The 49,938-nt window shown below is 40.8% G+C and carries 40 protein-coding genes, 2 tRNA genes and 4 pseudogenes; 10 read left to right on the forward strand and 36 right to left on the reverse strand.

The features are described from left to right. Positions 1–247: 247 nt before the first annotated feature. The 12 genes from QMA00_RS03305 to QMA00_RS03360 all read right to left on the reverse strand — a co-directional run bounded on the left by QMA00_RS03305 (position 248) and on the right by QMA00_RS03360 (position 11,605). Positions 248–323, reverse strand: a tRNA-Lys gene (locus QMA00_RS03305). Between the two features lie 171 nt (positions 324–494). Continuing rightward, positions 495–1,247: a tol-pal system protein YbgF gene (ybgF, locus tag QMA00_RS03310; RefSeq protein WP_036983047.1), complete on the reverse strand. Its 753-nt coding sequence runs from the start codon at positions 1,245–1,247 to the stop codon at positions 495–497. 13 nt (positions 1,248–1,260) lie between these two features. Beyond that, positions 1,261–1,800, reverse strand: coding sequence for a peptidoglycan-associated lipoprotein Pal (gene pal, locus QMA00_RS03315; protein ID WP_036983049.1), 540 nt, complete (start codon positions 1,798–1,800; stop codon positions 1,261–1,263). 35 nt (positions 1,801–1,835) lie between these two features. Next, positions 1,836–3,194, reverse strand: a complete 1,359-nt coding sequence (gene tolB, locus QMA00_RS03320; RefSeq protein ID WP_013464640.1) for a Tol-Pal system beta propeller repeat protein TolB — start codon at positions 3,192–3,194, stop codon at positions 1,836–1,838. A gap of 8 nt (positions 3,195–3,202) precedes the next feature. Further along, positions 3,203–4,108, reverse strand: coding sequence for a cell envelope integrity protein TolA (gene tolA / locus QMA00_RS03325; protein ID WP_076920777.1), 906 nt, complete (start codon positions 4,106–4,108; stop codon positions 3,203–3,205). 4 nt (positions 4,109–4,112) lie between these two features. After that, positions 4,113–4,544, reverse strand: coding sequence for a protein TolR (gene tolR, locus QMA00_RS03330; RefSeq protein WP_016899822.1), 432 nt, complete (start codon positions 4,542–4,544; stop codon positions 4,113–4,115). Beyond that, positions 4,531–5,235 (reverse strand): protein TolQ, encoded by a 705-nt coding sequence (gene tolQ, locus QMA00_RS03335; protein WP_036983052.1) that lies wholly within the window; start codon positions 5,233–5,235, stop codon positions 4,531–4,533. Before tolQ ends, tolR begins: the two co-directional genes overlap by 14 nt. Positions 5,236–6,108: 873 nt before the next feature. Further along, the gene (ruvB, locus tag QMA00_RS03340) at positions 6,109–7,116 is read right to left on the reverse strand and encodes a Holliday junction branch migration DNA helicase RuvB (protein ID WP_013464636.1); all 1,008 of its coding nucleotides are present in this window, start codon (positions 7,114–7,116) and stop codon (positions 6,109–6,111) included. Positions 7,117–7,123: 7 nt separating this feature from the next. Beyond that, a complete protein-coding gene (gene ruvA / locus QMA00_RS03345) occupies positions 7,124–7,741 on the reverse strand; it encodes a Holliday junction branch migration protein RuvA (RefSeq protein ID WP_036983054.1) in 618 nt (205 codons plus the stop codon). A 2-nt stretch (positions 7,742–7,743) separates the two neighbouring features. Then, the gene (gene ruvC / locus QMA00_RS03350) at positions 7,744–8,268 is read right to left on the reverse strand and encodes a crossover junction endodeoxyribonuclease RuvC (RefSeq protein ID WP_076920776.1); all 525 of its coding nucleotides are present in this window, start codon (positions 8,266–8,268) and stop codon (positions 7,744–7,746) included. 132 nt (positions 8,269–8,400) lie between these two features. Continuing rightward, on the reverse strand, positions 8,401–10,902 hold the full coding sequence (locus QMA00_RS03355) for an FtsX-like permease family protein (protein WP_076920775.1): 2,502 nt from the start codon (positions 10,900–10,902) through the stop codon (positions 8,401–8,403). Then, the gene (locus tag QMA00_RS03360) at positions 10,892–11,605 is read right to left on the reverse strand and encodes an ABC transporter ATP-binding protein (RefSeq protein ID WP_076920774.1); all 714 of its coding nucleotides are present in this window, start codon (positions 11,603–11,605) and stop codon (positions 10,892–10,894) included. The genes QMA00_RS03355 and QMA00_RS03360 overlap by 11 nt, the downstream gene beginning before the upstream one ends. On the opposite strand from QMA00_RS03360, the gene QMA00_RS03365 reads away from it, so the two are divergent. The 3 genes from QMA00_RS03365 (at position 11,606) to QMA00_RS03375 (ending at position 13,427) form a co-directional block, all read left to right on the forward strand. Next, positions 11,606–12,229 carry an arylesterase gene (locus tag QMA00_RS03365; protein ID WP_036983058.1) on the forward strand — a complete coding sequence of 208 codons (624 nt, stop codon included), beginning with the start codon at positions 11,606–11,608 and terminating at the stop codon, positions 12,227–12,229. A 116-nt stretch (positions 12,230–12,345) separates the two neighbouring features. Then, a tRNA-Pro gene (locus QMA00_RS03370) sits at positions 12,346–12,422 on the forward strand. Positions 12,423–12,695: 273 nt separating this feature from the next. Beyond that, positions 12,696–13,427, forward strand: a complete 732-nt coding sequence (locus QMA00_RS03375) for a hypothetical protein (protein ID WP_175610032.1) — start codon at positions 12,696–12,698, stop codon at positions 13,425–13,427. A 248-nt stretch (positions 13,428–13,675) separates the two neighbouring features. On the opposite strand, the gene QMA00_RS03380 is transcribed toward QMA00_RS03375, so the two are convergent. The 4 genes from QMA00_RS03380 to QMA00_RS03395 all read right to left on the reverse strand — a co-directional run bounded on the left by QMA00_RS03380 (position 13,676) and on the right by QMA00_RS03395 (position 16,480). Continuing rightward, on the reverse strand, positions 13,676–13,840 hold the full coding sequence (locus tag QMA00_RS03380) for a hypothetical protein (RefSeq protein ID WP_175610031.1): 165 nt from the start codon (positions 13,838–13,840) through the stop codon (positions 13,676–13,678). Positions 13,841–13,847: 7 nt separating this feature from the next. Continuing rightward, the gene (locus QMA00_RS03385; protein WP_083703498.1) at positions 13,848–14,024 is read right to left on the reverse strand and encodes a terminase small subunit; all 177 of its coding nucleotides are present in this window, start codon (positions 14,022–14,024) and stop codon (positions 13,848–13,850) included. A 548-nt stretch (positions 14,025–14,572) separates the two neighbouring features. Then, on the reverse strand, positions 14,573–14,821 hold the full coding sequence (locus tag QMA00_RS03390) for a hypothetical protein (RefSeq protein WP_008114111.1): 249 nt from the start codon (positions 14,819–14,821) through the stop codon (positions 14,573–14,575). Between the two features lie 165 nt (positions 14,822–14,986). Continuing rightward, positions 14,987–16,480, reverse strand: a complete 1,494-nt coding sequence (locus tag QMA00_RS03395; RefSeq protein WP_069439273.1) for an acetyl-CoA hydrolase/transferase family protein — start codon at positions 16,478–16,480, stop codon at positions 14,987–14,989. 726 nt (positions 16,481–17,206) lie between these two features. Here QMA00_RS03395 and QMA00_RS03400 point away from each other — a divergent pair. After that, positions 17,207–17,728, forward strand: a pseudogene (locus tag QMA00_RS03400) (hypothetical protein); the annotation flags it as partial. A 58-nt stretch (positions 17,729–17,786) separates the two neighbouring features. Here QMA00_RS03400 and QMA00_RS03405 read toward each other — a convergent pair. Together QMA00_RS03405 and QMA00_RS03410 are read right to left on the reverse strand one after the other, a co-directional pair. Continuing rightward, complete coding sequence (locus QMA00_RS03405; RefSeq protein ID WP_076920772.1) at positions 17,787–18,338, reverse strand: flavodoxin family protein; 552 nt, start codon at positions 18,336–18,338, stop codon at positions 17,787–17,789. A gap of 90 nt (positions 18,339–18,428) precedes the next feature. Beyond that, on the reverse strand, positions 18,429–20,129 hold the full coding sequence (locus tag QMA00_RS03410) for a cyanophycinase (protein ID WP_076920771.1): 1,701 nt from the start codon (positions 20,127–20,129) through the stop codon (positions 18,429–18,431). A 451-nt stretch (positions 20,130–20,580) separates the two neighbouring features. On the opposite strand from QMA00_RS03410, the pseudogene QMA00_RS03415 reads away from it, so the two are divergent. Both QMA00_RS03415 and iadA read left to right on the forward strand, forming a co-directional pair. Beyond that, positions 20,581–21,917, forward strand: a pseudogene (locus tag QMA00_RS03415) (TonB-dependent receptor); the annotation flags it as partial. 161 nt (positions 21,918–22,078) lie between these two features. Beyond that, positions 22,079–23,203 carry a beta-aspartyl-peptidase gene (gene iadA, locus QMA00_RS03420; RefSeq protein ID WP_254843615.1) on the forward strand — a complete coding sequence of 375 codons (1,125 nt, stop codon included), beginning with the start codon at positions 22,079–22,081 and terminating at the stop codon, positions 23,201–23,203. Between the two features lie 50 nt (positions 23,204–23,253). Here iadA and QMA00_RS03425 read toward each other — a convergent pair whose 3' ends face one another. The 3 genes from QMA00_RS03425 to QMA00_RS03435 are packed head-to-tail and all read right to left on the reverse strand — an operon-like array spanning position 23,254 to position 27,679. After that, complete coding sequence (locus QMA00_RS03425) at positions 23,254–23,559, reverse strand: DUF3240 family protein (RefSeq protein WP_076920770.1); 306 nt, start codon at positions 23,557–23,559, stop codon at positions 23,254–23,256. Beyond that, positions 23,552–26,626, reverse strand: coding sequence for a CusA/CzcA family heavy metal efflux RND transporter (locus tag QMA00_RS03430; RefSeq protein ID WP_290156026.1), 3,075 nt, complete (start codon positions 26,624–26,626; stop codon positions 23,552–23,554). The genes QMA00_RS03425 and QMA00_RS03430 overlap by 8 nt, the downstream gene beginning before the upstream one ends. Next, a complete protein-coding gene (locus QMA00_RS03435) occupies positions 26,627–27,679 on the reverse strand; it encodes a hypothetical protein (protein WP_290156028.1) in 1,053 nt (350 codons plus the stop codon). A gap of 183 nt (positions 27,680–27,862) precedes the next feature. Here QMA00_RS03435 and QMA00_RS03440 point away from each other — a divergent pair, with 183 nt between their 5' ends. The 3 genes from QMA00_RS03440 (at position 27,863) to QMA00_RS03450 (ending at position 29,886) form a co-directional block, all read left to right on the forward strand. Next, positions 27,863–28,390 (forward strand): LuxR C-terminal-related transcriptional regulator, encoded by a 528-nt coding sequence (locus QMA00_RS03440; RefSeq protein ID WP_036983070.1) that lies wholly within the window; start codon positions 27,863–27,865, stop codon positions 28,388–28,390. Positions 28,391–28,512: 122 nt separating this feature from the next. Then, positions 28,513–29,427 carry a M14 family metallocarboxypeptidase gene (locus tag QMA00_RS03445; protein ID WP_290156030.1) on the forward strand — a complete coding sequence of 305 codons (915 nt, stop codon included), beginning with the start codon at positions 28,513–28,515 and terminating at the stop codon, positions 29,425–29,427. Between the two features lie 51 nt (positions 29,428–29,478). Then, positions 29,479–29,886: a hypothetical protein gene (locus QMA00_RS03450; RefSeq protein ID WP_290156032.1), complete on the forward strand. Its 408-nt coding sequence runs from the start codon at positions 29,479–29,481 to the stop codon at positions 29,884–29,886. Between the two features lie 44 nt (positions 29,887–29,930). Here the strand turns inward: QMA00_RS03450 and ccoG are convergent. The 10 genes and pseudogenes from ccoG to QMA00_RS03500 form a co-directional block, all read right to left on the reverse strand. Continuing rightward, positions 29,931–31,314 (reverse strand): annotated as a pseudogene (ccoG, locus tag QMA00_RS03455) (cytochrome c oxidase accessory protein CcoG). Positions 31,315–31,467: 153 nt separating this feature from the next. After that, positions 31,468–32,886 carry a sigma 54-interacting transcriptional regulator gene (locus QMA00_RS03460; protein ID WP_262977197.1) on the reverse strand — a complete coding sequence of 473 codons (1,419 nt, stop codon included), beginning with the start codon at positions 32,884–32,886 and terminating at the stop codon, positions 31,468–31,470. Positions 32,887–32,941: 55 nt separating this feature from the next. After that, on the reverse strand, positions 32,942–34,243 hold the full coding sequence (locus QMA00_RS03465) for an AarF/ABC1/UbiB kinase family protein (protein ID WP_138563215.1): 1,302 nt from the start codon (positions 34,241–34,243) through the stop codon (positions 32,942–32,944). 64 nt (positions 34,244–34,307) lie between these two features. Then, positions 34,308–34,862, reverse strand: a complete 555-nt coding sequence (locus QMA00_RS03470) for a DUF1439 domain-containing protein (RefSeq protein ID WP_024601178.1) — start codon at positions 34,860–34,862, stop codon at positions 34,308–34,310. 90 nt (positions 34,863–34,952) lie between these two features. Then, positions 34,953–37,637 carry a DUF349 domain-containing protein gene (locus tag QMA00_RS03475; protein ID WP_290156036.1) on the reverse strand — a complete coding sequence of 895 codons (2,685 nt, stop codon included), beginning with the start codon at positions 37,635–37,637 and terminating at the stop codon, positions 34,953–34,955. Further along, positions 37,627–37,908, reverse strand: a complete 282-nt coding sequence (locus tag QMA00_RS03480) for a DUF1315 family protein (RefSeq protein ID WP_013464607.1) — start codon at positions 37,906–37,908, stop codon at positions 37,627–37,629. Before QMA00_RS03480 ends, QMA00_RS03475 begins: the two co-directional genes overlap by 11 nt. Before the next feature lies 1 nt (position 37,909). Next, on the reverse strand, positions 37,910–38,236 hold the full coding sequence (locus QMA00_RS03485) for a hypothetical protein (RefSeq protein WP_290156037.1): 327 nt from the start codon (positions 38,234–38,236) through the stop codon (positions 37,910–37,912). Positions 38,237–38,359: 123 nt separating this feature from the next. Next, positions 38,360–39,862, reverse strand: coding sequence for an alanine/glycine:cation symporter family protein (locus tag QMA00_RS03490; RefSeq protein WP_290156039.1), 1,503 nt, complete (start codon positions 39,860–39,862; stop codon positions 38,360–38,362). Positions 39,863–40,237: 375 nt separating this feature from the next. After that, on the reverse strand, positions 40,238–41,365 hold the full coding sequence (locus QMA00_RS03495) for a M14-type cytosolic carboxypeptidase (protein WP_290156040.1): 1,128 nt from the start codon (positions 41,363–41,365) through the stop codon (positions 40,238–40,240). Between the two features lie 193 nt (positions 41,366–41,558). Further along, positions 41,559–43,001, reverse strand: coding sequence for a glyceraldehyde-3-phosphate dehydrogenase (locus tag QMA00_RS03500; RefSeq protein WP_290156042.1), 1,443 nt, complete (start codon positions 42,999–43,001; stop codon positions 41,559–41,561). 348 nt (positions 43,002–43,349) lie between these two features. Between QMA00_RS03500 and QMA00_RS03505 the strand changes: the two are divergent. Then, positions 43,350–43,895: pseudogene (locus QMA00_RS03505) on the forward strand (DUF2989 domain-containing protein); the annotation flags it as partial. 42 nt (positions 43,896–43,937) lie between these two features. On the opposite strand, the gene ihfA reads toward QMA00_RS03505, so the two are convergent. The 5 genes from ihfA to QMA00_RS03530 all read right to left on the reverse strand — a co-directional run bounded on the left by ihfA (position 43,938) and on the right by QMA00_RS03530 (position 49,468). After that, positions 43,938–44,234, reverse strand: a complete 297-nt coding sequence (ihfA, locus tag QMA00_RS03510) for an integration host factor subunit alpha (protein WP_008114070.1) — start codon at positions 44,232–44,234, stop codon at positions 43,938–43,940. A 2-nt stretch (positions 44,235–44,236) separates the two neighbouring features. Then, a complete protein-coding gene (gene pheT / locus QMA00_RS03515) occupies positions 44,237–46,624 on the reverse strand; it encodes a phenylalanine--tRNA ligase subunit beta (RefSeq protein ID WP_290156045.1) in 2,388 nt (795 codons plus the stop codon). 15 nt (positions 46,625–46,639) lie between these two features. Then, the gene (gene pheS / locus QMA00_RS03520) at positions 46,640–47,620 is read right to left on the reverse strand and encodes a phenylalanine--tRNA ligase subunit alpha (RefSeq protein WP_013464600.1); all 981 of its coding nucleotides are present in this window, start codon (positions 47,618–47,620) and stop codon (positions 46,640–46,642) included. Between the two features lie 82 nt (positions 47,621–47,702). Further along, positions 47,703–48,413, reverse strand: coding sequence for a DnaA inactivator Hda (hda, locus tag QMA00_RS03525; protein ID WP_024603126.1), 711 nt, complete (start codon positions 48,411–48,413; stop codon positions 47,703–47,705). Beyond that, positions 48,413–49,468, reverse strand: coding sequence for a DUF2066 domain-containing protein (locus QMA00_RS03530; protein WP_024603125.1), 1,056 nt, complete (start codon positions 49,466–49,468; stop codon positions 48,413–48,415). Before QMA00_RS03530 ends, hda begins: the two co-directional genes overlap by 1 nt. Positions 49,469–49,938: the final 470 nt, after the last annotated feature.

Below are 49,938 nucleotides of genomic sequence, written 5' to 3' on the forward strand. Positions count from 1 at the left end.
ATCGACCAATGGATTAAAAGTCCACTGCTCTACCAACTGAGCTAATGACCCGCTCTGTGTCTAACTGCCATTAATTCATCCTGAAGCTTGGGACCGGCTCGTCGTCCTGACTCGCGTTCATAAGACTGCGAAACTTCGTTTCGGTTCTTATTCACCCAACTGAGCTAATGACCCGCTCTAAATTCTGTGTAGAATTAACATGCTGCGTAAATCCGCCGATTAAACCAATCTTTACTTAAATAAAGAATGGTGGGTCATGATGGACTTGAACCATCGACCAATGGATTAAAAGTCCACTGCTCTACCAACTGAGCTAATGACCCGCTCTTTTTGCCGCATTTCGAGTGGGGTTACCATTCGTTTGCTGCGGGCGCTTATAATACTTATTTATAAAATGAGTGCAACCGAAATTGTCTCTTTTTTTAAGTTTTTATGTCTAGTTGAGCAATTTTAGACCGCTTATGACAAAAAGCAGTCTAATCAAGCATCAACATTTATTTTGATAAGCGTTCTGTGGCTAATTTAGCAGCAGTTGTACTTGGGTACTGATTGATAAGCTCATTCAGTATTTTTTGTGCTTCTGCCTTCAAACCTTGCTCTTGTAAAAGTGTACCAAGCTTTAACATCGCATCTGGGCGTTTATTTGAATTTGGAAATTCGTTAACAACTACTTTAAAGTGCTCGGCTGCTTTTACACCGTCATTTTTAATCGTTAATAGTTGTCCCAGCCAATAATGTGCGTTTGAGGTGTACACTGAATTTGGATACGTTGTTAAGAACGCTTGAAATTCTGGAATAGCTTGGTCGTAGCGTTTATCTTTCATTATAAGCGCAACAGCACGTTCGTACGCTTCGTTTTCAGATAAATCGCTGCTGTAGCTCTGCTCGTTACTAGGCTGTGTGTAGTCTGTTGTAGGCGCTGGAGCCGTCGGCTTTGCATACGCTTGGCTAACACGGTTCTCAATTTCTTGATAAAGCTCGCGTTGACGCTGGAGTACTTTTTCAAGCTTATAGCTTTGCTCTTCTGTTACTCCGCGTATTTGACTAACTTCATCTTGCAGTAAATTGAGCTGTTGCTGTAACTCTACTTGTAAAAAATTACGCTGTTGCATCATACTTTCAAGTGTTGCTAAACGCTTTTCAATGCTTGACTGTGAACTTGCAGCTTCTGAAACAGGAGCGGGAGCAGCCAAAACTTGGGTGCTCCCGCTCAATATCATGGCTGCCAAAATAATTTTCGGCTTCATAATATCTCTTATCTTAGTAAACTAGTACCGCACGGCGGTTTTTAGCGAAAGCAGACTCAGTGCGAGATTTAACCATTGGCTTTTCTTCGCCGTAGCTAACTACTGACATTTGGCTTGCAGAAACACCTAAGCTTTGTAGGTATTTTTCAACTGCTTGTCCACGGTGCTCACCAAGTGCAATGTTGTACTCTGGCGTACCGCGCTCATCTGCGTGGCCTTCAATTAATACTTTAACAGAAGGATTTTTAACTAAAAACTCAGCGTGTGCACGAAGTAAGTCTGCATATTTGCTTTCAACTGTCGCTTTATCAAAGTCAAAGTAGATAATTTGCTCTTGACGAAGCGCTTCGTACTTTTGACGAAGTTGCTCTTCTGCTTGTTGCTCTGGCGTCATTGTGGCTACTTCAACTGTATCCGTTGTTGTTTGCTCAACAGTTGCTTGGTTTGACTGGTTAGCTGCATTTTCGTCGATATCTGAAGATGAGCTACAAGCTGCTAGTGTCATTACTGGCACAGCAATTAGCAGGCCTTTAAGTATTTTGTTAAGTTGCATTGAGTAGATTCCTATTTTGAGTAAACCAGCAATTATTACTGTAAATATGGCGACCAAGCAGGTGCCTTTACTTGTCCATCAAGCACAGGTAAACGTGCTTTAAAACGACCGTCCATCGATACTAGCGCAAGTACCTGTTTATTATTGTGGAGCGTGCTGTATATAATCATCGAGCCATTTGGCGCTATGCTCGGTGATTCGTCAAGGCGAGTTCGTGTTAAAACTTGAAACGCACCTGTAGCCAACTCTTTCTTAGCAAGATGATACTGTCCGTTAGTACGGTTTACCATCACTAATTCTTTTCCGTCTGGCGAAATAGAACCCGCTAGGTTCATGTCACCGTCAAAGGTTAATCTTTGCGTTCTGCCAGTTTTTAAATTTAACTTATAAATCTGAGCATTACCACCCCTTTCCGACGTAAATACTATATCTTCACCATTTGGGTACCACGAAGGTTCGGTATCTATACTACGATGGCGTGTTAATCGCGTCTCTTTACGTGTTAGTAAGTCTAATAAGTAAACCTCAGTTGCACCAGTTTTATCTTTTGACAGCACGAGCAGTAACTTTTTACCATCTGGCGAGAATTGCGGCGCGCCGTTAATTCCCTTGTAGCTGGTGATCAATTCGCGTTTACCCGTATAAATGTCTTGAATGTAAATTTGGCTCTGGCGATTTTCAAAGGTTACATACGCTAACTTAGTACCGTCAGGTGACCAAACCGGCGACATTAATGGCTCTTTTGAACGCAATAATACTTGTTCATTAAAACCATCGTAATCAGCAACGACTAACTGATAAGGCTTTTCTTCGGTATCACGTACAATAACATAGGCTATTTTTGTTAAAAACGCGCCTTTTTCGCCAGTTAGCTTTTCATAAATAACATCACTAATGCGGTGCGAGTATCGACGAAATCCAGTTTCACCAATTACGCTTTGACGTGCTTCTAAAATATGGTCTTGGCTTTGAACAAGCTTACCGTTGCTCATCATTTGTGTTTCACCGCCAGTAATTTGGCCGCGAATAACATCAACAAGCTCATAACGTACTAAGTAACGTCCGTTGGTTTGCTGTTCGACTTCACCCACTAAAACCGCTTCAACGCCTTTATTAACCCAAGCGCCGTAATCAATATCGCCGTCTTTATGTGGTTGTTGAGGCATTTGTGAAACGCTAACTGGCTTAAATTTGCCACTGCGCATTAAATCAGCAGCAATAACATCGCTAAGCTGCTCTGGAATAGGGCCAATACCTTGATATTTAAAAGGCACAATCGCAATCGGTCTTGCACCGTCTATACCTTCAGTAATAACAATTTCAAGTGCCGCGTGTGCAACACCCTGAAACCCTAATATTAAAACTAAACAGGCTATTTTAATTTTGTTAAACATGTCATCCCTTAAAACTCTGGCGCGATGGTTATATTAATATTCTTTAATTGTTCGAATACGTCTTTATCTTTCGATACCGGTAATGTGTCGGCCATGCGAACCGCTCTTAAAGCAGCTTCACACACTAACTTATCACCACCTAACGACTTAACCTGCGTAACCAAGCCATTAAACCCAAGACGGAGATTAATGCGGCATTGCTGGTTTTTCATTTTTTCATCAATTAATAAGTTTTGCTGAATACGCGCCATAATTAATGCACGGTATTTATCAACTTCACTCACTACTTGCTGTTGACGTATTTTATTGCGTGCAGCCTGCTCTTTGGCAAGTTGCTCTTGCAGTATTTGTTCTTGCAATGCTTGCTGACGTTTACGCTCAGCTTCTTCAGCACGTTTTTTACGCTCTTCTTCGGCTTTTTTAAGCGCGGCTTCTTCGGCTTTGCGTTTGTCGGCAGCCGCTTTAGCAGCATCTTCAGCCTCTTGCTTTTGCTTTTGCGCTTGTTTGGCTTTTGCTCGCTCACGTTGTTCTATTTCGCGGGCTTTTTTAGCTTGAGCTTCGGCTTCGGCTCTTTCTTTCTCTTTAGCTTTGCGCTGCTGCTCTAGCTTTTTAATGCGTCTTGCTTCAGATTCTCTTTGCTTACGTGCTTCTGCTGCGCGGCGCTCTAAATCACGAATGCGTTTATCTTCAGCGCGCTTTTTATCTTCTTCTTTTTTGCGTAACTCAGCAATTTTTTGCTCAACCTGCTGTTGATCCACGGTCACAGCAGACACCGCATTTTCTGGCTCAGGAATGGCGGCATTAAGCGTCACTTCCATTACTTTAGGTTTAGGTGGATGAATGTTTGCTGATGCATACAAAAATCCCCCTAATGCTAAATGCAGTATTACTGATTTGATTAACGACGTATTCATATGACTACTTGGTCCCCTCAAAGGATTCGGTCATTAAGCCTACCGATGGTACACCTGCATTCTTCAAAAAATCCATGAGCAGTAACACTTCTTGATACGACACTTTACCTGAGCCTTTAATCATTACTGGGGTATCAGGGTTTTTCATTAGTTGTAGTTTAATTACAGCGGCTACATCTAATGCTTCCATTGGCTCTTCCGGATCAGTACCTATACTTACATAATACTTACCTTGCGAATCAATAGAGGCAATAATGGGCGGCGTATCTTTGGTATCAACTAAGTCTGACTCTTCCATTTTTGGTAGGTCTACTTTTACGCCATGGGTTATTAATGGCGCAGTGGCCATAAATATAATAAGCAACACCAACATTACATCAATGTATGGTACTACATTAATTTCTGCGACTGGGCGACGCTTTTTACGCTGGTACATTCGCTTGAGCCTCTATTTGGGTAGCTGCTTGACGGTGTAAAATATTGGCAAATTCTTCCATAAAGTTAATGTAATGAGATTCTAACTTTTCAACTTTATTAGCAAATCGGTTATAGGCAATAACGGCAGGAATAGCCGCAAATAAACCCATTGCTGTTGCAATCAAAGCTTCTGCTATACCTGGTGCAACCATTTGTAAGGTTGCTTGTTTTACTTCACCTAAGGCAATAAAGGCATTCATAATACCCCATACTGTACCAAACAAACCTATGTAGGGGCTAATTGAGCCAACGGTTGCTAAAAACGATAAGCTTGATTCTAGTTTTTCTATTTCACGAGAAAGCGCAACCCGCATTGAACGATGCGTGCCTTCCATAACAATGCCTGCACTTTGAAAGGTATTTTTTTTGTGGCGTGCAAACTCTTTGAAACCTGAGGTGAATAACGCTTCAATACCCGTTGATTGACCACCGCGTGATGAAATTTCGTTATATAGCTTACTTAGGTCAACACCAGACCAAAAACGATGCTCAAATTTTTTGGCATTTGCTAAGGCGTCAGAGATGGCTTTTTTACGTTGAAAAATAATAGCCCACGACATAACCGACATAGCAACCAACGCTAGCATTACTAATTGCACAAGCAAACTGGCTTCTAGAATTAGATCTAAAAAATTAAGCCCTGATCCCACGTTAAACTCCTAAATAATTAAAAACATCAAATTGATTTATTTGAGTAAGGTAACTTTGTAACACATTAGCCACCATTAAAGTTCAGCTAGTGTATCTAGTGTATTTCCTGCTGACAACGATATTGCTGTGAATAGCCAACAAAAAACGTTAAAAAAATAATTTTACTACTTAACTCTTGTTTTACTGTATAAATAAATAACAACAAGACTATTTATAAGCCCGCTTAATTTCACTAAAGAGTCACAAAAATACGCTGTTTATTCAAAATTAATGCATAAGCACTCATAAACACTACACGCTTACCTTAACGTAATAGTAAAACTAATACCGAACGTTTATATGTTAATACACATAAACAAAGCATTTCATTAACTTATAGAATTAATGGTTAATTAACATGCAACATTAAGTAAAAACAGAAAACCCTGCTATTAGTTTTTTTAATCTGAAAATATAAATTTTCTAGTTTGAACAAATTCTGCCGCTTCGGTATTATTCTCCTATACCGAGCTAGCGCATTAAATGAAAGCTATTTCATTGAATCCAGTTCTTCGTAATATGATTTATTTCGTATTACTTTTTTACTTCTTGGGGTATGACCTCAACAAGTAAAACGTAGTTCCCTAGATTACTTCCTTAAACTTGTTGTTTGCCCGCATTATTTGCGGGCTTTTTTTTGCCCGCAATTTGTAAAATTAGTTACACTCGGGCTCAATACCGTTACTGCAGGCGCACAATAGCCTGATATGTCTTAACGCTCAGTGAATTATTGGCAAAGTAAAATACGTCTAAATTTAGCCTTTGCTTATACTAAAAAGCCACTGTCGTTAAAATGACAGTGGCTTTAGAAAGAGTCTCGTTATTCTGGTTATTTAATCTTTTTTAGGTAACAAGCCAAAATGGTGATACGCATTATCAGAGACAATTCGCCCTCGCGGCGTGCGCTGAATAAATCCTTGTTGAATTAAAAACGGTTCGATCACATCTTCTATGGTTTCTTTCTCTTCGCCTATTGCCGCGGCTAGGTTGTCAAGGCCAACAGGGCCACCCATAAACTTTTCGATGATGGCGAGTAAATATTTACGATCCATGTAATCAAAACCGCTTTTATCAACGTCAATCATGTCGAGGGCTTGTTGAGCTACCTCAGCATTAACCGTACCGTCTGACTTTACTTGGGTGTAATCGCGCACTCGACGCAATAATCGATTTGCAATACGTGGCGTGCCACGAGAACGTTTGGCTATTTCGGCGGCGCCATCGTCACACATTTCTAAACTAAGATAATGCGCTGAGCGCCCCACAATGTGCGATAAGTCTTCAACAGAATAAAATTCTAAACGCTGTACAATACCAAAGCGGTCACGCAGTGGAGAAGTTAATGACCCCGCACGGGTAGTTGCACCAATGAGTGTAAACGCGGGTAAATCAAGCTTAATAGAGCGTGCAGCAGGGCCCTCACCTATCATAATATCGAGCTGGTAATCTTCCATTGCCGGGTAGAGTATTTCTTCTACTTGCGGGCTCAAACGGTGAATTTCATCAATAAACAGTACATCACCTTCTTCAAGGTTAGTAAGCAATGCGGCTAAATCGCCCGCTTTTTCAAGCACAGGCCCAGAGGTGGTTTTAATATTTACGTTTAATTCGTTGGCTACAATATTGGCAAGCGTGGTTTTACCTAAGCCTGGCGGACCGAATATTAATAAATGATCCAACGCTTCGCTACGACTACGCGCGGCTTCAATAAATATTTCCATTTGTTGCTTAACATGCGGCTGACCACGATAATCGGCCAGTAACTTAGGCCTGATAGCACGGTCTATGGTATCTTCGTTGGTTTTTTCAGCAGCATCTATTAAGCGATCAGCTTCGATCATAATTTACTCACAGCATTGATTTCAAAGATTCTTTAATTAGAACCTCAGTCGACATATCGGGTTTGCTTATTGATTTTACTGCTTTTTGCGCTTGTGGCAATTTATAACCGAGCGCCACTAACGCCGAAACCGCATCATCGGCCGCATTATTGGCTATAGTTGCATCGCTCGCAGGCTCTATTACGGCGCTATCGCTAAATGGGGTAAATAAATCGTTGCCCCAATTTTTTAATCTGTCTTTCATTTCGAGCACTAAGCGCTCTGCGGTTTTTTTACCCACACCTGGCAATTTAACCAAAGCGGTAGCATCTTCATTATTTACGCAACTTACAAACTGCTGCGCCGACATGCCCGACAAAATAGCTAAGCCTAATTTAGGCCCTACGCCATTAGCTTTTAACAGCTCTCTAAATAACGCACGCTCGGTTTTATTATTAAAGCCAAACAATAACTGTGCGTCTTCGCGTACTACAAAGTGAGTGTACACAATGGCGTTGTCGCCTACTTTAGGCAAATCGTAAAAACAGGTCATTGGCATTTGTACTTCGTAGCCAACGCCGCTCACTTCTAATAGTATTTCTGGGGGCTGTTTTTCAACTAACACGCCGTTTAAGCGACCTATCATTGTTATTTCCTTAGACGTCCTCTAACGGTTTTGCTTGCGCTACCCGCTAGTTTTATTAAATTTTGTTCAGAGTGGGCATGGCAAATTGCAATTGCAAGCGCATCCGCCGCATCGGCTTGCGGCGTACCTGGCAGTTTAAGTATGTTTTTAACCATATGTTGAACTTGCGATTTATCTGCCCCACCGTTACCCACAACGGATTGCTTTATTTGCCGTGCTGAGTATTCAAAAACCGGTAAGTCGGCCATAGAGGCACCGACAATCGCAGCGCCACGAGCTTGGCCTAACTTTAAAGCAGAATCAGGGTTATGCGCCATAAATACTTTTTCTATAGCAAATGTTTCAGGCGAAAATTGCTCTATAAGCTGTGTAATGCCTTGGTAAATCATTTTAAGTCGGGTGGGAAAGTCATGATCGGCTAATTTAATACAGCCACTGCCTAAGTAAGTAAACTTAGCCCCTTGGTGCGCAACCACACCGTAACCCGTTAAACGCGAGCCCGGATCAATCCCTAAAATTATGGCCAAACAGCACTCTCATTATTGTTATTTATTAATAGTGCTAATAATGCCAGAGCACTGTATAAATTACCAGTACCAAGCAAAAACAAAAATGCCTACATAAAAAGTAGGCATTTAAACGCTATTTGGCTGAAAAGTTTACGCCAATGCGCGTACTAAGCCTTGGGTATTTTGTTTAAGCGTACGGGCAATCATAAAATAGCCTAACCCTGCTACAAACACGCCACCAGCAACGGGGCCAATAATCCAAATATTAGGATGCAGCTTACCCGCTAAATCAAACATTTGCTGCTGAACAATCAATAACGCAATATCGCTGAAAAATGCAGCCACCAGTCCGGCTAAACCGCCCAGTAATAAAAACTCATACAAGGTGGCATTTTTGATTAATCGGCTTTTAGCGCCCAAAGTACGCAGTATCACAATTTCTTGCATCCGCTCACCTAAGCTTGCTTGCACCTGCGATATAAGTACCAACGCGCCACACAACACCACAATAGCCAGTACAAAGCCAATAGCTAACGACACTTGCTCAATAGTCGATTGAATTTGTTTAACAAAGTTGTCTACATCAATCGCTGTAATCGTAGGATATGTACGTAATAACTGGCTAAAGTCGCGCTTTTGCTCAGGCTCAATACGTACTGATGAAATATACGTGGCCGGAAAGCTGCTCAACACATCAGGGCTTAAAATAATGAAAAAGTTAGGTTTAAGCGTGGCCCAATTAACTTTACGTACACTGGTAATTTTAGCGTCGAACGACTGCGCACCAATTAAAAACGTGAGGGTATCGCCCATTTTCACATCAAGGCGCTTCATCATCGACTCTTCAAGTGAGGCCTCAGCTACTGCGCCATCGCCAAACCACTGGCCATCGATAATGTCATTTTGTGAGGGGACTTCGTTAAGCCAAGTTAAGTTAAGCTCGCGGCCAATACCTGAGCGGGCTTCTTCGTCTTTTTTCTCGTTGTCTTGCAATGACACTTCACGTGCTACTGCTTCGCCATTTACTGCATTTACGCGGCCACGAATCGTTGGGTAAAACTCCGACACTTGAATGCCTTTTTGCGCTAAGTATTCATTTACCGGATCCAGCTCATTTTGCGTAATATTAACCAAAAAGGCATTAGGTGCATCGCTTGGTAACTGAGACTGCCAATCCGAAATAATGTCGTTTTTTAGCACAATTAAAAACAACAGTAATTTAATCGCTAGCGAAAAACTAATTAGCTGCACCGCATTAACGTTGGCGCGCTTTTGAATAGACGCAATAGCCAACGACCAGCTGTTACCTGGCTTTAAGCCAAGCTTTCGGCCCCCGCCAAATATTAATTTAGAAATTAAAAACAACACTAAAATAAGCGCAAGCGTTGAGGCAAATAAAATAAGGGTAATTTTAATATTGTTACTAAATAACCACATTAATAAAAATACCGTTAAGGCGCTAAGCCCTAAATGGATTTTACTTACCGCAAGGCGATCACCTAAATTACGGCGAAGCACTCTAAGTGGTGGAATATCAAATAAATCTAACAATGGCTTAATAGAGAACATAACCGCACAAATAACCCCGGTGCTAATGGCGACTAACCACGGTTTAAACCCTGCCATGGGCAGTTCGGTTCCCATGCTTTTTGCAAGGTAACCAGCTGCAACTTCTTGTAAGCCGTAACCAATAGCAAGGCCAACGACTACCGCCATAGTACACACCATTAATAAGTGCATAAGGTAAATTTTGCGGATCATATCGCGGCTGCCACCTAAGGTTTTCATCATCGCGACGGGGTCGTATTGACGCTCACAATAACGCTTGGCCGATACCGCAATAGCAACCGCGGCTAATATAATGCCCAGCAAACCGGCTAATAACAAAAAGCTTTCAGCTCTGTTTAAGCTATTTGAAATGGGCGATTGACGGTCTTTTACACCATACCAGTTTTGGTTTTCTTTAAGTTGCGGTTTTAACCAATCGTAAAAACTATTGATGTCGCTTTCATCACCTGCATACAACTGGCGGTAAAATACACGGCTACCGGGCTGTATTACTTCAGTTTTTGGTACATCATCAATATTAATAAGTACTCTGCGACTGCTAGAGAACACATTAAATGGCGCATCGGGTTCTTCTACAATCACCTTTTCCACATTGAATAACGCGGCACCTAATTCAACTTGGTCGCCTACGTTTATGTTTAAACTGTAAAAAACAGATTCACTTAACCATACGTTACCAGGGCTTGGCGCACCGGGTGCAACCTCAGTTTGAGCATTCAAACCCGACTTAACTTTCAATTGGCCTTTAAGCGGGTAACTGTTTGATGCAGCCTTTACCGAGCTAAACTGCATTTGATCGTTTGCAAACAGCATAGTGTCAAAGTACACCATTTGTGCAGTTTGTAAGTTTTGTTGTTCTGCTTTGGTTATAAAGGCGGTATCTATGGCGTGATTGCTGGCAAGAACACGATCTGCTGCTATAAATGCACTGCTTTTTTGGGCAATACTTTGTGCAATTCGCTCTGTCACCATAGATAAAGTAAGCACGGTTAATACTGCCAGTGCAATGGCTGCGCTTATTACGGTTAGTTCACCACGGCGAAACTCACGAGAAAATAGTTTAAGCGCTAATTTAGCCCACATTTGCCATTTCCTCTGTTGAATTGTGTACCAGCTCACCCGCCTCTATTTGAATAATACGTTCACACTTTTGCGCCAGTGCTTCATCGTGGGTAACTAAAATAAGCGTAGTGCCATTTTGTTTATTTAAATCAAATAATAACGCTTCTATCATGTGGCCGTTTTTGCTATCTAGGTTAGCTGATGGCTCGTCGGCAAACAGTATTTTAGGCGAACCCACGAATGCCCGAGCAATGGCAACACGTTGTTGCTCACCACCAGATAACTGCGACGGGTAATGATCAACACGGTGACTCAAGCCGACTTTTTCAAGTAATGCGAGCGCTTGCTCTTTAGCATCATGTTCGCCAGCAAGCTCAGCGGGTAACATCACGTTCTCAAGCGCAGTTAAACTTTGTACCAACATAAAAGACTGGAATACAAATCCGATTTTAGCAGCTCTCAGTGCGGCCCGTGCTTCTTCATCTAATTCGTGCAGCGGCTCGCCATCTAACACCACCTCGCCACTGCTAGCCGTATCAAGCCCTGCTAATAAACTTAATAAAGTGGATTTACCGGAACCCGACGTGCCCACTACGGCAACAGACTCGCCATGCTTGACATTAAAGCTGATGTCGCTGAGGATGGACAACTCACCTTCAAAGGTGGAAACCACTTTAGATAAACCATTTACTTGAATTATATTTAATTGAGAAAGCGCTGACATATGACTCATTCTATCCTACGTTGTGTATTCATTTTATTTTTAGTTATTAACCCACTACACGCGGTAGCTAACAACACGATTTTAATACTTGGTGATAGTTTAAGCGCAGCCTATGGCTTAAAACAAGAACAAGGCTGGGTGCAATTGTTACAAGATAAATACGATACCGAGCAACGTCCTATCAACTTAGTAAATGCCAGTATTAGCGGCGAAACCACCGGCGGTGCATTGCGCCGATTAGACGCGCTACTTGAGCAATACCAACCAACTCACGTGCTCATTGAGCTTGGTGCTAATGATGGCCTGCGCGGTTTTCCAATCACAAAAATGCAAACTAACTTAACGGCTTTAATTGAAAAAAGCCAAGCTGCAAATGCACAAACCGCACTTATGGAAATTTATATTCCACCTAACTATGGCCCACGTTACAGTAAAATGTTCACCGATAGTTTTGCCAGTGTTAGCAAAGCCACAGGCTCTTATTTAATGCCGTTTTTTGTACTTAAAGTAGCAGGAAAAAACGAGCTAATGCAAAACGATAACTTACACCCTAACAAAACTGCGCAACCAATACTACGAGATGAAATGTATAACACGATCAACCAGTGGTTAAATAAAGAGTAAAGCCGTGTAAAACTTCTGGCGCAAGCGCTTAATATTAAACGCTTGCGCAATAAATATCCAAACAAACAAAAGCTTATTGATTTTTTTATAAATACACGTACTATTGCAATCGAAGTCGGTATGTGGCGCAGCTTGGTAGCGCACTGTCATGGGGTGTCAGGGGTCGCAGGTTCAAATCCTGCCATACCGACCATTTAAACCTTTTAGATAAAATCCTTACACCTTAAAATTTAAAACCCCTCCTTCTGATGACTTAATTAATTTTAAAACTAGCCAATAACTAGCCACTTAGTCATTTCACCGTCTCTTATAACTAACTCGTAGATATATTAATACGTCTTAATTTTAAATTAACACACTTAAATATACCTAAGAGGTAAAATACTTCCCTTAGTTTTTCTGGATACACATAGTTAATACTGCTATAACTACATCTGATAAAAAATAAAAATTATAAGGACATACAATGAATACACTATCTAAATTTTCTTTGGTTACTCTGTTTACTGCCCTTACGGGGTGCTCAACCGCTTCAAAAGATATATCAGCAAGGTATGTTTCGCCTATTCAATACAGCTCATACGACTGTACACAACTTCAAGAGGAAAGTTATCGGATAACAAGAATAGTGTCTGAGCTTGGTGGAAGAATTGATGAAAAAGCAAGTAGAGATAAACTACTTGTGGCAACACCATATACAGTTTGGTTTGTTGGAGGGAATCAAGATCAAGAAGCGGAATATTCAAGATTAAAAGGTGAGTATGATGCCGTTCAACAATCTTTAATTCAAAAAAAATGTAGCCAGTCAGATATGCCTAACTATGAACAAACAAGCGTTCCCAGCAGCGAGGCTGTAATTATTGTAGGCAAGCCTCAGGGTAGTATTTACATCAGCCCCACGATTTACAAAGACTACTCTTGCGAGGACTTAAATGAAGAATTTATAGGTGTGAGTAGAGCATCAAACATTGCTTCACTTCAAAGTATTGATGATTCAATTAGTTATCTATCAACTCGATATAATGATACTGCCTTAGATCGTCAGACTCGAGAGCTAAAAGCCCACGAGCTTAATAATACCCAAGCAAGCAATGAGGCAAATTATGATGCTAGGCTTTATGCTTTAGTCAAAGCTGCAAGTAAAATTAATAATTGCCAAATGTCTATGAACAATAAAAAAATTATTTTATCCAAATAGGGTAATACATATAATTGAAAGAGCTTTTAGTTAATACAAATTAGGGGCTTTTGCCAAACCTACTCTTTTCTACTTCTTATCATTCAAACATAGTGTCAGACTTTCTTAACTTGTCGGTAGCCTACCTTACGACACCTGCCTTTCCTTTTTACCTGTTGCTTTTTAACCTCGGTTATTTTTTGGTGTGTTGGGTTTTGCTAAGCTCTACTAGGATTATTTAGGATTTCAGATATCAAGTTTTAACAATATTACCACTTAGACCCTGCCGTTAAACGCTCTGCTAGTGTGGCAGATACTTTTATACTGGTGTTAGTCTCGAGCGGTGCGTTATCGCCTTGCATTTCGTTATGGGCTTTTATAGCGGCAATGGCTGCCGTTGCGTTTAACACTCCCTTTTCTTGGTGTTCAGTCATAGCCGTTTCAATGATGGACTGTAACGCCACCAGGTTTTGTAAGGTTTTCAGCGCCAATAGCTTGAGCCGTCTTTTCACTATAACCAGCTTTAATTGCTGCCTGTGTCGCGTTACCACCGTTTAAAAGGTACGCTTTTATGAAAGCACTTTGTTTAAGTGTTAATTCGTTGGTGTTTGTCGTCATAACTTAGCCACTGCTTTTTTTATTAATATTGTTATATTATAGCATTTGTATGGTTAAGTGGTTAGGCATGGTTAAGTAAAATAAAATCTACTTAACCAGCCTACAGGGCTTTACTGGTGGGGCTTTGCGCTAAAAATGGTTAGGTGGTTAAGTGACTTTACCCACCTTACGGATTTTAGCCGCTGCTTGTTGGCTGCTTGAGATGAATTTATTATCCGGAGTTTAGGTTAGCTAGCATAACAACGACAACAAGAATGAGTTCAATAGACATCTTCAACGCTGGCGAGAGTGTTTTATCTTCTTGTAACTGAATTTTAGTTTGCTCAACTATTTCAGTGATATTTATGCTGTTTAAATTCATTAAAGCTAGAGCGATAGGGTAATCGCTCTAGCTTGGCACACTGGCAGGATCAGCCAATAGCTAAAAAAGATCCTTAGAAAATAGTTTGTCTTGGTGAATAATTACCATTTATTTTATATTTAACACCTGTTTAAAATAAACCACAAAAAAAGCGCCATTTGGCGCTTTTTAAATTAGTAGTAAGGTATTAGTGTTTACGCCCTACGCCGTTGCGCACCATATCTTGGCCGCTTTGAAAAATCTCTTCGGTAATTTCACGGGCTAATAAAAGCTGTTGCTTGTCATCAAACACCGCGACAAAACGGCTGCCGTCGGCATTATTAGTTGCCATGCCGACGCCTGCTACGCCAGTTAAACCTAAACCGCCGTTTTCCACTTGCAGTAAAAAGCTTTCAAGTTCCGCGAGAGTGTCGATTGCGGTTAGTTTATTTTCCATTATGGTTACTCTGTATGTTGCTCGCCACGGCGAGTCTGTAAAAAATATGCAGTTATTTTACAGCACACAGTAAAAACTTAAACCACCTTATGGCAAAACAATAACAACGCGCTATAAAGCATCGGCATCATAAATTAAAAACCCCGCAAATGCGGGGTTTATGTATTAGCTTTGCTTCATTGTGCCTTGTTGTTCAAGGCGGGTATGCCAGCTGAATGCTTCTTCTAAAATATGAGGCGTATGGCCGCCACGTACACAAGCACGCTCGTAGTAATCAAGCATAGCGTTGCGATAATCGGGGTGTACACAGTGTTTAATTACTTCAACAGCCCGTTCGCGTGGCGCTAATCCACGTAAATCAGCAAGGCCTTGCTCGGTCACTAAAATATCAACATCGTGCTCGGTATGATCGACATGGCTTACCATAGGTACCACGCTTGAAATAGCGCCGCCTTTAGCAATTGATTTAGTTACAAACACCGATACATGCGCATTACGTGCAAAGTCGCCTGAACCACCAATACCGTTCATCATTTTAGTACCACAAACATGAGTTGAGTTAACGTTGCCATATATATCAAACTCAAGTGCCGTGTTAATTGCAATAATACCTAAACGACGCACAATTTCAGGGTGATTCGACATTTCTTGTGGGCGAAGTACCAGCTTATCGCGGTACTTTTCAAGGTTATTAAATACTTGTGCGTTACAACGCTCTGATAAAATAATTGAACACCCAGAGGCAAAATTAAGTTTACCCGCATCAATTAAGTCAAAGGTAGAATCTTGTAGTACCTCTGAGTACATAGTGAGGTCTTTAAAATCTGAGTCTAGTAAACCCATCATGACTGCGTTGGCTATGTTACCAATACCCGCTTGTAATGGGCCTAAGTTTGCAGGCATGCGCTGTTGTGCTACTTCTTCTTTAAAAAAGTTAACTAAATGGCGTGCAATAGAGGCGGTATCGGCATCTGGGTCGGTTACTGTTGAAAATGAGTCACTTTGATTGGTAAATACAATACCCACAATTTTAGCCGGATCGATTGGAATAGCAGTACTACCGATACGGTCATCTACTTTCACTAGTGGCACGGGTGTACGCGTTGGACGGTACGATGGAATGTATATGTCGTGCAGCCCTTCAAGCTCTGGCTGGTGTAACATGTTAATTTCTACAATTACTTCTTTAGCAAAAATAGCAAAGCTTGCTGAGTTCCCCACTGACGTTGTAGGTACTATATGGCCTTCTTCAGTAATAGCTACGGCTTCAATGACCGCTACATCTGGCATAGTTAACTGATGATTACGTAACTGTTCAACAGTTTCTGATAAATGCTGGTCAATAAACATGACCTCACCGTTGTTAATTGCTTTACGTAATGTGCTGTCTACCTGAAATGGCATACGACGCGCTAACGCACCTGATTCAGTAAGTAGCTTATCTAAGTCGTTACCTAATGACGCGCCCGTCATTAGGTTAATTTTCATTGGGTTTTCACGTACACGCTCGGCAAGTGCACGTGGTACAGCTTTCGCTTCACCAGCACGAGTAAAGCCACTCATGCCCACGGTCATGCCGTCTTTAATAAATAAACTGGCCTGCTCTGCAGACATCACTTTGTTGTGTAAATCACTATGACGAATTCGTTCTAATTGCATTTGGAACCCCTTAAACCCCATTATTATTTGGGCGCTATTCTAAGTATTTCCTTATGCTTAGTAAGCTAGACCTAAGTCTCATTTACGCATAGTTGGTATAAAAACGTTGCAGAGCGCTTTAATTTTGTACACTTTATTACTTAACTTATTGCTGTTATTGGGGTTAGAATACCAAAAGATTTATTCAGTGATTTAACTAAACAAGCTTAAAATGAAATATAATTAATTTAAATCAATTACTTATAAATTCAGCCAGGAAAGCTGAGATTATAAATTGTATAAAAATAAAGCCGTACAGGCCAAATCTTACAAAATAATAAACTGGTCATTCATTGGGCAGTAACCTTGTAAGGAATAGAATCTGCAATTTACGTATTAAGGAAAATACATGGATTTGTCTGACGAAGAAATTAACTTTTTATCTGGGTTGTTTGAACCTAGTCAAAGTACAGCATTAATTAGGGTCTGTTGACCTTTCAAGGTTAAATTTGCAGCAGTCTGTTTGGTATTTAGGCAAGGCAGAGCCTATGTGGTGTGGTTATTCCCCAGAAATAGGCGATAACGCAGCATCAATGCCAAACAGGCGCTGCCCTTCGGGTTCTGCCTAGGGGCTATTTACTCTTTGTTGCTCGGTTTTTACTTAGCCCACTAGGTTACAAACCTCGCGCCGCGATTAAATCGCCCCTAGTTTGAACAAATTTTAATCCGCAAAGGTCAACAGACCCTAATGAAACAAAACTAACAGTACAAACATCAATACCAGATGGTATTGCGCATTTACTTGGTCAGGCTAAATTAACCCTATTAGCAGAAGTAGCTCATTACCAACTGTGGTTTCCACTTCAATTTAAAACTGATGAATTAGGCCATTTCAGTACTGTGTTAGCAGCCCCAGAAGTGATTGATACTAAAGGCACTCAACGTAGCTGGCGATTAAGTGAATTAAATATTCAAAGCCAAGGTTTTTGCATTGAATCTATCTCAAGCACAGGAATATTTTTAAAATCCACATCAATAAACAGTGAGCTTGATGAGTTACAAAATATGCAATTTATTTTACCCAATGAAGCGGCTATATCATTAGACATAGAACCCGTTAGGCACAGTGAGTGTGGCATAGCAGCTAAAATAAAGCATATTCACCATGGTAAAGAGCAACTGAGAGCGTATTTATTTGAAGTTCATAAACGTGAATATTCAAGCTTATATCAACTTGAGCATAAGCAAGAGCTGAGGCTATCAAACTAAAAAGCCACACTAATTAAGTGTGGCTTTACGGATTAAATAAACTTAATTTAGGTCATTTTTACTTTAATCGTTTTGCTATTTCAGCAACGCGCTCACCGTATAAACGAGCCGTTTCTAAATCGCCTGATGGAATAGCCGTTTCGTCAGCATCAGTAGGTGATTGTACTAATACGCCAACCGAACCGCCTAAGTTATTGATGTCTTGACGGTTTGATTCCAATTTATTGGCGGGTGGTAACCCTAGGCTTACCCAAATTCCACCATGCTGTGAAGCTAACGTTTGCATACTAATTAGGGTGACTTGTTTGTCGCCATTTAGGCTGCCGCTATTAGTAAAACCGCCGAACACTTTATCTTTCCAACCCATGGTAAACCACACTTTAGAGGTGGCATCAACAAACTTTTTAAACTGCCAAGGGTATGAGCCCATATAGGTAGGTGCACCAAAAATAATGGCGTCTGCATTGTTTAATGCATCCCAATCGGTGTCTTTAATATCACCATTTTCATCGATTGCAATAAGCTGAGCGTTTGCTCCATCAGCCACAAATTCCGCCACTTTTTTGGTATGGCCATATCCAGAAAAATAAATAACCGCTACTTTACTCATGAACCTTCCTTTTGTTGTGATTTAATAACACGCTTTAAATATAGTATGGCCGCTTAATCTAAAATCAACTAAGCAGCGTGTTTAATTAAATTAAAAGGTACTCACTGAAATTTCTAAATTACTCACCGCACAGCCATACTGCTCAGCACTAATACGGTGATAAACCGACTCAGGCTTAGTTGATAGACTAATAATAAACGCATCTTGCTGACCAACAGCTGTTTGTTCTTGGCTCAAGCACATGGCTTGCGTTAAAGAGCGCAATTTGGCATCCGTTAAAATACTGCCGAAACGCTGAACCGGCAAAGGCGGTATTTTAATTACTGGCAATGCTTGGCTAATACTGCGCTGACTTAAGGTAAAATCATTATTTTTAATATCAATCACACTGCCAGCAGGCCAGTACGAGTAACTGTAGGTTTTAGTTTCAGCCTGAGCCTGCCCTGTTGATTTAACCATCACCACACCATTTTTACCAATTACGGTCATTAAATTCCCTGATTCAGATTTAATAACCACTAAGGCGGTGGTTTCATCTACACCAAAACCAAATGCGGGTTGAGCTTGATTTGCACTGAAGCTGTCGAGCAAGGTGCCTAGTCTTAATGTACGGTTTCGCTCACTAAAGTGTGTATCGAGTACACCGTAACTAAATGTGCCTAAACCCCCAAAGCGGTTGTAAGTTAAACTATCGCTGTTTGAGCGCTCACTGGGTGCATTAATGGCTTGCGCGCCTTCTTTCAATGCCGATAAACTTGTGCCATTAGTGATCATAACCACATTACCACCGTGCGCTTGCCCGCCACTTTGCACTGCGGTGCCTGCACTTGTACCTACAACAACAGGGCGAGACTGTAACGCTTTTGTCCATGGATATGGCTGATTATTTTCATCAAACAATACCTTGCGCGTTAAGCTTTGATCGCCGCCATTAAACATAACACCGGTACTATTTTTGATTAGCTGCACTAAAGCCTCTGTGCCGTTTTTACACAGCAAATATTCTGCTTGAGTGCGATCAGGGTAAATATGTTCACGTTGATATAGCCCCATTTCAGAGTGCCTAAGCGTGTTTAAATCATCACATTTATTGGTAGTTATTGCTTTAGCAAGCGCAGGAGTTAATGCAAGCCATTGTGAATTTATATTGGGAAAACGAAGTAATCCTTCGTAAAAATCAGCAGATTCATAAGGGTCTCTGCTTGAGGCGGTAATGGCTAGTATGCTCGGGTTAGTACTTTTTACTTTTAAACTGCCCGATATAAATTGCAAAATATCTGTCGCGGCGGATTCGCTATTAAGCGCGGTATTGACCTGCTCTTTTAGTCGCGTATTGTCGCTCTGCAGCTGCGCTACTTCAAGCATATCTATTACAAAATTGTATTCTTGATCCGTTAAACTATTGAGCTGTTTACTATCAATATCGCGCCATAACCATAACAGCTCTTTTTTTGACAATGTGGGTGATGATTTAGCCTGCATTGTTGCTAAATTTTTAATAGTTTTGTTTTTAGCTTGCGTATTTTTACTTGGCCATTGTAGCTTTATTTGACTAATTTTAGCGTGGGAGAGCGCAAATACATTATGTATTTTACCCGGAATTTGTGTGTTTTTTTCACAATTTTTAGGGCTTAAACTAGCACACGTTGTGAGTGCACCGCCGACTAATACTAACGTTTGTTCAGATTCTTTTGCGCTTAACTGCAGCGAAAAAGCAATAAAAAACGAAAAAACAGCCGTTACTGTACGCGATTTAGCTAACCGTTTGTTTAGTAAATATATTCGTTCCATTATGTTATACTCATGTAAAAAATTATAAGAAATAACTTGCGAGAGCGTCTCTCACTTGCTATGAAAAAAGGAACTTTAAAACGCGAGTAAGCTAGCACCCCTTTGCTGGCTTTGTCAAAAACCTTTTGGAATGAGAGTTATGTTTAAAAAAGCACGTTTGCTTACAACATATTTCTACTCACCACACTACCTTTCGGAGTGGTTTGACGAGTAGCCCACCACCTCACTTTTTCACAGTGAGGGGCTTAGCGTGTCATTTCACCACTGCCCTGTCTAAAAATATAACAATTAAAAGCCACAGATCTGTTTGTATGTTTTTGTGCGCTTAAAAAGACAAAAGGTATTTAAGATGTTTCGTCAACTAACAATTGCGGCCACAGTAAGCGCATTACTGAACCCGATCACTTTTGCACATGCACAAGAAACCAACACCGACACCAACATTGAACGAGTAGAAGCACGCCGTGAAGAGCTAAGCGACACTCCTTCGCTTAATTCACAAGCTCAAGCAGATAAAGACTATCTTGTTGATGTATTTGGCTTTGGCTCTAGTTTATCAGAAGCCGATCGCACTCAATATGCAGCGTTTGCTGAATTAAGTATTTCACTGAGTGAGCAAATAGAGCTGCAAGCAGCAGGTCGATACGATCATTACGATGATTTTGGTGGCACCTTTAATCCTAAAATAGGTTTGAGCTATCGCCCAACTGATTCGTTGGTTGTTCGTGGTTCATGGTCAACCTCGTTTAGAGCACCATCATTAACGCAGGCTGGCGTTAAATTAAGAACCACACAATCTACTTTTGACTGTGGTGCAAACCAAGCTGTAGCCGATTTATACTGTATGGGTGATGGCACCCAAGTGAGTGTTAATTCGTTAGAGTTAGGTAACCCAAATCTAAATGCAGAAGAATCTGAGGCTATTAGTGTTGGTTTTGCATGGAGTCCCTCGGCTAATACTAATTTAACCATTGATTATTGGCAGTTTGATCATGAAGAAGTAATCGATACCAACATGACCGCTGTGTTAGATCGCGCCATAACCGATGCGTCACTTCGTCACTGTGGCATTGTACCACCGGGCGAGCAAGGCATATCGTACGATGAAGCATTATGTGATGTCACCGACAACAGTAATTTAAACATAGAGCAAGACGGCGCTAATTTAACTGAGATTTTAAGCAATTATATAGGTGAATTTAACCCACGTGATGACGAGCTATTTTTACCGCTGTTTCGCGATCATGCAATCCCACTTGAAAACACTGGGTCACAAACATTAGCTGGCATAGATTTTAAGTTTGACCATAGGTTTGTATTACCAAGCGGCGATTTAACCTTTGCGTTTGACGGCACTCATTACCTTGAGTTTGAACGTAATAAACCGGGGTCTGACTCGTTAGAGAAGCTGCTGGGAACTTATCGTTATCCTGAAAATATTGCGCGTATGTCAATAGATTGGGAAGCGCAACGTTACTACCTTAACTTAGGTGCAAACTACACCAGCAGCTACGAAGATGATATAGAAGGCCTGCGTAGCCGTGAAATTGATGAGCTAGATTCACTTGGCGTACTAGACTCAAAAGGTTAGCATCAGGTTGATGACTGGCTCGTTTGGGATTTATCTGGGGGTTACTATGTTAATAAATCGCTGACTTTGCGCGCGCACATCAATAATATTTTTGATAAAGAGCCACCCACACTTTATGGTTCAAGCCGTGGCTTTGATTCAATCAACCATAATGCCTAGGTGCTAATTACAAATTAAGTATTAGCTACCGTTTTTAACCGCTTAGCCGCAAAGCAAACGCTTTGCGGCATTCCTTTTATTACAGGTCATGGCTACAGTGACACTGCCTATTAAGTGCTAAAGTACGTTTAAGCGTTTATTTACGCATCAACACAATGACCTTTTATTAAAGTGAAATTATGAAACAAAACAATTTTCTATGCCCGATGCAAGCATCATTTTGCTTTGCGTGGCAGTGATTGCCTATATGGCCACGGTATTTATTACCCCTGGGGTATTTAATGCAGAGCCTGACAGCCATACTGTGCAGCTTTCACAATATCAAGCAGTTAACGACCAACAATCACCACCTGTTTTTGCACAAGGTGGCGAGGCTGGATTTGCCAGCCGCACCCCTGAAATGAACCTAACCGATGCAACCTTATCGGGCACCACCACGGTGGTGGCCGCACTGGGTACCGATTCAAGCTCACGTACACTGACCAACTTGGTTGCCAAAGCAAAAGGCCTAAAAGAGCAAGGGCTGAATGTATTTTGCCATACCGGTTCGTATCATTTACCCGCGAAAACACTCACCCACTCAATTACTGACGACATCATGTATATAGAGGAGTTTATAGGTGTTGGCGAAGTGGCGATTTCTGATCATCGCAGTAGCCAACCCACGGTACAGCAATTAGCAGAATTGGCAGCTGAGGCTAAAGTAGCCGGTATGCTCAGTGGTAAAAAAGGCACCGTGAGTATTCATGTTGGCCCTGTTGATAGCCACTTGAGTATTTTGCATCAGGTGGCTGAGCAAAGTGATATTAAGCTTAAACAGTTTTACCCTACGCATATGAACCGCAATAAAGCACTTCTTGATGCCGGTATTCACTTTTGTGATCAGGGCGGTACTATCGACTTTACCACCAGCACAACCGACTATGATTTAGCCCATGGTGAATATGCAGCAGCCCTTGCCTACTGCTTAGAACAAGGCGTAGCACCAAATCAACTCACTATGAGCTCAGATGGCCATGCCAGTTTACCTATTTTTGATAAAGACTTTAATTTATTAGGGCTTGAGGTGGGCAAAGAGGCATCACTACTGAGTTCGTTTCAGCAAGCAGTCAAAGAATACAACGTCCCTATAGAGCACGCTTTAATGAGCATAACCAGTAACCCTGCCGATATTTTAGGACTTGATAAAGGCCGTCTTAAAGCAACAAGCGACGCGGATGTTGTCCTTCTAGATAAAGAAACCCTTACCCCTGAGTATGTATGGGCTAACGGCACATTAATGGTGCAAAACACCCATGCAGTCATAAAAGGAGTGTTCGAGTAACACGCAATGCTGCTGAGAATGCTCAGCAGCATAAAATGCTAGATACTGAGTTATCCTAAGTGCCCACTTTCATAAATTGGGGTTACCCAATATTTTAACGGCGTGTACTTACAAACAGGACTTAGCGCCGTTTTTACTATGGCAAGTTCTGATAATAAAATATGCACCTCAAACTGATAAAAGCTGCGATGCCCTTCTACTTGCTCGGCAATGTCAAATTCACTGTGCTCTTTACTATAGCCTTCAATGTTTTTTAAGTTAAAGCCGGTAATGCACTCTATGCCAATTAATATATCAACCACGTCATCTTTTATGTTTGTGGGTACATTTAGGGTAAAAAGTAACTGTTCAGCCATGTTTTTTCTCCAACCAACCATAAAAGATAGGTAATAAATAAAGTGTTGTAATTGTTGAGGTAATTAACCCGCCAATAACCACAATTGCCAATGGTTTTTGAATCTCAGCGCCAGGGCCGGTGGCAAATACCAGTGGCAGTAAACCAAACATGGCGGTTGTGGCTGTCATTAACACTGGGCGAAGGCGTCTGCTTGCGCCATCTAAAATGCGCTGCGTTACATTGGCAGAAAACATTTTCATTTGCTCAAAGTAGCTGATCATCACAATACCATTGAGTACCGCTACGCCAAGTAAAGCAACAAAACCAACCGATGCAGGCACCGAGAGGTATTCATTACTAATAAATAGGGCAATCACTCCCCCCATTAATGCAAACGGAATATTAGCAATTATCAGCGTTGATTTAGATAAGGATTTAAACGTGGTAAATAAAATAATGAAAATTAGTATTAATGCCACAGGAATAAGCACCAGCAAGTTTTGTGTTGCACGTTGCTGGCTTTCAAATTCGCCACCAAACGACAAGGTAAAACCACTGGGTAATTTTATGCTGCTATTAATTTTAGCTTCCAGCTCATTTACATAACTAACCACATCGCGGTTATCCACATTTACGCTTACAGAAGCAAAGCGCTTTGCTTTTTCTCGCTCTATTAACAATGGCCCCGTTTTAAAGCTAATATTAGCCACCTCTTCAAGTGGTAGTAGGCTGTTGTCGGGCATTAAAATTAGCTTTTGCTTTAATGCGCTCATTGACGACAACTCAAAGTGTGCTGCGCTTTCGCCTTTTTGTGCATTAAACACAATTGGGATCACGCGGTTTCCTTCTTGCAGTGCCGATACCTGTAGGCCTTCTAATTGCGACTTTAAATAATCGCTTAATCCTTCGGTGGTTAAACCAAACTGACTAGCAACCTCAGGAATAAGTTTAATATTTACGTATTTACCCCCTTCAATAAGCGCCATTTGCACATCACTTGCGCCGTCAATATTAGTGGCAAGTGCCGTGATTTTTTCAGCTAATGAGGCAAGTGTAGCAATGTCATTACCGAATACTTTAATCGAAATATCACCGGTGCCACCGGTGAGCATTTCTGATACCCGCATTTGTATTGGCTGAGTAAAGCCAATATTTACTCCTGGAAATTGCGCAAGTGTTTGTCGAATATCCTCGATTAGCAGCACTTTGGAGTCAAAACGCCACTTATCTTTTGGCGCTAATTCCATAAATACATCGGTTTCGTTTAACCCCATAGGATCAAGCCCGAGTTCATCGGAGCCGGTACGGGCAACAATTTGTACGATTTCTGGGGTGTTTTTTAACAGTGTATCTTCAATTTGTTTATCGATATCCAGCGAGGCTTGCAAGGAAATACTCGGCGATTTTTCCAGTTGTACAATAATGTCGCCTTCATCTAAAACGGGCATAAAACTTTTACCAAGCCCCTGAAATAACACCCCACTGAGCACTAAAACAGCAACCGATATAACACTTATTGCCACCGGCTTTTTAATTGCTTGGGCAAGTGTTTTAGTATAAAAACCTTGTAGTAGCGTGACCATTTTAGGCTGGGTTACAGGTTCATTTTTTAATAACAATGAGGCTAAAATTGGAATAACCGTTAACGACAACAACAGCGCACTTAGCATGGCAAACACGATAGTGAGCGCCACTGGGGTAAATAACTTGCCTTCTAACCCTGTTAACATTAATAGCGGTGAAAACACGATAATAATAATAATTGTGCCTGAGAACACTGGCGCCGCGACTTCTTTACAGGCGCGATAAATAACATGCAGCCGAGGGAGGTGCTGATTGTTAGCCAGCCGATTCACTATGTTTTCAACAATAACTACCGATGAGTCCACCAGCATACCAATGGCAATCACTAAGCCACCTAAACTCATTAAATTAGCCGATAAATCAAACTGTTTCATCATTATAAATGTCAGCAATGCCGACATAGGTAAAGACAAAGACACCACCAATGAAGAGCGAATATCACCTAAAAACAAGGCAAGTAGCACTATCACTAAAATAATCGCTTGACCTAATGCGCTGGTAATGGTGCTAATTGCGGTATTTATTAAGTTAGAGCGGTCGTAAAACACATTAATTTTTGTGCCTTGCGGTAATGACGCTTCAATGGTGCGAAGTTTATCTTTTACATCTGCAACAACTTGCGCTGTATTACTATTTTTAAGCGCAATTATAAGCCCTTGTACCGCCTCCTCACTGTTTTTAGTGACTGCGCCATAACGGGTTAAACTGCCAACATGTACCGTGGCAATATCACTTAACCGAATAACCTTATTTTGAGTGGACTTAATCACGGTATTTTCAATAGAGGTTATATCGGTGTATTTGCCCTCAGTGCGCAAAATTAAGGTGTCGTTGCCTTTTTCTAAGCGCCCTATGCCACCGTTTTGATTCGTTTGCGTGATTGCTAACTTCATTTCATCAAAGCTGACTTGATGCTGTTGCATCAATAAAGTATTGGGAAGTATTTCATAGGTTTTTGAAAAGCCGCCAAGGCTATTTACATCTGCAACACCGGTTACAGTGCGCAGTAATGGACGAATTTGCCAATCTAAAAGCTCTCTTTTTTCAATCAGCGATAAGTGAGTACTTTCTATAGTAAACATGAACACCTCGCTCAAAGGCGTGCTCATTGGCGCCATGCCGCCACTAATATTACTGGGCAAGTTGGGCAAAATATTTAATAAACGCTCATTCACTTGCTGACGCGCCCAATAAATGTCGGTGCCCTCTTCAAAGTCAATGGTAATATCGGTAATAGAATACTTAGTGGTAGAGCGCAGCATTTGCTGTGACGGAATACCCAGTAATTCGGTTTCAATCACCCGTGTTACTTGCGATTCTATTTCAAGGGCGTTCATGCCGGGTAATTTGTAAACTATTTTAACTTGGGTGGGCGATATTTCTGGAAAAGCATCCACCGGAATACTTAACCAAGATTTAGCACCAATGGCCATAGCAACAATAACAAAAATACTAACAAACAAACGCTGAGTAAGTGAAAACTTAATAAGCTGGTTTAACATTTACTCTCTCCCTAAGTGAAGCAACATACCCTGTAGCGCACTTACCGAGCTTATTAGTACCTGCTGATCATCTAGGTTTTTGTTAGCAGTAAATACATAGTCTTTGCCTTGTGTACCCTTGAGCTCAATCGGCAGTAACTCAAGCTTATCGCCAGACTTTAAAGCAATGTAATTAACATCTTCAAATTCAAACACCGCTGACTTTGCTATTTTAAAGCCCGTTAATTTATTTACCGGTGTGACTTTGATAGTTTGCCCCAGTCTAAGCTGGCACTCATTTGAGCTTGGCGACGCCCACACTATTTGATGGTATTTATCTGCAATACTGTCATAGCTCTCAATATTTAAGCTGCAACTTTCTGACAGCTTGAAATGCGCTAACGTGTTGGAAAAACTAAGAGGGACTTTAATCTTAACGCGAATACTACTTGCATCGATAATATCAAACGCGGTGTCACCCATCACACGGTTTCCCGACTCATTAGTGAGTTTTAAAATGCCCGTTTTTGGACTCACTAAGGTCACGTTTTCATTATCATCAATGTTTAAAAATGCCATTTGATGTTGCATATGTTCAAAATTTAGCTTGGCTTCAAAATAGCTTTTTGTGATTTCAACCCATTCAGAACTTCTTATTATTTTGTTTTTTAAGTGTTGTTGGTTTATGTCGTAATGGCTTTTAGCAATAGCGAGCATGTCTTTTGCTGATTGATAGGCATCTAAAAAATGGTGTACATCACTGCCCTCAACGCTTGCAATAGTGGCGCCCTTTTTAACCATGCTGCCGTTAGGGTATAAGTAACGAACCTGCTGTACATCAAACGCAAACAGCACCGTATAATTGACCCCAGGTTTGAAATTAACTTCACCAATTAAACTTTGCCTGTTAATAAACTCTGTTTTTTGAATCGGCGCAAATTCAACATCAAAACCACTGAGTGAATAAAGCCCTACAGGTGCTAAATTTTGCGAAGCAAACACAGGATTAAATGTTAATAAAGTCACCGTAAAGAAGAAAAATAACGTATATTGAATACGCAAAAAATGACGCATTTTTTTTGTAAAATTTAACAGCATTTAGTTTGTTCACATTTGATTAATTTTATAGAATCAACCATGACTTTTTTAGACTGTTAAATCATCAGGCAAACGCCTTAATATGCTTATAAACCCTGATTTTGGCAGTACAGTACATATGTCCATTGCAAATTTAACCTACTGATATTAGAGAACTTAATGAGAGATAAAATAATCGCAGCAACGCTATTGGTGATCATGGTGTTAAATTTTTTTGACGTGATCATGGATTTAAAATTAGGGGTGCCGCAGTGGCATATTTTTACTGAGAGCTTAATTGTGATTATTTCTGCCTTGGGTGCTCTGTATTTAATTAAAGATATTAACACGCGAACTAAAAAAATTATTAACCTTAAGCGCGAATTACACAGTTCTGTGACTCAGTTAAACAACATATCGCAGGAAATGAAAGACGCGCGTCATGAATACAGTGGTGTTATTCAAACCCAATTTTCACAATGGACATTGACTCGCAGTGAGCAAGAAGTCGCGATGTTATTACTTAAAGGCTTAAGCTTTAAAGAAATAAGCGCACTAAGAAACACTAAAGAAAAAACAGTACGCCAACAAGCATCAGACATCTATAGTAAAGCCGATGTAGAGGGCAGACATGAGTTTGCCGCATGGTTTTTAGAAGACTTTATGCAACAAAGGCACTATCCGCATTCAAGCTCAGCCATTAACTAATGCAGTGACTATCGCATATACTTGCGCGCTATTTTAGTCAGCGTTAAGCTAACGCTTTATTTTCGTCATTATGGTCTATGTGCTCTATAGCCCGCAGAGATAATTCAACGTAAAGGTTTAATATGAATAACAGTACCTACCCTATTGGCAACCCTGGTGAAAAGTGGAATAACAATCATAAACTCCAATGGCTTGAAGCCCAGAAAATTAAACGCAGCTATAACGATGAAGTATTAACGCTAATTAATGAGCTAAAAGATACGCTTATTGTAGAGCAATATGGTGAACTTAATTATGCTCAAAACAGTTACCCTTTGTTTGCATTAAAAACCCAAAACGTTGATAAAAATAAACACACAGTGCTAATCACTGGCGGCGTACATGGTTACGAAACCAGCGGAGTACACGGTGCGTTAAGGTTTGCAAAAACATTGGCAACTCAATACGCAGAGAAATTTAATCTGGTGATTACTCCCTGCATTAGCCCATGGGGTTATGAAACAATAAACCGCTGGAACCCAGAAGCAATTGATCCAAACCGTTCTTTTTATGAAGGCAGCCCAGCGCAAGAATCTGCATTGGTAATGAATTATGTGCAATCTTTAAATACTGATTTAATCGTGCATATCGATTTACATGAAACCACTGATTCAGATAACAGTGAATTTCGCCCTGCACTTGCAGCGCGCGAAGGTAAAGTAAATACTAATTGGAATATTCCAGACGGTTTTTATTTAGTCGCTGACAGCAACAAACCAGAGCCTGCTTTTCAAAAAGCTATTATTGAATGTGTTGAAAAGGTCACACACATCGCTCCAAGCGATGAAAATAAACAATTAATTGGTGTACCTCAAGAACAATTTGGGGTAATAAACTATGCAGCAAAAGAGTTAGGTTTATGCATGGGGTTATCTGATGCAACCTACGTTACAACCACGGAAGTTTACCCAGATAGTGCAACGGCCAACCCTGAAGAGTGCATATTAGCGCAAGTTGCGGCAATTTCGGGTGCGTTGGACTACATTATTAATAAGTAATAGTTATGGTATTCATCAGCACATAGTAAGGTGCAGACAAAGGAGCGGCTATTGGAATTTAAAAATAATTACGGCAGTTACAGTTTTTATCTTGAGGGTAATATTGTTATTGCGCAATTTAAAGGCAACTTAAACCCTGAGTTATTAAATCACTTTAAAGCCGCTCTGTTAGACACCATTGCAACGTTTAAACATCAACCTTGGGGCTATATTAGCCACTCGCCCGACGTTGTGGCCGCCACCCCTGACGCTGAAAAAAATATGATCGATGTTAGCCAAACAATGGGGATAAATAATTGCATAATGAGTGCCTTTATACTCACCTCTCCCATAGCCATAAGGCAACTACAACGTATTATGCACAGCTCAGGCCGTGACGCTCATTTACAAGAATGCTTGTTTGATGACTTGCCAAGCGCTAAGGCATTTATAAAAAGTCAGCTTACCTCAGCCGAGTAAATCAATTACACGACCGAGGTATAGTCAACGAAAAACCAAATGGGCTAGTTTTTATAAAACTGACTCTCTTTAGTAATTGAAATGCTATTGTCCTCTTGTGCGGTAATTTTAAACTGCAGCTTACTCACCTTCGTGGGTATATCATATCCATCGGCAGTAACCGTTACAGGAACACTTTTCATCAACCCTGGCTCTACCAACACAGCGTTAGGACTTTGCAAGCTCGCACCTTCTAACCCACTAATTGAAATAGAATAATGCAAAGGTTGCTGCGTTTTGTTAATGATGGTGAGTGTATAAGGGTTTTCTACTAACCCTTCATAATTTACCCGATACAGTGCGTTTCTGTCTCTAAGTACTGAGGCTTCGATAGGCGTACGTTGTAGCATCCAAGCAAACATAGAAATAATTAACAGCGCAGTTAAAGCGCCATAGCCCACTAACTTGAGCCTAAATGGATTAGTTTTTTGCCCCGCCATTTGCTTTTCACTGGCGTATTTAATTAAGCCTTTTTCGTAGCCAAACTTATCCATGGTATCGTCACAGGCATCAATACATAAGCCACAGTTAATACATTCATATTGCAGTCCATTGCGAATATCAATCCCAGCAGGACATACTTCAACACATAAGTTACAGTCTTACACAGTCACCTAAATTAAGCGCTTTAGGATCGGCTTTACGTTTACGTGGACCGCGGTTTTCACCTCGTTCGCTATCATAGGTTACCACCAGCGTGTCTTTATCAAACATCACTGATTGAAAGCGCGAATACGGACACGCCACTGTACACATTTTTTCTCGTAAAAAACCTGCGTTGCCATAGGTACAAAATGCAAATAAAAACACCCAAAAACTGGTGATCCCAGACCATTCAAAATTAACCATTTCTAGGTATAAGGTTTTAGCTGGAATAAAATACGCTAAAAAAGAAGTGGCAGTTAAGAGTGAAATAACCAGCCATGCACTGTGCTTAGTAATTTTTTTACGCCACTTGGTAATATCCCATGGGCTTTTATCAAGCTTAATACGCTGGTTACGCGTCCCCTCAATACGTTGTTCCACCCAAGAGAACATCAACATCCAAATTGTTTGCGGGCAAGTATAGCCGCACCACACACGGCCAAGCCAATTAGTCACAAAAAATAACGCAAACGCCCCCACCATAAATAGCATGGCGAGAATCATAAAGTCTTGAGGTAGTAAGGTTAGGCCAAAAATAGTAAACTTTTGGGTGGCCACATCCAATAAAACCGCTTGCTGACCGTTATATTGAATCCAAGGAATGGCGATAAAGCTGAGCATTAGCAGCCAACCTAAATTACGGCGTATACGCTGAAAAAACCCTTTTTGCTCGCGTATATAAATCGGCCTTTCTTCTTTGTAGGGCTTAATGATCATGTCTTCTTCTTTAATATCAAACTTCATGTTACTTACTTAATAGTGACTGGTATTAAGTACGATTTTGCAACTTTCAGACCACAGTGAAAGTTAATTTAACTTATTGATATTAAATGATTATACACATAACACCAAAGCGAAAATTCGCGACATTTAACGACATACACGATATATCGCGAGTTAACGAGTACGATGCACTGCTAATTTTCGCATTTTTGAGCGAAGCGTACTCTCTGGTAAGCCCAACTTATTTGCCGCGCCTTGTTCGCCTGCAATTTTCCAGTTACATAACATCAGTACGGAGATAATATGCTGCCTTTGCGCCTCATCCAGTGTAAGCGTTGGGTTAACAGCATTCGCATTACCAGCTTTTAGCGGCTGACTTAACTGCAGTGTGGGCTGTGTAGATAAAATAGCTTCTCTCTCTAACACGTTTTGCAGCTCTCTGATATTGCCTGGCCAGTCATAGGCTTGTAGTTGCCTAATAGCTTTGTTACTTAACCCCTGTAATTGCTTACCTAGCCGCTTGTTAATTTGCACAATTAAGTTTTGACATAAATAAGGTATATCTTCTTTTCGCTCTTTTAGTGCTGGCACTTTGATAGGAAACACGTTTAAACGATAATATAAGTCCATTCTAAACTGCCCTGCTTGTACCATTTCCCACAAGTTACGATTGGTTGCAGCAATGATACGAATATCAACTTTTAGGGTTTGGCTGCCCCCTACTCGCTCAAATTCGCGCTCTTGTAATACTCGTAATAATTTACTTTGTGACTCTAACGGCAGCTCTGCCACTTCATCTAAAAATAAAGTGCCCTTATCAGCAAGTTCAAAACGCCCTTTACGTCGCTCATTTGCGCCGGTAAACGAGCCTCGTTCGTGTCCAAACAACTCCGATTCTAATAAGCTAGGGGTAAACGCCGCACAATTAACTTTTATAAACGCCTGCTCATTGCGCTTGCTTAATCTATGTAAGTTACGTGCCACCAGCTCTTTGCCAGTACCGTTTTCACCAAGTATCAACACCGTACTGTCGGTTTCGCTCACTAACTGTATTTGCTGCAACATACGTTGAAATACATCACTGCGCCCTACTAACCCTGAGTCTTGCCAATCTTGATTTAGCTCGGCAGTAAGGTAGTCGTTTTCATCTTTGAGCTGCTCGCTTAAATGCTTTACTTGCGCTAAAGCATCTTGGAGCGCGGTTTGGGTTCGCTGCTGCGCTGATATATCACGAAAAACGGCTACGGCTCCGATAAGCTGGCTATTTTTATAAACGGGCGTGGAGGTATATTCAACAGCAAAGGCGCTGCCATCTTTACGCCAAAATACTTCGTTTTTAACCTCGCGGCGTTTACCATCAAACATGGTGCAGTAAATTTGGCATTCATCGGCAGGGTAAGGCGTGCCATCTGCATGACTGTGATGATGATATTGATGTATTTTTTTACCCAGCAATTCATCGGCTGTCCAACCCGTCATTCGCTCTGCCGCTGGATTTACAAACACCGCATTACCAGATAAATCAAATCCGTATATGCCCTCACCTACCGCATTAAGTAATAAAGTAGGATCGTTTAAAAAGTTTTTTATCATTGCAGACCTCGCGAAATATCGCGAGTATTATGCCAATTCTCTCCTGCTTTAGCACCTAGTAATGGCTAAATAATGCCTTAATATCTATTTTTGCTTCTAGCCGTGCTGCAATTAAATACAAGCCCGCTAGCTTACGGTGAATAAACAACGCATCAACAGGAGGCGTATGCCATTGCTGCGACTGTGCACTTAACTGCAAGCCAGCATCTTTAATATTGCTAGCAAGCGCGCTGTTTTTAAAATCAAACTCGCCGTGATAACGCAGTGGCTCGCAGGCCATTAAAAATAAATCAATCACTTTTTCTTTGTAATTGTCTTTGAGCGAATCTTTAAAATAGCCAATATCGGTGGCGGCATTGAGCACCCCCTCACGATCGTTATTACTACCAGCTTTAAATAAAGCTAGATAGGCATTACTTAGTGCTGGGGTAATTTCTCGTGTGGCACCAAAGTCAAATAATACTATTTTTTGTGATTCAGGTTGGTAATGAAAATTTGCAAAGTTAGGGTCGGTTTGGATTAAATTAAAGACAAACATTTCTTTAAAAAATAAATCAATCAGTTGCTCAGCAACCCGACTTCGCTCTGATTGTGGTAAATATGTAATGCCCTCTATAGACTTGGCATCTACATACTCCATAGTTAGCACTTGCGCAGTACTGTGCTGGGGATACACGCTAGGGACTTTGAAATGCGCGTTATCTGCTAACAGGTTTTTGTAACGTGCTAAATACTCAGCTTCTCGAGTGTAGTCGGCCTCGGCTAATAGCTGTGCTTTGGCTTCTGCCACTAAGGGTTTAATATCCAGCTCTTTAGGTAATAACCGCGATAAGGTAAGTAAAGTGATCACGTTATCTACGTCACTCACTACACTTTTTGCGATTCCAGGGTATTGAATTTTAACTGCCAGCTGCGCGCCATTTTCTTTATAAGCTAAATGAACCTGACCAATGGACGCCGCCGCAAACGGCCTAAGCTCAATATGAGAAAAACGCGATAACCAATCCTCTCCCCACTGCTCTTTTAAAACACTAACCAGTTGTTTGTGTGGCATCGGGTTGGCATCGGATCGCAATAAAGACAGCAATTGAGCAAGTTCGGGGGTTAGTAAGTCGCCAGCATCCATTGAAAGCAGCTGCCCAAGCTTCATTGCCGCACCGCGCAGGTGTGAGAGTTGAGTGGCTAGGTTTTCAATATTTTTAGGCTGAAGCAATAAGCTTTTATTATCCCAGCCTTTACCAGAAAGCGCACTTTTAGCCCCGCCCACTAACATATTCGTGGCGACGCCAGTGGCTAATGAGCCTAACTTTGCAAAACGTGAAAGTCGAGATGTGGGAACGGAACGCTCATTAGCCATAACTAACCTAATCTATTAATAATAAGGTCAATTAATACGTTTTATTACGCCTATTGGATCTAAATTATAACCGAGGGACTAGCTTAATAGCGCCTTCTACTACTTTTAAATCTAAAGGTAAATTACTTAATAATGCCATTTTAGGATCGTTCATATTTAACTTATAAACGGGGTTAACGGCTAAAAAGGCATTCATTACATCCATGGCCTCGTTATCCAGCACTTCTAAATTACCTTTAAAGCCACCGGCATCAATGCTTGAGTCGAGTAACTTAACATTACGTAAAAATACGGCTTTTTTCTCGCTATCATAAAAAGGCGTGCCTTGTATTTGTAACTTTAAGCGCACTGGGTACTTTAATGCAAAAGCATTAATCTCGGCGCTAGAATCTGCACCTAATAAAACATAATCACTATTATCTGGGCCAATATTAACGCTTAAATCATTCACATCAAACTGCACAGGTAAGCCCATCAGGCTAACTTTTTCACTTAATTTAGGTAACTCTTTATTTAGTAACGACTCAACCTCTGAATTTGTAAATGAATAAACCGAAATACCCTGCGTACTGTTACAGGCAGTTAAAAATAGTAGTGAAATAAAAACAAAAATTTTCATGCAAAACCCTATTGGTTAATCGTATAGGCAGTAAGTAGCCATAATAAAAAACCGCTTTAATAGCGGTTTTTTCATTTTAGTTGATAAAAGTTAGTTTACAGCAAAAATAACTTTTAACCTTGCTAGTGTGTCAGCTGTGACTGAACCCTCGCTGAGTGCTAATAACTGCTTTAAATAATAATTTAAATCAGCGTGTTCGCCACGGTGCTTATCATCAAGCATGGCTACTTGCTCTACCATTCTTTGCGCTGAGTTTTGCGAACTGACGCTCGCAAGTATTTCCATGCGCGTTAGCAGCTGCTCACAGCTCAGTGCTGTTTTAACGGTACCATTAAATTGGCTCGGGACTGGCTCGTTGTTCTCAAGTGCAACAAATAAAGCATCTAAATTAGCTTGCTCATTTTTAGCCGCTAAGCCTGTCAGCTTTTCATCTATGGCTGATAACAAAGCAGACACTTTAGGGGTTAACGATTTAAACTGTGTATACCCTTTAACTTTGGTTTGTAAATCAAGTAATTGGGCTTTACCTTCTACACTATTTAATGCTGCTTCAAGCTCATTCAGTTCAGTTGTTGCCAGCTTATCTGACTCACTTTGTTCGCGTTTTTGCTGTTCAAATTCTTCGCTTCGTTTAGTGAAAGTTGCATCATTAAACTGACGGAATTTTTGCCACAATGCGTTTTCAGCTTTTAAGCCTGCAAACCCTATGGTTTGCCACTGTTGCTGTAACTGTTTTAGCTGTTGACAAGCGTCTGCTAAATTATCGCTTTGTGATAATTGCTGTGCTTGTTCAACGAGCTCATTTTTAAGTGCGGCATTGCCTTTATGAAACGCGTTAAGTGACGCTACAACCTGTTGCTGCTCTGCTTTATAACGCTCGTTTAATACGCGGTATGTTTTCGGGTCAACTTTACCCACACTTCGCCATGCTTTTTGCAAACGGTTATAGTTGCTTTCTAGTTGTTTCCAATCTAAATCAGCCGTATCAGTTGCTTGTAAATGCAGTGCATTCATATCAGCAATCAATTGCTCGCGCTCTGCTTTTGCTGCTTCACGTTGCACTTCTTGCTCAGCGAAGTAGCTGCGACAAGGGGCAAATAAAAGCTCAATTTTTTCATCAAACTCGTTGCCCTGTTGTTTCTCTTGCTCTGTATCAAGGCGTCCAAGTTCATTCCAACGCTTGCGAAGTACTTTAACTTGATCAGCACGCTGTTGTGGATCGTTACACGGCTCATCAACTAACGCTGTTACTTCTTCTAAAAGTGCTGCACGTTTTGGTGCGGCCGCATATTTTTGCCAATCTTTAGCATCGGCTAATTGCGCTTCTAGGTCTGCTTTTAAATTAACAAGCGGTTGTTGATATTTTTCGGTCAATTCGTTAAATAACTCTTCGAACCCTTTAAATACACCAAATGCAACATTAAAGCGCCCTTCTTCAATTAAACGTTTAACATCACGTGCCTTACGTTTAGCTTGGCTCTGGGTTTTTTCAAGCGGCTTAGTGAGTTCGCTCATTGCAGCTAAAAATTGCTTTTTATGCGCATTAAGTTGGGTTTTAAATGACGCTTGTAAATCATTGCTAAGTACATCTAAATGGCTGCGTGCCTCTTTAAATGTGTGATTAAAGGCACTTAGTTGTTGATCGTAATCACTGAGCTGCTCGGCGGGTTTTATTTCGCACAGCGCACTGTAAGCAATTTTATATTCTTTAATCGCCGCGGTTAGCTCAGGTAACTTGGCTACTTGTAAAAATAGTTGCTCAAGCTTATTAATCACTTGTTTTGATTGCTGATCAGCCATCAATTGCGTTTTATCTAGTGTGTCTTTTGCTTGTGCTACTTTTGCATTAAGCCAATCTTGCTGAATTTGCTCTGGGGTTTCTAATCCAAGTTGCAATGCATTTTCAATTTCTTCACTTAATGCTTCTAACGTAGCTAACGCTAACACTTGGCGCTGTTGCTGCGCTAAACGTTGCTGCTCTATTTCATGTTGCGCTTTTAAGGTTGCAATGTGTGCATCGAGCTTATCGGTAATTGATATATATTTAGCATCAAGGGTTTTTACATGTTCTTCACTTAGCCATTTTAATTCAAGAGCTTGCCACTGCGCAATGAGTTCTGCAGCTTGTGGGTCAACAATGGCGTAGTCATTTTTATCACGCAATGCATTAAGCTTTGCTAAAATAACACGGGTTGCGTTTTCAACTTGCGATGGCATTTCAAGCGCTAAACGCTCGCTTTCAAGATGACTCTCTAGCGCAACTTTGGCTTCACCTTGAGCATGCTTTAACAGTGCTTTAGTTAGCTGCTGAGTAATGACTAAATCAACTAACTGTTTTTGCAGCTCTTCGTTTGCTTCTTTAAAGGCTTTTTCAATCAGTTTAGGGTTAGCTAGGCGTTTTAATAGCTTAACTCTCACTTGCAATTCTTTTTCAGCAAATGCTAGTTTTTCAAGGGTTTTAACCGGTGCAAAGCGTTCAATGTACTCATTTTTAATCTGCGCCGATAAGCTACTTTCACTGTTTAATACAGCCGATGAGATTTGTTGTTCAGCAATATCTTTCAATGCCTGATCTTGTTTGTAAGCTTTCCACCACAGTGGTAAGTGGTTTACTTTTTGCAGTGCTTTACGACGAATTTCAGCCGATGAGTCTTCAAGGGCTAAAGTGCTTAAAATTGTTACGTCACGTGCCACATCAAGTTTTTCAATCGCATCTAAACGAACTTGTTGCTTTGGGTGTTTCCATTTTGGTGTAAAAAGGTGTTTAAAGATCATTTTCACTGAACCTAGCTATTTCGTTATCTGATTTGAATTCTTTTTGTAGTTGCGCTTTGGTTTTTTGGATCATTTCTCCATTTGCACCAATGGTAAACTGCTCGTTTGATTGTGCTACTTTTGCTTGGTACAACATCACTAGTTGCACTGTTTGTTGCTTTTGCTCATCTGATAAAGGCGTGCCATCTGGCCACTTTCCCGTTGCCGCGCCATACTGTAAGCGCTCAAATAATTCTGGAGTAATATTCTGTACTAGGTTGTCAATATTCATGTCATTTTTTCTTTTTCAGAGTCACTAAAATAATACGGTTAATAAGGTACCAAATACAGCCAATGCCAATGGCCGAGGTATACGCATACCACTGAAGTGTTTTTTCTTGAGGTTGTAGGAAGTACGAACAAAAGAAGCCACCTAAAAATAAGATCAGCGCTAAAAAGGAGTGGTTCATAAACATTTGCTGCTTTTTAATTCGCTGCTCACGTTGAAGTTGTTGAACTTGCTCGGCATTTAATTCAGCAACGTTACTTTGGCAATGTGGACACTGCGAATGTTTATCTGAAATTGATTTTGCACATTTGGGGCAACGAATAATCGCCATACATCTCTCTCCATACTACGCATAAAAAAAGCGCCTTTCGGCGCTTTTCATTGTACTTGTTTTATTGCTCTTTGTCTTTTTTGAATTTAACCCAATAGATGATATTAGGTTATTGGGATCTGTTTATTCAGCGTCTTTAGATTGCTTTTCAAGACGTTTTTCCCAGAAGGTGGCGTTTTTAATCCCTAACTTAACGGGATCAAATGTGATTTTGCCACCTTTTTTCTTTTGGTCTTCATAATCACTCAAACATGTTAAGGCCGGTTTAGCGACAAAGAAAATGGCTAATATACCCAATATGTTGATCCACGCCATTAAGCCAACGCCTATGTCGCCAATAGTCCATATATAACCGGAACTGTTAACCATGCCGTAGGCTACCATAAACATAATCATAAGTTTTACCACTACAAGCGGAATACTTCCTTTAAAGTAGCGATTTAAGTACGCGATATTCGTCTCAGCAATGAAGTAATAAGCCAGTATGGTGGTAAAAGCAAAGAAGAATAAAGCGATACCTACAAACGCTTCTCCAAAGCTACCAAATACACTAAACAACGCCATTTGGGTAAATGCTGCTGACCCCACTTCAGTTGCCGCATCCACATTTTGTATAATGAATTGCCCTTCTGGCAAAGTACCGACTACATTGTATTGCTGCGTCATTAAAATCATTAATGCCGTTGCTGTACATACAAAAAGTGTATCAACATAAACGGAAAAAGCTTGCACTAAACCTTGCTGTGCAGGGTGATCAACTTCTGCCGCCGCCGCCGCATGAGGACCTGTACCTTGGCCGGCTTCATTAGAGTATATTCCACGCTTAACACCCCAGCCAATTGCAGCACCAAAACCTGCTTGGGCTGTAAATGCATCACCAATAATGAGCGAGAAAATACCCGGTACTTTGTCTATATTTAAAAATACGATAATTAAGGCCAGCACGATGTAACCAAGCGCCATAAATGGCACTACAATTTGCGTAAAATTAGCAATACGCTTTATACCACCAAAGATAATAAACGCTAAAACGATTAGAATAATGGCCAACGCAACCAGTTTAAAACTACCTACGTCACCAAAACTTGTAGACACCATAGTGCCATCGCCAAATACTTGAGTGAATGCGTTGCCCACAGCATTTGCTTGCACGCCCGGCAGGAAAATCCCACACGCTATAATTGCCGACACTGCAAATAATACAGCCAGCCACTTTTGCCCTAAACAACGATCAAAATAATACGCTGGACCACCGCGGTATTGGCCGTCTTCTTCTAACTTATAAATTTGACCTAATGTTGACTCCGCGTATGCAGTACTTGCACCTAAAAAAGCAACAACCCACATCCAGAAAATAGCGCCAGGGCCTCCAAAACCAATTGCGGCTGCCACACCGGCAATATTACCAACCCCTACTCGGCCAGATAATGAAACAGCAAGAGCTTGAAAAGATGAAATTCCTTTTTCTGAGGTGTTAGGGCTAAATAATAGCTTACACATTTCTTTAAAATGTCTAACTTGAGCAAATCGAGTTAGTACGGAGTAAAATAAACCTGCGCCCAGGCATAAATAGATGAGTGCATCACTCCAAACAACATCATTAACGGCGCTTACAAAAGCTTCCATGAACATCCTCACAGTTATATTTATTATTATTAATTACCATACTCTGCTACTCAGAATACCTGTCATAAGCTTTACGAAATAAGGGGTTAATCTTTTCCGTTTTTCTTATTGTTCAATCGATATTAACTTAAGTGCCCAACCTTGTTAACAGTTAATTTTCAAAACAACTTATTGTTTATTTATATTGAGCCTTCCAGATCAACGTTTAACTAAGTGCAAATTGATTTAGACTATATGGTATTAAATCTGTCGAGAAGGTGTATTGAAACGTTTTAGTGCTGTGGTGGGTAAATGATTCTTATTTTTTGGTACGGTTGGTTTAGCTAAAAGTAAAAAGGGTATCAATATTTATTGATACCCTTTGAAACAAACGTTTTATCTTAAGTTGTCTACAACATTAACAATGGCTGCTAAAGTATCTTGACCAAATTGATATGAACGACGATCTGACCAACCATAATCTGGATCGGGTAAGTCATTATTATCTTTAAATGGCATTTCTACTGTGTAAGTTAGCGCTTTAAATTCTTCTGCTGTGGCTGATGAACCTACTGTTAAATTAGCTTGACCTGGTTCGTCTTTATCGTAGCCATGGGTATCTTGAAACTCTGGAGTAATAGTTAAAAGCGCGGCTTTAAAGCTATCTTCTAGGCCTTTTAGGCGTGCATCATAGCTTGGTATGCCTTCGCTACCGGCAACAAAATTATATGGAATAGCTTCATCACCATGAATGTCTAGGTGCATGTCTAAGCCGGCTTCGCGCATTTTATTAAGCACTAAGTAAACTTCTGGGCTGTTTTCCATGCTGGGTGTTTGCCATTCACGGTTTAAGTTAACCCCTTTAGCGTTAGTGCGTAGGTGACCGCGTGCACTGCCATCTGGATTCATGTTTGGCACGATATAAAATACCGCTTTTGATAGTAACGCTGCTGCATGAGGGTCTTCATCATCAAGCAGCTTGTGTACTAAGCCTTCTACAAACCACTCTGCCATTGTTTCACCTGGGTGTTGACGGGCAGTGATCCAAATTACTTTTTTATCGGCGCTTGGCTGACCAATTTTAAGCACGCTCATGTCACGCCCATCAAGCGTTTGACCTAGTGTTTCTAGTTGACAAATTTCTTGGCTTTGCGCCCATGCTAATAAGTCTAAATGACGATCGTAGCTGTAAGGAGCAAAGTAGGCGAAGTAAACGCTGCTGCACTCAGGCTCAAGCTCAAATGTTAATGTGCCATTTTCATACGAAGACGGTACACGGAACCATGTTTGACGGTCGTATGAAGCGACAGTTTGGTAGTCTACCCAACCATCAGGGTATGCAGACTTATCAAGATTATTAATATTTAACTGATGAAGTTGATAAGGCGTTGTCTCAAGACGAAAGTGAAACCACTGATAAAACTCAGACTGATGATCTTTATTAATTTCTAGCTGAATATTTAACGGATCGGTGGCTTCAATAACTTTAATATTACCACTGTCGAAATTGCTACTGATTTTCATTACAACAAACCTATTAGTTAACTGTGTGTCTTTGACTAAGGCATTTAGCCAAGAGGTAAATACGTGTCACTGCACTTTAAAAGTGTATAAACGCGTACCCAATTTAATAAAGCGTACCATAACCGCTTCACTTTAAAAATCTTCAGACCTAAAAAAGCCAGCAAGTGCTGGCTTTTCTTAATTGCTCATATGTTTATCGAGGTAAACTTGGGAATGAGACTTCTGCCATGTCGCGCATACAGCGAACTACTTGACAGCTATAACCAAACTCATTGTCGTACCATACGTAAAGTACTACGCGGTTATCATCAACAATCGTTGCTTGAGAATCAACAACACCTGCGTAACGGCTACCCACTAAATCGGTAGAGACGATTTCAGTTGATGCTGTGTAATCAATTTGATCACGTAGGTCTGAGTGAAGTGCTGTTTCACGTAAAAACGCATTAAGCTCTTCAACCGTTGTACTCTTTTCAAGGTTCAAGTTTAAGATAGCTAACGATACGTTTGGTGTAGGTACACGGATTGCGTTACCTGTTAGTTTACCTTCAAGCTCTGGTAATGCTTTAGAAACCGCTTTCGCAGCACCTGTTTCAGTGATAACCATGTTTAGCGCCGCAGCACGACCACGACGTTCCGCTTTGTGGTAGTTATCAATTAAGTTTTGGTCATTAGTGTACGAGTGAACCGTTTCAACATGGCCATTCTTAATACCAAACTGATCGTTTAATGCTTTAAGTGTTGGCGTAATCGCATTGGTTGTACAGCTTGCTGCACAGACAATTTTGTCTTCCGGTAAAATATCTTGGTTGTTTACACCGTAAACGATATTTTTAATATTACCTTTAGCAGGCGCTGTTAATAATACTTTTGCAGCCCCTTTAGATTCTAAATGCTGACCAAGGCCGGCTTCATCTTTCCAGATACCTGTGTTATCAACGACTAATGCGTTTTCGATGCCGTAGGCACTGTAATCAACTTCGCTTGGCGAGTTAGCGTAGATAACTTGAATATAGCTACCGTTAGCTTTAATTGCATTACGCTCTTTATCGATAGTGATAGAACCATTAAATGGACCATGGATAGAGTCACGACGTAATAAGCTTGCACGTTTCTCTAAATCGCCATTTTTACCGCCACGCACAACAATAGCGCGAAGGTTTAAATCGGCATACGGGCCTGATTTTTCAATTAATAAACGCGCTAATAAGCGACCGATACGACCAAAACCGTAAAGTACAACGTCACGTGGTGCTTTTGGTTTAGAGTCAACAATTTCAGCAAGTTCATCTTTAACAAACTCTTCTACTGAACGACCATTCGCTGCATCTGTGTATAAATAGCTGTATGCTAATTTACCAATATCGATACGGGCAGAATTTAATTCCATTTTGCTGATAGCTTCTAAGAATGGGAAGCTTTCACGTAGGCGCAGTTTAGTCCCTTCAAATTGAGCTACTGATTTGTGAGACTTGATAATATCAATAGTGCTTGAATTTACTAATGGACGGCCGTAAACAGCGATTTCAATACCACGATTACGATACAATTTACCAATAATAGGCTGCATGCTTTCTGCGTAATCTTGACGTTCTTGCCAGCTACTTGTGTATTCTAACTCGTGAGATGAGGTCATTTTTTTTACCTAATTAAACAATTTTGAACGGATAGCCTAAGAGTGCATCGAATTTTGAGAGCAATGCATTCCTTCGGGCAGGCCTATTCTAATTTAATCTCATTTTATTCTCTACTGTTAGAGACTAAAGTTTAGGCTAGAATAATACTATATGAGGGTCTGTTGACCTTTGTGGATTAAAATTTGTTCAAACTAGGGACAATTTAATCGCGGCGCGAGGTTTGTAACCTAGTGGGCTCGATAACTGCTCCTGCGTTATTCTACTGGCTTACATCCGTGTAAGAATAAGTAAAAACCGAGCAAAGCTTCCGCGTTCTGCTCACGCCCCTTACCTACATCCATGTAGGCAACATTCAGCACATTAAATTAAAAAGCAAAACCACGGCTCGCCAACGTGCCCACTTAACGAGTATGAGGGAAATGGCGCGGATTTATCAACAGACAAAACACACCAGCCATCCGGGCTTGCTTTATTATCATTGGTCAAGAAACAATGACGAAAGTGCATTAACACGTTTGCTCGCTTTAGAACATACTGCAGAAGTTGAACAAAGTGCTGAGATGCAATTTTACTTAGCGTCTTATTACATTAAGGTTGATGAAGAAAAAGCGATTAATTTTTTATACAACACGCTAGCGCGGAATAAAGCCAAGCATGAACCGAATCCTGAAATATATATGTCTTAGATCAGCCTGTTTTATAAACACCAATAATATAAACATGCTTATATTTTTGCCAAAATAGCTCAGCTCTCTGGTATTGAACATATTGATATACTGTTAAATGAGCAGCAGTTAAAAGCACAAGGAAAGAATTTAGAGAGTTTAGATAGGTTAGCCGAGCAGACTTTGCAACAAATAGATCAAGGAACGTTTATTTCCCCCCGGAAATAATAAAACAGATACAAAAAAGGCAGCTTACGCTGCCTTTTTGTTTTATTTTTTGCTTGTGCCTACTTCGACACGGGTTTTTAACTTTTGCCCCGGTCTAAAGGTAACCACGCGACGTGCTGAAATTGGGATATCTTCTCCCGTTTTCGGGTTACGTCCCGGCCTTTCTTTCTTATCTCGAAGATCAAAGTTACCAAATCCAGAGAGCTTAATCTGCTCGCCTTTTTCAAGCGCTGAGCGGATTTCTTCAAAAAACGCTTCAACTAAATCTTTGGCATCTTTTTTATTGATCCCGAGCTTTTCAAATAGGTGTTCAGCTATGTCGGCTTTAGTAAGCGCCATATCTAGTCCCTCAACGATGCATTAAACTGTTCGGCCAGTGCGGCCACCACGTTATCAACTACCTGATTGATATCTTTCTCTTCGAGTGTTCTATCAACCGCTTGCAGTGTTAGAGCAATCGCCAAACTCTTATAATTTGGCTCAATACCTTTGCCCTTATACACATCGAATAAGTTTAGGTCAACCAATTGATTTCCGCCAACTTTTCCGATGACGTTTAAAATATCACCTATTTTAACGCTGTCTTGTACTAAAATCGCGATGTCGCGGCGATTTGATGGGAATTTAGACACCCCTACAGCCTGCGGTAAATTTCTTTTTTCTAACGCTGACATTTCAATTTCAAACACAAAAGTAGCGTTATTGATATCTAACGATTTTTGCGCCTGAGGGTGTAATGCACCAAAGAAACCTACTTTTTTACCATCAACATAAATAACGGCTGATTGACCAGGATGAAGGCCATCTGATTGCTCGGCTTTAATTTCAAAGCGGCTAACATCGTTGGTAATTGCAAGTAATGCTTCAACATCCCCTTTTAGGTCGTAAAAATCAACGTTACGTTTTTCTTCAACCCAATGTTCGCCATGCACAAGCCCGGTAATAACACCACCAATAACCGGCACTTGGTAAACGCCATTTTCTGCGCTTTCATCGCTGATAAACTTAAGGCCGTGTTCAAATAAGCGAATACGTGGTTGCTGGCGGTTTTGGTTATAGGCAACAGAAGCTAATAAGCCAGGCATTAAGCTTACACGCATCGCTGACATTTCAATTGAAATTGGGTGCGGCAATACCAATGCGTTACACTCTGGATGTAAAATAGCTTGCGCTTTAGGATCAACAAAACTGTAAGTAATGGCTTCTTGATAGCCACGGGTTACTAGCGCATTACGAAAACGGCTCAGGGCAACAGTTGACTCATCATGCGTGGTCATTTTAAGTTTTGCAGTTGGTGCCACATTAGGAATACTGTTATAACCGTAAACACGTGCTACTTCTTCAATTAAATCTTCTTCAATACGAATATCAAAGCGGTAGCTTGGTACATCAGCGCTCCAGCTATCATTGTCAAATTTAACATCAAGACCTAAACGCGTAAGTATATCGGTTACTTTAGCATCGTCAATGTGATGACCAATAACACGGTCTAAACGTGAACGACGTAAACGCACTTCAGTTACTTTTGGTAACTTATCAGCAGCAACCGCTTCAACGATTGGACCTGCGTTACCACCTACAATCTCCAAAAGTAACGCTGTAGCGCGCTCCATGGCATCGTGTTGTAGTGCAAAGTCGACCCCACGCTCATAGCGATGAGATGCATCAGTGTGCAAACCATAGCTGCGTGCTTGTCCTGCAATAGCCACTGGGTTGAAGAATGCGCTTTCTAACAGAATATCAGCTGTTTTTTCAGTAACACCCGATTGCTCACCGCCAAAAATACCAGCAATGGCTAGCGCTTTATGATGATCGGCAATCACTAATGTCGATTCATTTAATTTAGCCGTATTACCGTCTAATAAAACCAGCTCTTCACCTGGGTATGCACTACGTACTTTAATTCCACCTTCAATTGCATTTAAATCAAATGCATGCATTGGGTGGCCAAGCTCTAGTAATACAAAGTTAGTCACATCAACAACCGGATCGATTGAACGTACACCACTACGACGTAGCTTTTCAACCATCCATAATGGCGTCTCAGCGTCTAGGTTAATGCCCTTAATAACACGCCCTAAATAGCGAGGACAGGCATCATCGTTAACCAACTCAATAGATACTTTGTCTTCAATTGTCGGGGTTACCGCTGGAATGCTTAATGTATTTACATCAATACTGTTAAGTACGCCGACTTCGCGGGCAAGCCCTTTGATACCTAAACAGTCGCCACGGTTAGGTGTTAAATCTACGTCAATAATGTTGTCATCAAGCGCTAAATATTCGCGTAAATCGGCACCAATAGGCGCATCAAGTGGCAATTCCATAATGCCATCGCCTTCTTCACTAATACCTAGCTCATCAAACGCACATAACATGCCGTGTGAAGGCTGACCACGAAGTTTGGCTTTTTTAATTTTGAAATCGCCTGGTAACACTGCGCCAACAGTGGCAACTGCAACTTTAATACCTTGGCGGCAATTTGGTGCACCACAAACAATATCAAGCAGTTCATCACCACCAACATTAATTTTTGTTACACGTAGTTTATCTGCATCAGGGTGCTGGCCACACTCAACCACTTCACCTACCACAACGCCATTAAATTTGGCTGCTGCCGGCTCAACGCCATCTACTTCTAAACCAGCCATTGAAAGCTGTTCCGAAAGAGCTTGCGTATCAATTGCAGGATTTACCCACTCTCTTAACCACTTTTCACTAAATTTCATTTTATCTCTTCACTCTTAACGGAACTGGTTTAGGAATTTTAAGTCATTTTCGAAAAACGCACGTAAATCGTTTACGCCGTAACGCAACATGGTTAAGCGCTCAACACCCATACCAAAAGCGAAACCTGTGTATTTTTCAGGATCGATGCCTACAGACTTAAGTACGTTAGGATGAACCATGCCGCAGCCTAATACTTCTAACCATTTACCGTCTTTACCCATCACGTCCACTTCTGCTGAAGGCTCTGTAAACGGGAAGAATGAAGGACGAAAACGAATTTCCATGTCTTCTTCAAAAAAGTTACGTAAAAAGTCATGTAAAATACCTTTAAGCTCAGTGAAGCTTACATCAGTATCAACCATCAACCCTTCCACCTGATGGAACATAGGCGTGTGTGTTTGGTCGTAATCGTTACGGTATACACGCCCTGGCGAAATAATACGCAGTGGCGGTTGCTCAGTTTCCATAGTACGAATTTGTACACCACTGGTTTGAGTACGTAAAACCAACTTAGGATTAAAGTAAAAGGTATCGTGATCGGCGCGAGCTGGGTGATGCTCTGGAATATTTAACGCATCAAAGTTATGAAAATCATCTTCAACTTCAGGGCCTGATTTAACAGCAAACCCAAGTTCACCAAAGAAGCTTTCAATACGCTCAATGGTGCGAGTTACTGGGTGCAAACCACCCGATGGCATAACACGCCCAGGTAAAGTTACATCGATTGTTTCTGCCGCTAGTTTTTCTTCTAATGCTTTACTTGCTAACAATTCACGCTTGTCATTAATCGCAACTTGCACGTCTTGCTTAGCTTGGTTAATTACTTGGCCTGCTTCTTTACGTTCTTCAGGGGCAATTTTACCTAACGTTTTAAGTAAGCTGGTAATTTCGCCTTTTTTACCAAGATAGTTAACCCTGATCTCTTCTAGCTGCGCGATTTCACTGGCACTGGCTACCGCCTCAAGTGCTTGCGCTAATATGTTTTCTAAGTTCATTCGATACCTGATCTTTCACAGAAGGTGATTACAATTTAGTTAGCTAATGATAACTGAAAGCAGGGTCTAGATTCTAGACCTACTACAGCTTTAGCGTTGATTTTATAAAAGGAATAGTCAATTTTCGTTGTGCAGCCATGGATGCGTGATCTAATTTGTCTAATACATCCAATAAAGCACGCATATCACGACTCAAACGCGTTAATAAAAATCGCGCACATTCATCGCTCAGTTCAAGCCCACGCATATTTGCACGCTTAACCAGCGCCTGTGCTTTATCATCGTCACTCATAGAACGAATTTGAAACGTAGTGCCCCACTTTAAACGGGATTCTAAGTCAGGCAAGCTAATATTAAGCATGTTAGGCAGTAAATCGGCAGTCACTACCAGCATTTTATTGGGCTCATTAAAGCGATTAAAAAAGTTAAATAACGCTTTTTCCCATGCATCATTGCCTGCTACCAAGTGCACATCATCAATACACAATACATCCAATGCTTCAAGCCCATCTAAAACCATTGGTCCAAAATGAATGACCTCGCGCATGGAAAGCAGCATATTAGATAAGCCACGCTCTTGTGCCTGAATACAAGTGGCATATAGTAAGTGAGATTTACCAGAATCTCCTAAGCCACACAAATAGGTATACTGAAAAGAGTGAGCAAGCTTAGAAAAGCTATCTTTGAGATGATTTACCTCGAGTGAGTCTTCACCGCCAAAGTAGGATGCAAATGTTTCATCGTCCGGTAAAGTAACCGGCAATGCCATTTGTATTGGCTCTTGAGTTAGCATTAATTTACAACCCATTGATACTCTAGGCTTTGCTCATCAACTATGTGATAAAAAGCACGAGGATCAACATAGTCTTTAAAGGCGTTATCCAGGCCAAGGGCTTTTTTAAGGTCACTCACAGTCCCCGTATGATGAAGCTCAAACTCAACCGAATCGGGTGTTTTGCGTAAAATAACAGCTTGAGTTACTACGCTTAGATTCATTAAGCGGCGCTTAGCCAATTCAATATCAACAAAGCTCTCAGTCCCTTTTAAAGTTAAATTGGCAGTACGCTGCTCATAATAAGCATTAGGATCAATCGCATATTCACCAGCTAAACCTTGTGCTAAATCATCAATCATTTGCGCAACAATTTGCTGTCTATAGCCAGTGATACGGTTAGATTCAAACATTTCATCATTGGTAAAGCGCCAATCTAGTACCCAATTATCAGAGTTAAACGCTTGATACATTCTAGCAGTAATACTTCGCTCAGCACTGTAGCGTTTAGATGCCTCTTCTACAGGCCCAGAAAAATTTCCCCAAACTTCAGGGACACCAACAAGCCGTCTGTCTTGTAAATCGAGTAAAGGCACAACAACCGGTAAACCGCGGCGGCTTGCTTTGTCGTAAATCAGTTGCTCTAACTGAGGATAACTCTCTTGAGTAACCAGCTCTCGCTGCCTGTTATCTTCAATGCCTAACCAGATGGCAACCAGTGGACGTTGAGCTCCCCACAAAGGCAAATTAAGATCTTTTATTAGTGCATTGATCTTTCGCGCTTCAAATTTAACTAGTAACTTAAGCGTTCCAGGAATACGCTCATCGTATTCAAATTTCAGCATATAATCAGATATATCTTTGGTGCGTTGCTGTGCTATCTGATTTTCATCTGCACTTTTATCACCACTCACTTTTACTAGTACGTTAAGAAGCGCTTTGCGACTAGCGTCTAAACGCGCATCACGAGATTTATCTTCTACGACCAAAATATCTTGATATAGATCAGTTACTTCAACTGCAGATACAGAAACACAAAAGAAAATGGATAAGGCGCTAATTAATAATCTATACACAGGCAAATCATTCTTGGTTTTAAACTGTTTTGATCCTAAATCAAAGCCACTAACAAAGCAAAATTATATTTTTACAGTCACTAAAGCTGCTGATTAAGTCGAACTTTCTTGTATTAAGAGTCGCTGCGCTACTTCGTAGCTATAAGGCAGTAGAATATCATGGTGCCGACAACGATAGAGAATGCATAACCGATGCATGGAGTAGGCATTAGTCTCTGATCAATTCTCTTCCTTTAACCTATTACCTTTTACCTTGACCTGCATTTTCACTTTATTCCAAACACGAAAAAGCCCAACGACTGCTAGTCGGGCTTTCTTGTATTTGGAGTCGGTGCGCTACTTCGTAGCGACAACGCAGTAGAATGTCGTAGTGCCCACAGCGGTAGAGAGCCACATAGCAAATGTAGAGAGTCGTCATTAGGCGCTTATTATTTTCCTTTTACCTGATGCCTTTTACCTTTCACCTGCGT

This window comes from Pseudoalteromonas sp. APC 3694, assembly GCF_030407565.1.
Classification (GTDB): Bacteria; Pseudomonadota; Gammaproteobacteria; order Enterobacterales; family Alteromonadaceae; genus Pseudoalteromonas; species Pseudoalteromonas tetraodonis.

What these genes read in the sequence shown, in the direction of transcription:
- ybgF (WP_036983047.1), bottom strand. Translation starts at nt 1,247, where the DNA reads ATGAAGCCGAAAATTATTTTGGCAGCCATGATATTGAGCGGGAGCACC.
- pal (WP_036983049.1), bottom strand. Translation starts at nt 1,800, where the DNA reads ATGCAACTTAACAAAATACTTAAAGGCCTGCTAATTGCTGTGCCAGTA.
- tolB (WP_013464640.1), bottom strand. Translation starts at nt 3,194, where the DNA reads ATGTTTAACAAAATTAAAATAGCCTGTTTAGTTTTAATATTAGGGTTT.
- tolA (WP_076920777.1), bottom strand. Translation starts at nt 4,108, where the DNA reads ATGAATACGTCGTTAATCAAATCAGTAATACTGCATTTAGCATTAGGG.
- tolR (WP_016899822.1), bottom strand. Translation starts at nt 4,544, where the DNA reads ATGTACCAGCGTAAAAAGCGTCGCCCAGTCGCAGAAATTAATGTAGTA.
- ruvB (WP_013464636.1), bottom strand. Translation starts at nt 7,116, where the DNA reads ATGATCGAAGCTGATCGCTTAATAGATGCTGCTGAAAAAACCAACGAA.
- ruvA (WP_036983054.1), bottom strand. Translation starts at nt 7,741, where the DNA reads ATGATAGGTCGCTTAAACGGCGTGTTAGTTGAAAAACAGCCCCCAGAA.
- QMA00_RS03355 (WP_076920775.1), bottom strand. Translation starts at nt 10,902, where the DNA reads ATGTGGGCTAAATTAGCGCTTAAACTATTTTCTCGTGAGTTTCGCCGT.
- QMA00_RS03360 (WP_076920774.1), bottom strand. Translation starts at nt 11,605, where the DNA reads ATGTCAGCGCTTTCTCAATTAAATATAATTCAAGTAAATGGTTTATCT.
- QMA00_RS03365 (WP_036983058.1), top strand. Translation starts at nt 11,606, where the DNA reads ATGACTCATTCTATCCTACGTTGTGTATTCATTTTATTTTTAGTTATT.
- QMA00_RS03375 (WP_175610032.1), top strand. Translation starts at nt 12,696, where the DNA reads ATGAATACACTATCTAAATTTTCTTTGGTTACTCTGTTTACTGCCCTT.
- QMA00_RS03380 (WP_175610031.1), bottom strand. Translation starts at nt 13,840, where the DNA reads ATGACTGAACACCAAGAAAAGGGAGTGTTAAACGCAACGGCAGCCATT.
- QMA00_RS03385 (WP_083703498.1), bottom strand. Translation starts at nt 14,024, where the DNA reads ATGACGACAAACACCAACGAATTAACACTTAAACAAAGTGCTTTCATA.
- QMA00_RS03390 (WP_008114111.1), bottom strand. Translation starts at nt 14,821, where the DNA reads ATGGAAAATAAACTAACCGCAATCGACACTCTCGCGGAACTTGAAAGC.
- QMA00_RS03395 (WP_069439273.1), bottom strand. Translation starts at nt 16,480, where the DNA reads ATGCAATTAGAACGAATTCGTCATAGTGATTTACACAACAAAGTGATG.
- QMA00_RS03405 (WP_076920772.1), bottom strand. Translation starts at nt 18,338, where the DNA reads ATGAGTAAAGTAGCGGTTATTTATTTTTCTGGATATGGCCATACCAAA.
- QMA00_RS03410 (WP_076920771.1), bottom strand. Translation starts at nt 20,129, where the DNA reads ATGGAACGAATATATTTACTAAACAAACGGTTAGCTAAATCGCGTACA.
- iadA (WP_254843615.1), top strand. Translation starts at nt 22,079, where the DNA reads ATGCCCGATGCAAGCATCATTTTGCTTTGCGTGGCAGTGATTGCCTAT.
- QMA00_RS03425 (WP_076920770.1), bottom strand. Translation starts at nt 23,559, where the DNA reads ATGGCTGAACAGTTACTTTTTACCCTAAATGTACCCACAAACATAAAA.
- QMA00_RS03430 (WP_290156026.1), bottom strand. Translation starts at nt 26,626, where the DNA reads ATGTTAAACCAGCTTATTAAGTTTTCACTTACTCAGCGTTTGTTTGTT.
- QMA00_RS03435 (WP_290156028.1), bottom strand. Translation starts at nt 27,679, where the DNA reads ATGCGTCATTTTTTGCGTATTCAATATACGTTATTTTTCTTCTTTACG.
- QMA00_RS03440 (WP_036983070.1), top strand. Translation starts at nt 27,863, where the DNA reads ATGAGAGATAAAATAATCGCAGCAACGCTATTGGTGATCATGGTGTTA.
- QMA00_RS03445 (WP_290156030.1), top strand. Translation starts at nt 28,513, where the DNA reads ATGAATAACAGTACCTACCCTATTGGCAACCCTGGTGAAAAGTGGAAT.
- QMA00_RS03460 (WP_262977197.1), bottom strand. Translation starts at nt 32,886, where the DNA reads ATGATAAAAAACTTTTTAAACGATCCTACTTTATTACTTAATGCGGTA.
- QMA00_RS03465 (WP_138563215.1), bottom strand. Translation starts at nt 34,243, where the DNA reads ATGGCTAATGAGCGTTCCGTTCCCACATCTCGACTTTCACGTTTTGCA.
- QMA00_RS03470 (WP_024601178.1), bottom strand. Translation starts at nt 34,862, where the DNA reads ATGAAAATTTTTGTTTTTATTTCACTACTATTTTTAACTGCCTGTAAC.
- QMA00_RS03475 (WP_290156036.1), bottom strand. Translation starts at nt 37,637, where the DNA reads ATGATCTTTAAACACCTTTTTACACCAAAATGGAAACACCCAAAGCAA.
- QMA00_RS03480 (WP_013464607.1), bottom strand. Translation starts at nt 37,908, where the DNA reads ATGAATATTGACAACCTAGTACAGAATATTACTCCAGAATTATTTGAG.
- QMA00_RS03485 (WP_290156037.1), bottom strand. Translation starts at nt 38,236, where the DNA reads ATGGCGATTATTCGTTGCCCCAAATGTGCAAAATCAATTTCAGATAAA.
- QMA00_RS03490 (WP_290156039.1), bottom strand. Translation starts at nt 39,862, where the DNA reads ATGGAAGCTTTTGTAAGCGCCGTTAATGATGTTGTTTGGAGTGATGCA.
- QMA00_RS03495 (WP_290156040.1), bottom strand. Translation starts at nt 41,365, where the DNA reads ATGAAAATCAGTAGCAATTTCGACAGTGGTAATATTAAAGTTATTGAA.
- QMA00_RS03500 (WP_290156042.1), bottom strand. Translation starts at nt 43,001, where the DNA reads ATGACCTCATCTCACGAGTTAGAATACACAAGTAGCTGGCAAGAACGT.
- ihfA (WP_008114070.1), bottom strand. Translation starts at nt 44,234, where the DNA reads ATGGCGCTTACTAAAGCCGACATAGCTGAACACCTATTTGAAAAGCTC.
- pheT (WP_290156045.1), bottom strand. Translation starts at nt 46,624, where the DNA reads ATGAAATTTAGTGAAAAGTGGTTAAGAGAGTGGGTAAATCCTGCAATT.
- pheS (WP_013464600.1), bottom strand. Translation starts at nt 47,620, where the DNA reads ATGAACTTAGAAAACATATTAGCGCAAGCACTTGAGGCGGTAGCCAGT.
- hda (WP_024603126.1), bottom strand. Translation starts at nt 48,413, where the DNA reads ATGCTAACTCAAGAGCCAATACAAATGGCATTGCCGGTTACTTTACCG.